Source organism: Calothrix sp. CBUCES-K 9914 (assembly GCF_059640475.1).
In genome coordinates, this window is the sequence record NZ_JBXXZH010000040.1 from 1 (window position 1) to 48924 (window position 48924).

Consider the following 48924-nt stretch of genomic DNA (forward strand, 5'->3'; position numbering starts at 1 on the left):
AGGATACCGCTGGCGAATCAGGGGTGGCACCCATCATTTAATAAAAACAGGCGTGTAGAGACCAAACATGTAAGGTCTCTACATTCGCGAAAATGACGTAAAATCGTGATGCTGGGGGGTCAGACCTACTATTCGCCAGCCGTATCCTCCTAGGAGAGGGGTTGGGGGAGAGGTTTCAAAATATACAAAGCTAAGTTATTGTTCTTCTTTAGCCAAGCTTGAAGCGTGCAACTTCAGAAAACTATCAAACGAATACCAAGCGAGTACATACCAAGGAATAATATCTAACTGCAAACCTTGAAGCATTAGTTTACGAATTGATAAACAACCTAGTCCTAATGGAAACAAAAAGCGCAGGTCTATTATTCCGTCGGTTGAGTTTTTGACTCGCTTGTTCAGATTAATTACTGTGCTTGCTACTCCATCCGCTACTTCAGATTTTCCTCTACCGATATCACCAAAAATTATTCCTAGGTCTTGAAGTGCAGTGTGTACTTTTTCTAAACTATCTTCACCTTCGTGCTGGATGGTTATGCTACCTTGTGGTATATTTGTACGTACTTGTTTGATGTTGGGATACGATTGTAAAGCGTTGGCGATACCCTGCATTTCTTCTATTTTACGATGTTTGTTGCCTACTCGCAGGCGTAGTCTTCCTGGTGTGTCGCTAATTAATTTAACTGTGATTTTAGCAGTTTTTTGAATGTTTTCGGCTGTAATATCTAATACAGGAGGTTGGTCAAGTTTGACTGGTCTCGGTTGTTTTATTTTTGGTGATTTTGCAGTTGCGACGAATCCGTTTTTTGACATTGTGTTGCCCTCTATCATGACTTTATCTCTTTGATATAAGAATACTATTTTATTTTTTTAATATATGTATGTGAGGCATAGCCCCACTTACTTTTTATCTTTACATTTTTTAATATTAAGAAATAAGAAGAGGCAGTTGCCGTTTAAGGACATTTACTGCCTCTAAGGGGCTTTCAAATATAAAATATCTGATTCTCTTGTGGGGTGGGCATCCCTGCCCGCCTTTATGAACAGACATCCCTACCCCTAATTTATAACAGGCAAGGATGCCTGTTCCACAAGAAGGAAAAGGGAAAATAATTTTTTATTACTTTACCCTTTACCTTTTTACCTAACCGTGGTCGTGACCATGTGTTTCAGGATGACTAGTTCCTTCAAAAGCGGGGAGCTGTTTTGCGTCGGCAATTTCTGCTCTTGCTTCAGCTACCATGTCTTCCCAAGTTTCGCCAATTTCTGCAAAGGCGCCTTTGCTTTTTTCGTACAGTACGATGCCACCTTTGATTAAACTTTTAGCGAGTGGTTTACCAACGTTTGCTACTACTGGAATAACTACGGGCGCCAGTAATACTGCACCAATACCAGCGATAATTCCAGGGGCGCCTGCATCTTCAACGAAATCTGTGATTTTAGCCATTTCGATTTTCCTCCAATCGATTAATAAGTTGTAAAAAACTGACAAGTGTATAGTCGTCGGAACAACTATTTCATCTCTCTAAATGCTGATTAAATCAAATTTGTACAGACGTGACATGTCACGTCTCTACACGAGCGCACTCATTACTCAGCACTTTTCTTAAGCATTGGACGCAAGGCATTAACACCTGCAACTACTGTTGAACCATTGTTCACAACAGTGGCTGTTAGAGGGTTAAGTCCAAATATCGCAGCTACTACCAATGCTACAAGGTTAGGAACGGCGATAATAGTTGTGTTTTGTTGAATTAATTGCTTGGCTTTACGAGCAACTTCGATGGCTTCGAGTAAACCTTGCAAATCATTATTCATTAACACTAAGTCTGCTGTCTCGCGCGCTATATCGGAACCGTTAGCGAAGGACACTGAAACATCCGCATATGCTAATGCGGGTGAGTCATTGACTCCATCTCCAACGAATGCGACTGTTTTACCAGATGCGTGCAACTGCTGAACTACATCAGCTTTCTGCTCTGGGAATGCTTCGGCATGGGTATTTTTCGGAGAAATGCCTAATTCTGCTGCTACAGCGCTTGCCGTCCGTTTGTTGTCTCCGGTAAGCATGTGAACATCTATACCTTCAACTGTTAACAGCGATTGAACTACTTTTTTGCTTTCAGGACGAACTACATCACTATGTTCTATTATACCCTGTAATTCTCCATTTGTAGCAACAAATATTGCAGATGCTGGACGTTCTTCTAACAAGTCAAGTGCTGACATGTCAACGTTTTCTTGACGCAAAAAGCGCTCGCTACCGACGTATACTAATTGTCCGTCGATAATTGCTTCTACACCTAAACCGAGTTGATATTCCCACTTTTCACGGGTGAGAAAATCTATTTGTTCTTGTTCGGCATGACGTACTACTGCTTCTGCAACTGGGTGTGTCAAACGCATTTCGGCTGTAGCAGCTAAAGCTAGTACATAATTTGCAGATACTTCTGAATTGAAACTTCTAACATTAGTGACACCGATTTCACCTTTTGTTAAAGTACCTGTTTTATCAAATACTATTGTATCAACGTTTGCTAGCTGCTCTAACGCGCGTCCACTACGAATTAAAATGCCTCGACGTGCGGCATATGTGAGTGCTGCTAAGACAGTTGTTGGAACGCATACGCGAATACCTGTTGCAAAATCAAGCGTCAGAACACTAGCAGCGCGCGAAGGGTTTCTAGTCAGTGCAAATACTGTGCCGCTCAGTAATAATGTTGGCACAACTGCTTTTTCTGCTATTTTCGCTGCGTAATTCTCCATACGGGTATCGTGAACAGGCGCCTGTTGCATAAGTTCGATACTCTTACCTACGCAAGTATCATTTCCTACGCGCTCTGCCAAGATGTAAATTTGCCCTTCGCGAACTAAGCTTGATGCGTATACAGTTTGACCTTCACGCTTACTTACAGGCATTGACTCACCTGTAAGCTTTTGCTCATCGAATAAAGCTTGACCGCGTAAGATAGTTCCGTCTACTGGAACTTGTTCACCAGGGTAAACAATAACAGTATCACCCTTCTCTACTTCTTCAATCGGAACTTGTACTTTTTCACCATCACGTTCTACCCACGCAAATTGTCCTAACGATGAGAGTAAGTCGAGAGTTTGCTGTGCAGATGAACGCGCGGTACGGTCACGAATATTCTCGCCAATTTCAATCAACCCAAGCATGAGCGCTGGTGTAAGAAATTGACCTTGTAGAGTGGTTATGGCAATTGCGATAAAATCGAGAAACTCGATATTGAATTTACGCTCGTTATAAATTGCCGAAAACGCACGTTTGGCTACTGGTAATGTAGCTAAAGCAATGGTTGAAGCAGTTAATAGTGGTGATATTGATAAACCAAGAGGTCCACCTAAAACAGCTAAAGTTGCCGCTGCTGCCGAAAACTTCCAACTTTGAATCCCGCTTTCTTCTTCCTGTTTGGATGAAGATTTTTTGGTCTTGAGAACAGCAACATCAGTCGCAGCTTGCAGAATGTGACCAACGTGCGCGCGTATCAAGTCCGCATTTATTTTACCGATTTCATAAGTTACAGCCAATGATGCCGCAGCGGGTTTTACGCGAACGCTGGTTATATATTTATCAGCTTCGAGCAACACCAGCAATCTTTGCGCGTATTCCCCATCTTCTCTAAGATATGGAACTCGCAGCCGTATTCTTCCAGGTGTTTCATGAACGACGCTGTAATATACGTTTAATCGACGCGAACTTTTGGGATTTTTGACTAAAGTTACTTTCCCAGATTGTAAAACCTCAGTCGGCACCCCCTGAGCGCTTACCAAAGACTGAACGGGGGAGGGTAGTACCTTTGCTTGAACCATTGCTCTATTACTCTCATAAAAAAAGGGTGAACAGTTTAGCCGTTTGTTATTAGACAATAGCTAGTAGCTAGCGAATACTAATCACAAACAACGGAGAAAAGAAAAAACTATCTATCTATCTATCTATCCAGCATGAGGATAGATATTAATGAGAGAAACCTACACACGAAACATATTCAACAATAATTCGTGAAAAACACAACAATCAAAATAAGTAAGAAGCGAAAAGAGGCTTCCCTTAGCTAGGACTCAATTTAATATTTAGTTGTATTTAGTTGTTGTATTGAGTTGTAGAATTCTCTTGACCTACAATAGACACTGAGTTCAAAGCAAAAGCCTTGAAATACTGTGTAATCTAACTTTGAAGAAGTACAAACCTGCCATTTCTGATTTGTTCTTATGTTAATGTGATTTAAAACTAATTTAGTGGGAAGTGCGCTACTACGTCGATTAAGGCGTTGATAAAAGGAGGTTTCAAGTCGGCAATCATGCTATTCAAAGTTGCTTCGGGTGCAGTTGCCTTACTTGTAGACGGATTTAATTGATTTAGTGGTTGAACTACAAATTCCGCTTTTACTGGTTGCGAATTATCAAACTTTTTATCAACTAACTCGGAAGCTGAGTTTTTATTCTGATGCTTGATTTCTTTTACTGTTTGAACCGCATTTGACATTTCTTGATCTGCTAAACGCATCAAATCAACCCAATGCGACGTATCTAATGATGGTGGCTGATATGAGATAGCAATTGAAGCAGCGTCAGTATTTAGTCGCACATTGGTTGCGTGAGATTCATTATTCAACAACTTCTCAAGGCGCCTTGCGTAAGCTTGGTCTTTGCCAATTCGAGGTACGTTGAACCGAATTCTTCCCGGAATTGAATGCACTATGTTGCAGTCTATCTTAGCAGTTTTAAGATTAACTTTGTCTGCTTTTGGTAGTACAGCATTGCTCAAACTTTTCCGTTCAATAGTAGATGTGTTGTCCACTTTTGACACCAAGGGTTGAGATGTACGATTCCCTGATTTGCTTTCGCTTTTACTTTCTTTAGTTTCAGCTTTTAAAGCTTCTCGGAAACTACTTATTGTACGCCTAGTTACATCAGATGTCAACATACATATTGGAATTGATGCCAAACCACCAATACCGAGTCTAGATGTCACAGCTAACCCAGTCAACAAAGGAATCAAATCAAGCCCTTGCTCTTTCCAAAACTCAACAGATTTCCACGCAGCGAACGGGTCTACTTGATTTTTACTATTAGGCTCGCTATTGGGGCGAATGCCATACTCGTTTAAAACTTTTAATAACTGTGACTGCGACCGCACCCCTTTGTCAAACGCTATTACTAAAGAAAGCGTTTCCTCGTTCCAGGTGACTTGTTTTATTCCTTCTTGTTGCCGCAGTCTCTCTATAACTACATTTAGCAGTTCTTTACTACTATCATCTGTCGCGCGGATTCTTATTCGTTCCGCTGCCATATGAACTACCTGCAACCCTGAACCCAAAGCTTCTTGCACTGCTGGTGCCTCTTTTTGCCCTATGGTTTTATAAAATTCATCGCTTTGCACCCCTATTGAGATGATACCAGGAGGTTCCTCTTGATAACTCAATTCGCGACTACTAACAGTTTGTGTCATTTTACGCTATTACCCGATAACCCTACTAACTTTAAAAGGTTAACAACCTGTTAAGTATAGCTTAATTTCTTAGTGATTGTCATCACTTTTTAGAATTATTTTTGATCAAGTACTAGAATTCTGTAGTTTCTGATACTCTTCTTCTGAGATTAAGTCTTGTGTACTTTCAACGCGGTCTAAAAAGACAATTCCATTTAGATGGTCGTATTCATGCTGAAAAATACGCGCGACAAAATCTACTAGCTGTACATTTTTTAAATCACCATATTTATCAGTATATTCTACAGTAACATATTGATATCTAGGTACTAAACCTCGAATCCCAGGAACACTCAAACAGCCTTCCCAACCTTTTACAGTTTCTTTAGAATGCTCAATTATAGATGGGTTAATCATCGCGATTGGTTCCATAAATGGAGCATTTGGATACCGAGGATTGGGACGAGAAGCCACAATAAACAACCGATGTGAAGCTGCAACTTGAGGCGCCGCGATTCCAACGCCGTTTGTTGCTACTACAGTAGTAATTAAATCATCAATCAGCTTTTGAATTTGCTCATCTTTAATATTCTCAACAAAAGCAGACGAACTACGTAAAACTGGATTGCCTAACTTAATAACGGATAACGACTCACTCATCTTACAAACTCCTTACGGTTCTTATATAAGTATTAGGTTAGATATGAGATTTTTTTGATTAGAAAAAATTAATTAGATTCATATCTAATCGAAGGAAAGGGAAAAACGTTCAATCCTTCCCCCGTTATTATTTAAATTGTTTAACTACTGCGTTGTGCTGGGAAAGCAGCAGGACTAACGGCAACTTGAACAATTTGACCACCGCGTTGAACTTGTATTTTTAGTGGAACTCCAATTTTACTACTTTCAACAAGTTTTTGCACTTCTTCGATTTTGCCTACAGGTTGGTTATTAACCGACTGAATAACGTCACCTGCTTTAAGACCCCCTGCTGCTGCAGGTGAACGGGGAACGATATCAATTAATAAAACACCTTTATCGGTTGTTAAGTTAACACCTAATCGCGTGTTCACTCGTTCGCGAATTTCTGGGGTGAGAGTCACCATTTGAATTCCTAAATATGGATGGTCAACCTTACCCTTTGCGATAAGTTCTTGTGCTATACGTTGCGCTGTATTTATCGGAATTGCAAATCCTAAACCTTGGGCGCCTTTAATAATAGCTGTATTCATGCCAATTACTTCGCCCCGCGCATTAAGTAAAGGACCACCAGAATTTCCTGGGTTAATTGCTGCATCCGTTTGAATATAATCAACGCGCTTATCAGTGGCGCCAATATCACTGCTCGAACGACCTGTAGCGCTAAGTATTCCAGATGTAACAGTATTATTTAAGCCAAGAGGATTACCTATAGCAATAACTGCTTCCCCTGGTTGGAGTTTCTCCGAATTACCTATTGCTACCGTTGGTAAATTATTCGTTTCAATTTGAACAACAGCAACGTCGGTTACTTGGTCTTCACCCAGCACCTTTCCTTTGAGAGTACGTCCATCTTTTAATGTAATCGTTACTGAGTCCGCACCATCTACGACGTGAGAATTTGTTAAAATTTGACCGTTGGCATTAATAATAAACCCAGAACCGCTACCACGTTCAATACGCTGACGAGGTTCGGGAGCGTTTTCACCAAAAAAACGTCGATAAAATGGGTCTTCAAATTGGTCTGAGCTTTGGGAAACTGTGCGCGATGAGTCAATACGTACTACCGCTGGTCCCACTTTCTGGACAACACCAACAACAAAATTTGGATCTCCTCCAGAGGTGGAAATTATTGGTGGGGGAGCAGCAGAGACTGGAGAGGCACTTACTGGTACTTCTTGCTCGGCAGGAACATTTTTATTCGTGTTAAGACTATTGGCAAGCTGCGAACAACCACTTAGTGAGACATATGCGGCGCCACACACCAGCATGAGCTTTATGTAGTTTTTCGTATAGATATACATAATAGTTGATTTCATCGCTTGAGTCACGTTGTGGAGTTTTCGTTTCATACAACCTCTAAATCTATATTGAACTATGAGAAATCGAGTTTGTTTCTAGGTAAGTATCCCTAAGTATCTCTTGTAACACCTGTTTTCAAGCGTTGAAGGTTGGATATCCTTATTTACTTCTCGGTATGAATCAGTAGTAGTAGTGGTAGGATATTGCCTTAGGTATAGTTTTCACATTTTCTATTTTGGAGACTTTTACTCAAAGGTGGTAGATAATGTCCATTTCCATAGACAACCTGTGGTGCCAAGTTTTAGCTCGTTTACAGCTAGAACTATCACGTCCCACCTTTGAAACTTGGATCAAGACAGCTAGCGCAGAACGATTAGAAGATGATTGTTTGGTTATTCGCACTCCCAACCCCTTCGCTCGCAACTGGCTGCAAAAGTATTACATTAAGACAATAGCTAATGTAGTTTGTGATATTGCTGGTTACAAGATAGAAATTTACATTACATCCGGCGATGATAACGATTCTCATGTTAACGAAAGTGAATCAACTTGGGCGCCAGTCATAAACCCAGCACCACAACAAGTTTCTGAGAATAGCACGATAACTGCTCCTAGAACTAATGAACTAAATCCTAAGTATGTATTTTCTAGGTTTGTAGTTGGTGCCAATAACCGTATGGCACACGCAGCAGCGCTAGCAGTCGCTGAGTCACCAGGACGCGAGTTTAACCCTTTATTTCTATGTGGTGGTGTTGGGTTGGGCAAAACACATTTGATGCAAGCAATTGGTCATTACCGTTTGGAAATTAGTAGATCGAAAATCTTCTATGTTTCGACTGAGAAGTTTATTAATGACTTTATTACAGCGATAAATAGAGGAATGCAAAGCTTTCGCGAGCATTACCGCGCTGCTGACTTACTTTTAGTCGATGATATTCAGTTTATTGAAGGAAAAGAAGGTTTCCAAGAGGAATTTTTTCATACTTTCAACACTTTGCATGAAGCTGGGAAACAAGTTGTTATTGCTTCAGACCGTCCTCCGAAACAAATTCCTCAACTTCAAGAGAGACTATGCTCACGCTTTTCTATGGGGTTGATTGCTGATATTCAAACACCCGATTTAGAAACACGGATGGCTATTTTACACAAGAAAGCCGAGTATGAAAATATTCGTTTGCCTAGAGATGTAATTGAATATATTGCATCAAATTATACTTCTAACATTCGTGAACTTGAAGGCGCCTTAATTCGGGCGCTGGCATATATTTCGATTTGGGGTTTGCCGATGACGGTGGAAAATATTACACCAGTTTTAGAAGTGCCTAGAGAGAAAATTGCCGCAACACCAGAAGCTATTTTAACCGTAATTGCTGATGCGTTCAACGTGTCAATCGATGACATGAAGAGCAACTCACGGCGCCGAGAGATTAGCTGGGCACGTCAAATTGGCATGTATTTAATGCGACAATGCACTAATTTAAGCTTACCTCGAATTGGCGAAGAATTCGGCGGCAAAGACCACACTACAGTTATGTACAGTTGTGAGAAAATTACTCAGCTACGCGAAAAAGATGCTTCTCTCAGACAAAAGTTACGCCAGTTAACTGATCAAATTCAGATAAACAAGAATCCACAAAATTTTTCTTAATTTCGTGCGCTTAGTTTTCCACAGGCTGTAATATTAGCGCTAACAAATGTCTAAGCTTTGATTAAGAGGAACGTGGCTTGTGGAAAAAACTGGATTTCATGTGGAAAAGCTAGGGCGAAACTGTGGAAAAACTATAAAATAAGTATATTTACTCTGTGGAAAAGATTGTAATTTTTTCCACAGGTTTTCCACAGTTTCCACAAATAGCCCTGTAAACTCTGTGATGTGATAATATCTTTGAGAACTCGTTAAAATTTAGTACATTAGTTTTGCTGTATTTCGCGAGAGTGTTATGATTTTTGTTTAATTGATCAATTTCATCAATATATGAAACTAGTTTGTACTCAAAGCGACCTTAACACAAATCTTTCCCTGACGAGCCGTGCAGTACCTTCGCGTCCGACTCACCCAGTATTAGCGAATGTGCTGGTAGTGGCAGATGCTGATACTAATCAAGTTACGATTACAGCTTTTGACCTGAGTTTAGGAATTCGCACTAGCTTCAATGCCGAAGTGATCCAAAGTGGTACAATTGCCCTTCCTTCTAAACTGCTTAATGATATAGTCTCACGTTTACCGGAGGGAGAGATTACCCTTGAAGATGAAACTAGTGCAGAAAATAATACAGATGAAAGTGTACTTGTGACTTTGACTCCTTCGAGTGGAAGGTATCAAATTAGAGCAATGAGTGGTGAGGAGTTTCCGGAATTACCAGTAATTGAGGATAATCAGCCAATATATTTGAGTGCAGCATCATTAATCGAAGGGTTACGAGGAACTTTGTTTGCTACAAGTGCGGATGAAACAAAACAAGTCTTAACAGGTGTTCACTTAAAAGTTTTACCGAACGCTCTTGAGTTTGCTGCTACTGATGGACACCGTTTGGCGGTTGTAGAAACAATGAACGAAGGTTCCGACGATAGTAATGATACAGAGTTAGAGGTGACAGTGCCAGCGCGCGCCTTGCGTGAACTCGAAAGGATGTTAGCGCATAGTGCCCAGTCTGAAGAAGCTATTGCTCTACACTTCGATCAGGGACAAGCGGTATTTGAATGGCAAAATCAGCGCTTAACGAGTCGAACTTTAGATGGGCAGTATCCCCAATATCGTCAATTGTTACCTCGTCAGTTCCAACGCGAACTAACTTTAGATCGAAAGCAGCTTTTGAGTACATTAGAGCGAATTGCAGTTTTAGCCGACCAAAAAAACAATATCGTTAAAGTTAGCATTGACAGCGGCGCCCAAGAAATAACCTTATCAGTAGAAGCAGCTGATATTGGAAATGCATTCGAGCCAATGCCAGCACAAGTATCAGGAGATGATATTGATATTGCCTTCAACGTCAAATATTTAATGGAAGGTTTAAAAGCGCTGCCAGCTACTGAAATATTAATGCAGCTAAACTCAAGTTTGACGCCAGTAATTTTCACACCCCTAGGTGGTGTAAAGATGACTTATTTAGCAATGCCAGTACAGTTAAGGAATTAGTGCTGAGTAGAAAGTGCTGAGTGCTGAGTAGAAAGTGACACTCAAAACTCAGCACTCAGCACTCTTAGCTCTAACTGGAATTTCAATTAAAAATTCTGTACCCTCTCCAGGTTTGGATTTACATTTAAAAATGCCGCCGTGTTTATCGACAATAATTTGGTAGCTAATTGATAAACCTAAACCTGTTCCTTGACCAACTTCTTTGGTAGTGAAGAATGGGTCAAAAATTTTATTAATTATATTTTCTGGTATTCCATGTCCACTGTCAGCAATGGAAATTAATATACTTGGTTTATTATTTGGTAATTTACTATTGCTTGTAGTAATTGTGATTCTGCTTTGGCGCCCGTCTGCTTTAGATGCTATGCTGGAATCATCACGATGTTTTTCAAGAGCATCAATAGCATTATTCAAAACATTCATAAATACCTGATTTATTTGCCCTGCATAGCACTCTATTAATGGTAAACTGCCATATTCTTTAATGATTTGAATCGCTTGGCTTTCGGGTTTTGCCTTGAGACGATGTTGCAAAATTACTAATGTACTATCAATTCCATCATGAATATTCACAGGTTTTATTTCTGCTTGGTCAAGTCTAGAAAAGTTTCGTAGTGATAAAACTATTTGCCGTATACGGTCTGTTCCTAATCTAATCGAAGACAGCATTTTTGGTAAATCTTCGACTATAAAATCAAAATCAATTTCTTCCGCGCGCTCGATAACCGGAACCGGAGTTGAGCAGTTTTGCTGGTATAAATTCAAAAGACCAAGTATATCTTCTACATAGTTATAAACGTGATTAATATTACCGTGTATAAAATTAACAGGGTTATTGATTTCATGTGCTATTCCCGCTACAAGTTGACCCAAACTTGACATTTTCTCGGTTTGAATTAGCTGGGTTTGGGTTTGTTTCAGTTCTTGTAAAGCTAACTGTTGCTCTACAGTCGCTTTGCGTAAATTATCACTAGTTTCACTTAATTCTAATGTGCGTTTGCGAACCTCATTTTCAAGGTTCTGATTGAAGTAATTAACTTTTTGATATAGCTCGTATTCATGAGTTGCTGTAGCAAATTGATGTCCTAATTCCTGTGCTAACACAATTTCCTCAAGAGTCCACTCTTTAACCTGCCTTTGCTTGGATTGGCGCCAGATTTCAAATGATTGTCGCGGATGAAGCTGTCGTTCGTCAGGGTTAAAATGCCCAGCCCAAAATATCTCAGTATCATATGTTTCGCGAAAAATACTGAGATAACCCTGTAACTGCGAACGATACAATAACGGTATCATCAAAATGCTGCGAATGTTGGCAGCTTGAAATGCAACTTGTAGATTTCGTAGTTCGGGAGTTTGATATATATCCGATATTGTCCAGACTTTATAATTAGCTTCTTTATAAAATTCTTCCCAAACGCTATATTGTTCCATTAAGCAATATTTTGCCATCTTTGGAATGATTGGCTGCTTACCGCTGAGGTAAACTGTTATTTGTGTTTCTTCTTGTGTTTTCTCTTGTGTTTTCTCTAAAAAAAGACACTCAATAAAGCTTTTGAATGTATCTGTTTGATAACTAGCTTCTGAAGGTATACACAGTCTACCTCCACAACCACCAAAAGCTGCGACTGTTTCCTCTAAAGCTGTCTGCAAATCCATGTCTGGTAATGAATGTAGTCTGTCAGCAATACGATTGATTATTGTTTCACGATGTGCTTTATTTCGTGCGTTTTGCAATGGAGTGATATAAGCAATTGCCACAGTAAGCAAATCAACTACCATTTGTACCGTACTGATTTCAGCTTTTGAGATTGAATGAGGTTGGGAATGATGCGATATCAGTAGTCCCCAAAGTTCATCATGGTAAAGTATGGGCACAACCATAGAAGACTTGACACCCATCGCTGTTAAATACTCTATATGACAAGGGTCAACAGGACGATAGTGAATGTTTTGTTCATTATTAACATCAACAGGACTTTGAGCGATTTGCCTGGTATCTACATTGACAATCGAACGAACCTTTGATTCGATAAGTAGTTTACGCACGTGAGCAGGAATATCATCCGCAGGAAAATTTAAATTTAGTAATGAAGGTAATCTAGTACCATCTATTGATTCAGCAATGACTTGACCGTCACCGTTCGTATGAAACTTGTAAATCATTACTCGGTCTGTATCAAGATATATACGTAATTCGTCCACCACAGCCTTAAGAACATCTGGTAATTCTAAAAGCCTACGAATCTTATCACTAATCGAATGGAGTAATCCTTTTGATTTCGTATCAAGGCGCAAATCTGAATCGCTAGCTATAGTCATTGCCTGTACTGAGTTAAAATGGAAACAACTAAAATATTATTTCTATTGTTAGGTTATTTCAGTACAGTTGTCGTCAGTACAAGTACTATTTATAGGTTTTACGTGATTTTCATAATTTTGTAGAGACGTGTAAACCGGAGGTTTTCCCGTAGGGATTAATCACGTCTCTACTTAATCACGTCTCTACGTTTTAAACTTTGGCGCCGTCAGTAAAACGAATTTTGAGGTAGTCGTCTTCCATTTTGGCGCCAGTGGGTTGTAGTGCAGCTAGTGCTTGGGGCAACACTAGATTACGACGGTGGTTGCCAATACGTATATTCAGTTCATCAGCATTTTTGCTCAATTGAACCTGATTTTTGGGAATTCCAGGCAAATATAATTCCAAGCTATACTGCTGATTTGGTTCTTGAACGACACGAATCGTATTTTCTTTGTAGTAAACTTGAGCAGGGTCTTCGTCTTTATAAAGTGTGTCTTTGAGACGTTCAAGAGCTTGTAACCCACACATTTCCTCAGAGAATAAGGGCACTTCTTTGACTGGTAAGGGGTGAAAATTATCGTGAATTTCTTGACGATACTGTTTTTGATTTTCCTTCCAACGTTGGAAAAATGGGTCTTGGACTTGTTCAGGAATGATACGGTTGGCGATGACTAAATCTGTCGCCACATTATATAAGCTCAGATACGCATGAGCGCGTAGGGATTCTTTGATTACCATTTTTTCTGGGTTTGCAACCAACCGCACTGAGGTTTGCGTGTTATCGGTTAAGACTTTCTCTAGTGCTTCTATTTGCTGGTAAAACTCAAACGGAGCATCCATTACTTCCTTATCTGGTAATGAAAAACCAGCAATTGGTCTAAATATTGGTTCTACCAAAGGTCTGAGCGCAACCGATATATTTTGGAATGGCTTGTAAAAGCGTCGCATGTACCAACCACTAACTTCGGGCAAACTTAGTAACCTCAACGCTGTACCAGTTGGTGCCGAGTCAATAATCAAAACATCATACTCACCTTCATCGTAATGACGCTTCATTCTTACTAAGCCAAAAATTTCATCCATGCCCGGTAAGACCGCTAATTCCTCAGCTTGCACTCCGTCTAAACCGCGCGCTTGCAAAACTTGGGTGATATAGCGCTTTACACTTCCCCAGTTTGCTTCAAGTTCGAGTAAAGCATCAAGTTCCGCGCCCCATAGGTTAGGACGAATTTGCTTTCTTTCATGTCCCAACTCGATATCGAAGCTATCCGCTAGCGAATGAGCAGGGTCTGTACTGAGAACTAATGTACGGTAGCCAAGTTCCGCGCAGCGAAGCCCTGTAGCAGCAGCGACAGATGTTTTGCCTACGCCGCCTTTACCTGTCATCAAAATTACACGCATGGATGATTCTGTCCTGCTAATTGCTTATTTACATTTATTTACCAATATACATGGAAGCATGAAAGCCCAGTGTCTTTAGACCTGGGATGAAAGGCGACTACGTCGCTCCTTTATCCGCATTCCAGTTTTGAATTAGCTCGTTTAATGCATTTCTTGCTTTATCCTGCCAACCGGGAATTAATTTTAATTTAGTCGCCATTTCTTTGTCTACCCTGAGTGATACAGAGGCAGTCAATGGCTGTTCTTTTTCTGTCGTAAAACCTAATTTGTGATTTTTCTGGAATGGCATTACAAAATATTGTATATATGTGTATACTAATATTTATAGCACACGTAAACAACAATTATGTACGGATGTCAACAAGTTTTAATTAGTCCGAAGAATGGCGCCAATATGGGCAAAGTTGGGAACCAGCGATTTGTGCAAATCCCAACTGGTAAATTAAAAGACCGCATTGCTCAACTGTGCGAACAATACGGTATTCAATTTGTAGAAACCGAAGAAAGCTACACGTCACAAAGTTCGTTTTTAGATGGTGATGAGCTACCTACATTTGGTGAAAACCCGAAGGGTGGCAGTCATCAGGAAAGCGAACAGCGCGTAGGTTTAGAACAGCAAACGGTCAGTTTGTCAACGCGGACTGCAACGGAGCAGCAAACATAATTAAGAAAGTAGGGGCGAAGCTAGGTCTAGTACTTAGTGGAGTCAGTAGGGTGCTTTTGAATGCGCCAGTTAAGATTCGACTCTGGCACGCTTCGAGTGAGAAGCCTCTGCATTGTTCAGGTCTTAATGAATCTCAGTCACTAAAGTACTGAGAGATTCAAATTATCGACTAGTTTTTTAAGAATTGTTGGTTAGACCACGCTCGCGGGCAAATTGGAAGTGCTGCTTGATGACCGAAAAGCGTGAAGTATTCCAATAGTCAACATGGGCGCATATCAGACCTTCTGCATTCAGCCGTAGCTCACTCCACCCATTAATTGCAATAAAAGGTTTCCAAGGTAAAGGAGTATTCCAACTAAGCGTCCACTCAGTTTTGATAGTATCTCGCTCCTGGTAGATGTCATGTAAATCCATTTTGCAATTGAGAAAAACAGTTTCGATGAACTTAATCATCAGCTTATAGCGTTTAAGACCGTTGAATTTGTTTAACGGGTCTTGAAAAAAAACGTTACTAGTGTAAATCGAATAAGTTTGATTATGAGGAAATCTCCCATAATCAGATTTAAGAGTTTCTACAATGTTCATAGTTTATAATTATACTTCTTATGCTTCAGTGTCCCATAAACGTTGAAGTTGTCGGCGCCAGATATCAAGGGTTTGTTGACGCGCTTGTGGTGTCTGTTCAATTTCACCCATCATACCTTCACTATAAAAGCGGTCAAGATTTTGCATAGTCGCTTCTAGAGTTTGTCCTTGCTGTTTGGCAGCTTTGACAATTAACTGAATACGGTTTTCCACCAAGTTATTAAAAACATTATTCAAACCAACTTCGTGAAGCGAAACCAGCTTTGCTATTGCGTCTTTAAAATCTTGTGATGTTAAAGTTTCGGTGAAATGCTGAAACACTCCCCAAACAACATTTTGATGTAAAGCATAGCGACACGAGTGAGTATCATCAAAGTTTGCTTCGAGCAACTGCCCTAAAAACGGTTGTGCTTCTTGAATTGGCATCATTGGCAGTAGCAGACGCAACCAACTTCCATCATCCGAAAGTAGTATCAGCAAACGAAAGTCAGGTGTTTCCACTTGCCAGGAACCGGGTGCAACAGCATTTATACCTTTTCCACTAAATAATTCTGATAAAGTACTCTCAATATCCGCAGGTGTCATAATTCGCTCCATATTCCCTTAAATTAGCCTATCGCACCTGCGCTACTAGAAAAACGTACCTAAAGTAATGTGCTTAAACTCAAAAAAATTATTTTTATAAATATTTTGATTATTTAGTTCATAAATACTACTATAAGTAATAATATACAAAAATTGAAATAAATGTTTAACCTGCATACACTCAAAGGGATGTAAAAGTTATGCTGGGTAAAATGGCGAACGCGCGCTTTTGTGTGACATCCGCCCTTTTACTACGTCATCCTGTGATTGGCACCGCGCTTTGAATCGCTAGCAGTGCATAAGCGCCAAGGACATGGCGGCATAATTTAGGAGGTGAATTTCACAGTGTTTAAAACGCTTTTAGTCCTTATTATTGGCTGTTTACCGTCGTTATTTTCACTATGGATAATTCGCAAAGCTCAGTATCGGATGCGCGCGCGAATTCGGCAAACAGCCAACACGTTTACTTCCGGACCACGCCCAAATCATCCTCCAATACCATTAGAACAAGACCGTTATTATCTTGAGGGAGTAGGTTATTTGATTGGCGATATTAGCTGTCGATATAATGCCCGCTCAGGTTACATTCGCTGCGCTGTAAACCCGACAGGTCCGTGCCAAGGATGCCGTTTTTACGAATCTAAGGAAGTTTCGTGTCGTGACAACAGTTAACTAATAAAGCATAAAGAGAGGTCAAATTACATGACAATTTATTTTTATAGTACTCAAGGTGAATATGGCTGTTTTTCTAACTTCTCGCATCACGGTTTTGAACTAGATGGACTGTACTGGCAGACAAGTGAACATTACTTCCAAGCGCAGAAGTTTGTCGGGACTCCCCATTTAGAAGAAATTCGTAATTGTAAAAGCCCTAAAGATGCTGCAAAAGAAGGACGCTCACGAAGTCGTCCACTACGTTCAGATTGGGAACAAGTTAAAGATGATGTGATGCGAAAAGCGGTACTGCGTAAGTTTGAAACTCATAAAGATATATCTCAAATACTGCTCAATACAGTCCATGAAGAAATAGTTGAAAACGCCCCTGGAGATTATTATTGGGGTTGTGGCAAAGATGGTAGCGGCAAAAATATGCTAGGAAAGATATTAATGCAGGTCAGAGAATCATTACGTAACAGCTCCTAAAATTGATTTATTTAATCAGATTTCAATAAAATTCAACAGCGTACTAATAGCAGTTTGACAGTTTGAATCGAAACTAGCCAGTAGGTTTTAGAGTAAAATTGTGAAAGTGATGTTGGTGAGTGTAAAGAATATGAAGTATTATAAATGGTTTTGGGCTGTGCCGCTAGGTGGAGACTTTGATGCATGGGGTACAAGCACCTACTTTGTGGAGATAGGTGAAAATGCTTATACGTATAGGCAAATAGAAGTTTATGAAAACGGGAACGTATTGTTCTACGATAAAAAGCACCTCAGTGATGATTATGGTAGGTTGAGCGATAAACCGATTAAAGATGATAATCTTGAAGAGTTTGAAATTACGAAAGCTGAGTTTGAGCATGTTTGGAATCAAAGTATTCCAATGAATAGATAATAAAGTAGTCCTAAAATCTCTGTAAAGCTTTCTTTTTTTCTTTGTGTACTTTGCGTACTTTGCGGTCTGTTTTATCATTTAAATTTTACTTATATTTTTGAGTTTATATATTGGGTTTATTATTTTTGTTAAAAGTTTATGACAATTACCTGAAACTCCCCTCTCCCTTGTAGGAGAGGGGTTTTTAACATGGCGTGAAAAGTCAGGTCTGATAAAAGTTATTGACAAAAACCGAGATGATAAATTTTTAAAAAGTAATACTTTTGAGTCGTAGAAATAATTAAAATACAGATGAAGCGACATTGATAGTCTGTATTTATACATATTTATTCCTGTTAAATCTTTATTTGTCTATCTTCACACACTTATTTTTATTCTGTATGAGAGAAAATTGTCAATTTTGGGAAAACTAAGGCAGATAGAGTTATCAGGGAGCGTTGAGTGTGGAAATAGGATGTAACGAAACAGCAGGTATTACACAAGATCAGTTTGAAGTGCAATCAAAGAAAAACCTTCCGCACATCAAACATCGCGGCACAATTACCCATGATTATCAACAAAACATACAAGCAGAAATGCTAACTCCACAACAAGATGACTATTTATCTGAGGTGCGTACATTGTTACAGCAAGGTATTCAACATCAACAAGCGGGTGAATTCGTTGCCGCGACAAAATCTTTACAAGAGTCATTAGCACTTGCACAAGCCTTTGGCAATTTACATTTACAAGCACAAGCAATAGCTTCGCTGATTCTTGTCGCCTACAACTCCGGTGACTACAAAGGCGCCATCTCTTACTCGCAGCAATGTTTATCACTGGCTTCGGAGATAAATGATCCACGTTTGCAGCTACAAGCGCTTTCGCATATAGGTAATTCATATCGTCATGTTGGTAATTATGACCGGGCTGCTGAATGCTTACAAGACTGTTTGAACATGGCGCGTTCTTTTAACGATAAAAAGACTCAGGTAGCAGCACTTAATAATTTAGGGCTTGTGTATAAAGCGAGTGGTGATCTACAGCAAGCAATCAAATTTAAAGAGCAAAGTCTAGAACTTGTACGCGAACTTCGAGATAGTTATGCTGAAGAACAGGTCTTAAAAAATCTAGGTAATGCTTGGTATGCTTTGGGGAATTATTCAAAGGCTATTGAATGTTATTTAGAGTGTGTAAAAATAGGGCATACCCTGAATAATTACCGTCACGTCATTCAAGTACTGAAACATTTAGGTAATGCTTTTTACGCTTTAAATAATTACCCGCAAGCTATCCAATGTTATGAAGAACGTTTAAAATTAGCTTGTCAAGTTAGAGACAAACGCAGTCAGGAGCAAAGTTTAGGGAGCTTAGGAATTACTTATGATGCTTTGGGTAATTATTCTACCGCTATAAAATATTATGAACAACAGTTACAGCTATCCAAAGATATTAAAGACCTTAAGAGTGAAGAACAAGCGCTTGCTAGCTTGAAAGCAGCCTACTATGCTTCAGGAGATTATGCCACAGCAACAGAGTACGAGCAAATGATACAATCACTCCTAACTCGTAAGGTGCGTGACGCTACTAGTTCATTAGTTTAACTTTACGATTGTTATGGCGTCACACACCCTACCTCCTAATTCTTTAAATAAGTCAATGCTTCGGATGTGCTAATTTGAGGAAATCTTGCGTAAAAGCTACTAACGCTTATAAATGGTTCAGGCGTCGCAAGAACCAAAACGCGATAATTAATTTGAGAATTTGGTAAAATGCTGTCGCACCAATTTTGCAGCCAAGGTAACATATCTGGTGGTGCAAGCGGCGCCGCTAACCAAATTTGTGCGGGTGCAAGTTGGGATAAAGCTTTAACTGCTACAGCTATAGTCATTCCTGTTGCAATACCATCATCGACTAGAATAACTACTGCACCAGAGGGATTGACGGGTGGGCAAAGTGGAAGAAAATTAGCTTCCAGCAATTTAGCTTTGTTAATAGCTGCTGAGAGTGCTTGTTCTTGCCATCCTGAGTTTAGTTCTCGGACTCCAAATTTTTGTTGCATCCACAACGCTTCCCCGGATGAAGTTACAGCACCTACTGCTAACTCTGGGTTACTTGGATGAGTAATTTTCTTTGCTACTAGTACTGTTAAAGGACAGTCTAGTGCCGAGGCAATTGGTGCAGCAACTGGTAGACCCCCGCGCGGTAGCGCATAGACAATCTGATTCGGTGCATTATCCAAATATTGCCCATTCAACTCGGTTTGAATAAGGGACGCTAATTTTTCCCCCGCTTGTGTACGGTCTGTAAAAAGTGGGGCATCTATCATCGTTAACTCCCATAATCGAAGATGCCATTACTTTTATCATGACCGATTTTTTGGGATAGTTGTAATTCTCTGGTCAAAAACATTTAAAATTGTAATAGACGAAACAAATCTTTGGATTTTCTTTGGATTTGAAACAACTTTGTTAAATTCACAAGCAATTTAACCATAAAACTATAATTTGATACCCGGTGCTTTTGCCCGTAGACTAAAGTTTCATGAGTAGTGATCAACTCAACCTCTTCAACCCTAACGAACCAAGTCTTAGTCCCGGACTTAATGACTTAATTCCAACCGATGCCAAAATTCCTATTCCTGCTGGTACATACCCCAGTATGGACGAATTAGCACAACATTGTAATCAGTGTCATCGTTGTGCATTAGGTGATAATCGTACCCATGCGGTTATCGGACGCGGAAATCTCAATGCACAAATTATGATTGTGGGAGAGGCGCCTGGACAAAATGAAGATGAGACAGGTTTACCGTTTGTTGGTCGTTCCGGACAACTTTTAGAAAAAATCTTAGAATCAGTTCGGCTTGATACTGAGAAAGATGTATATATTTGTAACATTCTTAAATGCCGACCACCTAACAACCGTGTGCCAAGCGCAAAAGAAGCGGCAGCTTGTAAACCTTATATATTTGAACAAATTCGTCTTGTTGACCCAAAAATCATTCTTTTGACAGGTGCAACAGCAGTAAAAGGTCTAATTGGCGACCAAGGTTCAATGACGAGTATTCGCGGGAAGTGGATAGAGTGGGAAGGAAGACAGTGTATGCCTATTTTCCATCCTTCTTATTTATTACGGAATCCTACACGCGACCGAGGAGGTCCAAAATGGCAGATGTGGCAGGATATTCAGGCAGTACGCGCCAAATATGATGAGATTCGCAGCGAATTAACGGCGTAACAACAATTTGTAAAACACTTAAGTATTAAACAATGTGTTTGTATAATCCTATGTCAGAATAGGGTTGCGAATTATTATATTTGTGAGATGTCATGCACGCTAAAAGCCTGATTAGTCTAGCCGTACTGTCAATGACAGCAATTGCGTATGTACCCCAAGGTGTAGCGCAAGCACCGGAACAATCTACAGCACGACAAGTCGATAGAAGATTTAACATTTCTTTTGAATCCCGTGGCTGTCAACGTGTTAGCACTAGGGTAAATTGTGATGTAATTGTTACAAATTTTACTGATACACACCGACAAGTCAGCTTTGGCGCCCGTTATGAAGATTATCAAACACGCTTAGTAGATAATCAGGGCAATGTTTATACAGCAAGTGGTTTACAGTTGAATCAATATCAGAGTGGTAGAGAAAGAGTACTAATCGAGCTTGCTCCTGGAATTCCTACAAAACTTTCTTTTAATTTTAGGGTGCCACCAACAGTTAGCGAATTATCAGCGCTCGACTTAGGTTATCAGGTTAGTGGCAGAGTTGACACAATAGCAAGAATAACTGTACCTAGTATCGGTAACATTACTACTACTAACGCACAGAAAAAGTAGAAAAAGCTACATGGCTTAAGGTAGAAGCGACTTATGCTTCTCCTTTCGCTACACCTGGGGAAATTTCCGAACTTGATATTCGGATGACTCCACCATTTGATAACCAAAGCCAAGTGCGCTGTCGAACTTCTGATAAATTACTTCCAAATCCTTGTCTGATATGCTTTTCCACTGTTCTCGTGTTTCCCACTGTATCACAAAACTTACTTCTTCGGGCATATTCGGATTAATCCATACTTCTTTACCAAGAAACCCAGGATACTTAGCCAGTGCTACTGTCCATATTTCATCATCCTTTTGAATGAATATTTCTCGTAGTTTTGGAGGAACTTTAAACTTCAGTAACTCAATAACCATTCGCTTATATTTACCTATTTAAGTTTGCCACAATAGAGCTGTAGTGTAGAGACACTAGCGATTAGCATAACTTTATGATAGTTACAGACAACTAGCTAGCTTAAAAAAACCGATAGGAATAAACTATGGATAATAACAATTGGATACAGCAGCTATTGATGCTTGGTATCGGCACAACATCAGTAATGGCTGAAAAAATCAAGGAAGCAGGAGATAAGTTAGTCAAAGACGGTAAACTTGACCCTGAGCAAGCTAAAGCTGTAATGGACGACATGGTGCAGCAAATGAGGTCTGAGCAGGGTAACTGGGATGCGACGATGCAACGCCAAATGCGAAACATGATGCAAGATTTAGGTGTCGCGCGTCAGTCAGAAGTAGACGAGTTACGCGGTAGAATTGACCGATTAGAGCGACAAGTGCGCGATTTAGAAAATAAAATGTGGAAGTAGTATTAAGTGCGCTCGTACTGAGTGCTGAGTGCTGAGTGCTGAGTGCTGAGTGCGCTTGTAATAGCTGTTGGAAGCTAGTTGTACCCCCTTCACTTTATATAGAGGAGGGGGAAGTTTTTTCTATCAATAAAGCCTCTTTCTGATTTAAACTTAATTTGTCATACTCATAACTCAGCACTCAGCACTCAGCACTCAACACTCAACACTCACTACTTCAAAAGGAGGTTTTTAAGTTGAAAGCCATTTTTCTTAGTGTGGGTATCATGATGGTTTGCGTCGTCGTTCTGGTACTAGCGCAAATCGGTGGTGATAACACAAAAGTTAATGCTGCTCAAATCAGTCAGGAACCAACACCAGTTGTCACACAAACTATACCAAGCATAGAAAGCAACACTTTAATAGCGAGCAAAGACATGTACGCATCAGACGAAAATACTATCACTACCCCCTCTGGGCTAAAATACGTAGAAATTCAAGAGGGTACTGGTGAAACTCCTCAAACTGGAAAAGTAGTAACAGTACACTATACTGGTACTTTAGAAGATGGTACTAAGTTTGATAGCTCGCGCGACCGCAACCAACCCTTCAAATTCAACATTGGTCGCGGACAAGTTATCAAAGGTTGGGACGAAGGACTTAGCACTATGAAAGTTGGTGGGCGCCGTAAGTTAATCATTCCAGCCGAACTAGGTTATGGAGCGCGCGGTGCTGGTGGCGTAATTCCACCTAATTCAACCCTAATTTTTGACGTAGAATTATTAGGAGTAAGTTAAAAGGTAGGGTGCGTGACGCTACCACAATTCTGAACGAAGCGAAATTCTAGTGGCGTCACGCACCTGATAAATTGAAAGTAGCTAATAACTACCCCGTGCTAAATTTTTGAACTGAGTAAACTGTGGGTCAAACAAAAGCTTTATAGTTCCAGTTGGACCATGACGATGTTTAGCAACAATAACTTCAGCTAAACCTCGTTCAGGCGTATCTGGTGAGTAATACTCATCACGATATAGCATCATTACTAAATCTGCATCTTGTTCAATCGAGTTGTGAGCAATTATACCGTTAACAACAAAATTATGTAGCCCAGGAACTGTTAAATCATAAACATCAGTCTCTCCACCTGGTTCGATAGAAATAATTTCATCCCAGTAAACATCACTTACAGACAAACGAGCTAGGTCATCGGATTGTACAACAGTAGCTAATCTTGCTGCTCTATCGCGGCTTATATTCTGCTTGTATAGCATTGTACCACAGTAGGCATTACCTAATTGAGCCTGCATTTTGCGTGTAGTAATTCCTTGAGGTAAAGCAATACGTGAAGAAGGTTCTAACTCATCAAGTCTACACCAACCTTCAATTGTCAAAAACTTATGATTTCCTGTTGCTCGAATTATACGTCCTAAACGAGTAGTTAACTTCAATACAGTTTTAACTCCTGTACAAAAAGCGTTGCTAACAATAGCTTTTTCTAACTTTAATGTATTCTCGTTTAATGCCCAAATAGTAAAACCAGATTTACCAACTAATTCTCTAATTGGCGCCTGCATACCAGTATCGGCTAACGTCACCAAGCTGTCACCTGTTAAGCAGCCTGACTCACGTAAATCTGCTAACATTGGTCGCTTATTTGTACGTGATTCTACGCCTCTGCTCAACTGCGAAAGCGCAATAACAGGTACATGTAATTCCCTTGCTAATCCTTTAATGTTACGAGTAATTTTCGATAATTCTTGAACGCGGTTATCACCAGCACCCTCCATTAATTGTAAATAATCTATCAAGATTAATCCTAAATCGGTGCCGGCTTCTGCTTGTAGGCGCCGCGCTTGGCTTCGCATTTCAGTTACAGTAATACCAGGTGTATCATCTATGTAGATGGGCATATCCTGTAACACGCTAATTCCGCGCGTTAAATCTTCCCATTGATTTTGACTAATACGTCCACTTCGTAAATAATTACTTTCAATTCTTGATTCACTCGATAACATCCGTAATGCCAATTGTTCTTTTGACATTTCTAAACTAAATATCGCCACTGGCATTCGCATCGAACCAGCAATATAATGAGCTATATTAATCGCGAAACTGGTGTTGTGTACACATATATCATTAGCGACAAAGTTGTGAGTATCTGGAATAGTCAAGTCATAAACTTGTTTTTCTCCCATTCGTTCGATTGAAACGATTTCATCCCAATATATATCATTATTAGCTAACTTTTTAAGTGATAAGTTTTTTAAACCTAGCTCTACATTAGAGATTGTTTTCTCTTTGCCATAAATACCTATTTCTGAAACGAAAGTTTTGATAGAGCAGGCATCAGTAATGTCTAATTGCCAAGCTTCTCGACGAGTTTCTTTATATTGAAACCATTTTCTTTTCAAAGCTGCGATAATTCCAAATCTCAGAAGGAGATGTTGAATTTGCCTAGCAATTTTTTCACTAACAGTACAATATCCTAATTCTGCTTGACCTGATTTTAATAATGATGTCCATCCATCAGTTGCAAATAAACAGTTTAGGAACAGAGCAATTTGCGAGCGTGTCAATTTAAATACAATTGGTGGGATAGTTTCGGCGCCATCATTTATAAAATCTGCTAGCGATTTAACTTCATTATCGGTGATTGTTTCTGTACCAAATACATCGTACTTTCTGGGCACTGCGACTTTATCACCTGCTTTCAACTCAGAAAGCGGGCGCCATCCATTAATGGTTAAATATGGATGAGTAATAGTTGTTTCTACGTACCTTCCTAGACGAGTAGTTACACCGAATACTAGCTTATGGCCATCGTCTACATACGCTGATGGCTGAGTTATTTTAAATTTCCAATCGTTTCCTAAAGTGACTAAATCAGCTTGTTGACGATGATATATTTCTTCTATGGACGTAACGGAACCATCTGCTAACAAAACTTCTGTGTCGTAAGCTACACATTTCCCCATTGCAGGCCTACCAGCAACAATAACTAGGTCTGAACGCTGAAAACCTCCGTTTATCATGGCATCTAGGTCATAGTAACCAGAGGAAATACCAGGTAACGCTATACCTTGGTTTCGATTTTCAATGTCTTTAAAATTACTGATTAAAGAATCACTAATGTGAACTAAACCCGAATTTGAACGTTCTTCCGCTATATTAAAGACTTTTTGCTCTGCTTGGTCTATAACTTTATTTATATCTGTCTCCGTCTCGAATCCTAGCTGGACGATTTCATTTCCGGCTTTGATTAATCGGCGCCGTTGGTATTTGTCTATAATTAGCTGTGCCAAGGCATCTATATTTACAGCTGATACTGTGGACTCAATTAATGATGCAAGCTTGTTTCTACCACCAACGCGCGTAAGTAAGTCACGGTCAGAAAGCCAACTTGTAACACTAAGTAAGTCAGTTGGCTTACCTTGTCGATGTAAATTTAAAGTGGCTTCGTAGATTTCTCTGTGTGCTTTGATATAAAATGCTTCTGGTTTCAGACGGTCACTGACTCTACTTATTGCTTCTGGGTCTAATAAGATACCACCTAAAACAGCTTCCTCAGCTTCAATAATTTGCGGTGGCAAACGGTCTACACTAGAATTCTGAAAGTTTAATTCTTCTGACATAAAGGCTTTTTACTGATTAAATGTCCCTGGAAGCATTTACCCCCGACATCTATAATAGTATTTATGTATTTATTTGGCTACTGTGTACATTTTAAGAATGATGTCGTACCACAGTTACTTTTTGTTACAGTATATTAGTTCATGACAATAGTTTATCAAAAATTAATTTTCTGATTAATAGAATTTGGAACAATTGATAGCAAATAATCTTCTTACGCAAAATAAATCTAGATTACAGCTTTTTTGATGAACTATGACTGACTCTACATCTGCTAATAATCTTTATGATCAAATACCTGTCAACGATACAGTTGCAGGTTACATGGAAGTAATCAATGAATTTTCCAAAGCTTATTATCACGCACCAGTATTTAATAATCAACCTGTATGGACAAGTACGTATTGGCAGGGGATACCAGTATTAAAATGTCCTTTGGACTTGTGGCTTTATCAAGAAATTATTTTTAATCAAAAGCCTGATTTTATTGTTGAGTGTGGTGTAGCGTTTGGGGGAACAACAGCTTATTTAGCTGATATGTGTAAGCTAATAGGTTTTGGAGAAGTGATAGGTATTGATATTGAAGTTAAGTCGCAAACTCGCAGGAACTTACAAAAGTATCAAAATATACGCTTAATTGAAGGAAGTTCTGCTGATTTAGAGATAGCTAAACAAGTATTTGATACAGTTGGAGATAAAAACACTTTAGTAATTTTGGACTCAGACCATACTAAAGACCATGTTTTACAAGAACTAATGTTATACAGTAAATTAATTCCATCTGGTGGCTATTTAATAGTTGAAGATACAAATATAAATGGTCATCCTGTATGTCCTGATTATGGTTTAGGACCAATGGAGGCTGTAGAGGTATTTTTATCAACACATCCAGAATTTTATATTGATAAAAACTGTCACAAGTTCTTAACAACTTTTAATCCAAATGGCTATTTGAAAAAAGTATAAATTTTATTCATTGTCATGCTGAACGCAGTGAAGCATCTCGTATATCTTAAAAAGAATCTAGATTCTTCGCTACCCTAGGGGAGATGCTTCGCATAACGCTCAGAATGACAATGCTACCTTTAGGTTGTTTAGCTAGCAACAACTTGGACTGAGATGCGCGCGCTAACTTCTGCGAACAGTTTTACTTCTGCTTCATAAGTACCAAGCTTGCTGATGTCTGGAATAGTAATGTTGCGCTTGTCAACTTCGATATTTGCTGCTGTTTTGATTACATCAGCTACGTCTTGGGTAGTTACTGTACCAAAGATAGCTTCGTTTTCACCAGCTTGAACTGCTACGCTGTAAGCCGTAACTTTTTCTATCGCCGCTTTTTGGTCGAGCGCTTGTTGCTTGAGTTCAGCTTGACGCTGACGCTCAAGTTCACGGCGCCGTTCAACTTGTTTGAGAATGCCTGGAGTTGCAGGAGAAGCTAGTTTTTTAGGAACTAGGTAATTACGCGCGTAACCGGGAGCAACTTCGACTAAATCGCCCAGCTTACCCAATTTACTGACATCTTGATTTAATACTAACTGTATACGTTTTGCCATTGTTCTTCGTTTTCTCTTCCGTGTAAAATCTCATTTGTTAGGAGCAGCTGGTTAGTCGGCTTTTTCAAGCGTTAGCTACATATAGCCCGAAACTTACAGATTTTAGCGCTGATTGCAGTACAAGCGCAACCTATAAGCATAAATTATTATTGACTAGTTGCCAACGGTACTAAACTCACTAGCTTGCTCAAGATAACGCACTCAAAGCATGTTGACGGAAGAATCCCCTTGAAGAGTCTCCATAAAAAAATTTTAACGTAGGGTGCGTGACACCACTAAGATTCTGAAACGAAGCGCAGTGATTTGTGGTGTCACGCACCGACCTGTGGTTGTGACAGTATCGTAAGTCTGACATAAATTACAATCGCACGAATTGTAAAGCACCAACGTAAGGTAAAGGTTCTTTTTGAGGAGTAGGCAGCATTTTCCAACCTGCTTGTAATAATCTTTGACAAGTTGCCCAACCTTTAGAACCACCAGGTACAGGATAATCAGGAACTGCATATTGACGATAGAGAGTATAAGGTTGCCAAGGCTGACTCTCATCAAGACGAAGATGTAAAATCAAATTGTCATCGCTTCCAAAGCTCGCAAGCCAACACATTTGTCCAGACATACATTAATCCTTGAATTGAAAAGTAAATTCGCAAAAAGACTGAGAAAGCAAATAACTTGCTTCTCTTTACAGTTCTTAAGAGCTTTCTTGTAAATCTCAATAACTTAGCTAACTTTTAGCTGAATTATGCTCTTTTATACCTGCTTGTGTCTTATGTTGTATTCAATAACAAGCATGTAATTACTCTATCAATAGTTAAATATTTAAATTTTGCTTATATCTCTTGAGACTATTTAACCTTGTTGTACCGACTATTTTAAATCTAAATCCCTTAATGTTAATAGGTTTTTTGAGTTAGATATTTTTACTGTTACATTTAAGTAGCTAAATTCAATACAATTTTTTCTAACAATTAGATACATTTAACAGAAAATATAGATAAACGCTTAAAAAGCAGTTTTAAATATATTTTTGCCTCTACCATAAGGTAGAAATATGAGAGTTGAAATTAGCAATTTATATAGAAACCCAGGAATCCTGAATTTTAGTGTATTCCATAAGCTATATCTTGTACAGTTTCTTAGATAGAAGTTAATCAAGCCTCAAATCTTTACAATTAAATAATATCTATAGGACTTACGAAATTGGCACATATAAAGCGTAGGGTGTGTGACGCTACAAAAAAACTTCAACGGAGTTATAAGACTTGTAGCGTCACGCACCAAACAATAATTGTGACAGTAGCGTAAGTCCTAATCTAATTAAATTTATGGCTTATATCTCAACGTATTCAGCATCAGCTTTCATTGAATTTGCTCAGATGATATGAGAGCAAAAAGCCTATTTCTAAGTAAATATCTAATTATCAGTAACATTTATAACCATCATACAAGCCTAAGAGAGGCGATTATTTGAGGCATAGAGATAGCGTAAATCATAAAATAACTAAAAGTCCTGTACTAAATAAAAATGCCTGAATCGATTGATGAGTCTGGATTACAAGCCCAGTAAGCCTTAATTAAATCGAGGGGTCAATGCAGGAGCGAACGGGCAGTTATTATAGATTGTAAATACAAAGCAATAAATACGATACGTATTTATAATAAATTTACTGTACTTTTAAGCGGATTTCTGAGTTGGTTTCTTTGCGATGGAAGGACTTTACACAGCGCAACTAGTACGAGACGATTAAAGCAACGGACGCTTTGGATGCTCCCGTTTACTCGCTCTTACATTTAAGGTTGAGTTTGGAACTGGTATCCACCAGCTTCAATCAACAATTTACCTTCCTTCCATCCCTGATAAATTGGGGTTTTGGTTGCCGTTGCATTTTGGTAAACTCTATAGTGGTGGCGCCAGTCGTGGAATTGTCCGTTTCTCCACACGAGGGGTAAGTTTTTATCTTGATATTGGAGTTTGACTTTTCCTCCAACTCCCTGGTACTCGACTATTCCATCACTAATGTTGTTTAAATTTAAGTGTGAAAGAGACACCACAGACTGTTTAAACTGCTCCCAACTCTTGTGGGTTTCCTGTTCCCCAACTTCGAGGGCAAATCCTGAAATTGTCGAACTTGTGCCAGTTGCAGTTAAAATTTGGTTGTTTGGGTAGCGGTCTTTAATTTTTTCGGTTGCAGCAGTATTAATACCCGAAACTTTTAAATTAATTGGTGTTAGTGCCAGCCAGGTTTTTTCATACTGAATAAATGTTATGCCATTGCTGGTTTCTAATTTTACCGACTTGGGAAAGAAAAATTGAAACGGTGCTCTTGGTTTACCATTTAACCAGATTAGCAGATTGTGGTACTGGGCAACATTGTCTCCACCGATGGAACTAGTTGATATTTGGGTTGGGTCTGTTCCCGTCGCAGCAATGAAATAATCTACACCGCGCTGCTTATTAAAAGCCATCATTTTAAAGCCATTCCAATCTCCACCCGAACCTTGTGCTAATGTACCTAACTGAAAAGTATGACCAAAGTATAAAGTTTCATGGAACTGGGGTTTGCTGTCTCCTCCTGGTTTCCAATTTTCATAAGTTGGTTTGGAATTGAGTAATTCTAATGGTTTGGGGAATTGTTTGCGTGCCAATGCGACAACCGCAGCAGGTGGACGGTAGCTACTGGTAATTAAGTGTACGCTATCCGGGGAAGGATTAGAATCTCCAATGGGCGAATCGCCAAAATATAAACCTAATTCATGTGTAGCAAGCGAACACCAAGTACAGTTTCCTTGACTATAATCGCGTTTGGATGGTCCACCAAATGCACCACGCCAATATTTAACGGCGCCGGAGGTAAAATACCAATCGAGTGCAGCTTTTGCTATTGATTTTACTTCTGAATCTTTAGCAAAATCATATAAATTTACATATGTAGTAACGGCATGTCCGAGGTAATTTTCTGAATCCCATTCACCTTGCCCAATTTGGTAGAGGGTGCGGACATTTTGAATAATGCGTTTTTTATATAGCTTGCGGGTTTCCTCGTTGCCGCTTTCTTCTGCAAATAAATATACCGCAACTTCTCGCATTGCTTTGAGGTTATCGGTATTGCGACAATCAACCCAGGTATTACAATTATCGATTGAATTTGCCCAAAACTTTCGCGGTTGGGGGAAATATTTATCTAACGGGTCAAATTCTGTGAAGATTTTCATCGCGCGCTTCATGCGCTCTTTGTATGCTGGGTCAAGATATTTACCAAAGTAAAAGTATTTGCGGACTTGTTGTTTTAGGGTAAAGCTTGAGTAAAAGTCTATACCTAATGTATGGCTGTGGCTTTGGGCATCGGCATCTTCAGATTGTAAAAATGATATCGCTTTTTCTCTATTAAGAGCAAGAAAGTCAATCATTGCCTTGGGGTAAGATTTCTTCTCGCTTTCAAACGATGTCGTGCCGTAATTGCTACCAGCAAGTTTTGTGATTACTTCCTTTGAACGCTGCTGAAACTCGGTTTCCATCGCACTATTCCATTGCGAATCAGAATCAGATTGTGTACTGCCGAGTAGCAAACACAACCCACTGATAATAGTAGCGTTTCTAAGAAGTGACTTTTTCACGGATACTAGACATACCAAAAAAACTAAGTGCCCACCAAGCGATGTGCGAAAACTGGGCACATTCAAACCAAGTAAAGGTATAAGCGAAGTAGGCAATTGCTACTGCCTCGATACCCCGATAAGGTGAGTTGATTATTTGTACCAAACATAATCCTAACAGTGCGAGGTATGGTATTAGTCCTAGTAAACCTACTGATAATATTGTATCCAGTATTAGATTATGTGCCTTAACCGTGGGTAGCTGTGCTGTTAAAATTCGCCCGTCCTTGTGCTTGTAGTCAAAAGTAAAGTCACCTAAGCGAACAATTTTTGCTAGCTTTTTACGATATTGTACTTCCGGGTAAGCGGCGCCAAACCCGTTCATACCCCAACCAAGTAGAGGGCGTTTTTGAATACCACGGTTCGCTACTTCCCATAAATGTACCCGGTCGGACGTAATTTGTTTAATCAGGGGTAAATTATCAATTTGTCGGGTGGTAGTGCTAATACCAATTACTAATAAACACGCGAGGGCAGCAGGGATTATAAACTTATAATGCTTACGTCCAATTTTGTAAGCGATTGCTACCATTAAAGCTAATAATCCTGCCCTGGTTTGAGTCAGCAGCAGTGCTGGGATAATCAGAATGCCTGCAATTGCAGCCAAGCGTGTATTTATCCATTTCCACTGCCAACCTACCAGTGTAATAATTGCAACTGCTGCAAGTACAAATGATGCATGACCGCGATGCGAATACAACCCAATTGGTTGGTGTCCCTGGAAAATGGTACTAGCGAGAATGTTTTTTTGAATTAATTGCCCACTGGTGGCAGTGTAGTCGAGGCGCCAGTTTATCACTTGCGGGAAGATGCTTAGGGCAAGGATGGCGCCACCAATAACTAAACCAGTAAGTTGAGCGCGCGCTAGTTCTGGATAAACCCTCAGCAGTAAGGCATTGCTAAGGGTGAAAATTGCAATTAGTAACCAATAAAGTAAGCCATCTCCCATCTGTTCTTGACCAAGTAGCGAACGTATTGGGTAAAGGCTAATAAGAGTTGAGATTAGACCAATTCCTAAGAATATTTCCCACAGCAGTTTACTAACTTTCCAACTTTGGGGAAGCTTGATGTTTTTGCGTTCTTCCCACAAGTTGAGTGAGTTAAGTATGCAGATAAGGAGAATGGCGAATACTTTTGGTTGCGTCCAGATTTCGCCTCGCATTGTACCAAATGGGTTGATGAGAATAATGCTGAGGGAGAATAGGACAGTGTAGATGTGGTTCACGGTTATTTGTTTTTACGGATTTTGAGCGCTTTCACTATACTCCATGCGCCGAGTGCTAGTAGTCCTAATGTAGATGTTGATTCAGGTACAGACTGAGCAGGAGAACTTTCCTTAGAAAATGGGCGCATTTTGAAGCTACCTACACGGTCGTTAAATGCTAGCTGAATTGGGAAAGCAGTTTCTTCCGTCGAACCAAATAAAGAATCGATGCCAGTGATTTTGAAATTGGAAACACCAGAACCAAATAAAGAAACAAAGTCTACGTTTTGTCCGGAACCAAATTCACCAAGTATGTTACCCCCAACTGAGACAGTAAATCGATTATCTAAACCAATAGGAAAGTCAAGTATTTCACTGAATAAGGTATTATCAAGTGCTTGGAATTCAAATCCATAAGGTGTGTGTGGGTCGTACCAGCGACATCCTGGAACGTTTCGGAATACTTGCCAGTTGCCTTCTCTTTCATTGGGAAGGATTGGATTTTGTTGAGTTCCACCTGGGCGTTCTCTACCTACACCACCGCCTCCACTATCACCAGCAGAAAATGGTAAATCTCCGTCGTTGAATACCATTACATTAAGCTCATAACTGCCTCTGTCCTCTCCACGACGACCACCATTAGCAGAACGAACATTTAAGTCAATAATTCCATTACTTGGAACGATACCTGTTAACGCAGAAGCAAAACCATCTCCTAAAGGACTGTTGTCATTATCATAATACCAAGCTCCATTTTCATCATACCTTTCTAAAAATGTATTTGGGTTACATTGATTACCAGGTATATCGTTGTTGATGTAGGCATAGTATTTTGCGCCTGGAGAAAGGTCTTTTAGCAGAAATTTATCTCTTTCATAGCCAGAAGATAAACTATCTGAAAATTTATTGAATACGTTTGATGGTTTATATTCCCAACCCCACCGAACTCCATCATAAATGTTAACTGTCTTTTGGTTACTTATAGGTTTTGTAACTTCCTCAACCAGATAAGTTTCAGCATAGAAATATAGGTTTCTATTTGGAGGAGGAGTATAATATGGAACATCTATGAAGTAGTTTGGGCCTGCATTTGCATTTGTATCGTAGTAAGGATTTTCTATCTGCCAAACAGGCTTATCGATTTCATCGCTTTCAAACCTACCATAATTGTCTATAACTCTTTGAATCCAATGCACGTTATTTCCTCTAGGATCATTTCCCAGTGGTATATATTCAATGTTGAAATAAGCCCCTACTCCTCCAGCCCTATCTAGACGCCCTCCACAAAACTCTCCAAATACAGGAGTACAAGGGGTATAATCTGTTATATTGAAGATGCCTTCTAAGCCACCTACGCGTACAAAATCCCATTCAGGTTTGCGCCATCTAGACCTGAGTAGGCTTACCAATTTATCTGTACCTCCCGGTTTAATCTCTACAACTTTTCCAAACTCAAGAACAGACCTCGGGTCGTAGGAAGGCCATGCTTGTAAATGCACTAAACCTGATGTTTTTGTTATAGGATCTTCAAAAACTTTGATTGCGGGTCTTCCACTTGGATTATAAATTTGGACAGCAATACTTGATTGATTTTGTAGTGTAACAATAAGAGTCGTCGCAAAGAAAATGAAAGAGTGTAAACGTGATAACATAGTTGTAAATTTTGTTAGTTTTAAATTGTTATTAAATCCTGCTTTTCTGTCTGTCAATGGCAATTTTTATCTCCTAACAGTTCAAATTTGGACCCGCGCGGAACTGTATCCGCGATTGGGAATCGGGGCGGACTAAAGTTCGGGAATGATTTTACGTCATTTGAGGCTTGTTACCGAAGCATTTACCCTGGATTATTGAGCGCTTATGCGAAACTCTATTTTGGGCGTAAACACCATTCCTATCCAAAGACTTTCTATTAAGGTCGTACTCATGTTTTCTCTGTCATAAATTTCTTGCGTTAAATATTTGTTGTTGTAGATAAACTGAATTTTATAGTTACCTGCTTGGAGAATTTCAAAATTCCAAAAGCCCCCATCTCCAGCACTAATTCTAAGGATAAACTGTTCACGCTTTATCCAAAAAATTGAAGCGTCTAGGAAGAAGGTTATACATTCTCCAGGCATGGCAAGTTTAAAATCAGATGCTAATGGTCTTCCCTCAAATCTGCGATAGCACCACCCCTTTAATAGCTGTCCCGAAGCTTGTATAAGCTGAGGAACTAAAGTACTGAAAAAGCTGAAATTGACAGGGATAAGCGTATTATTTATAATGCGAATCCCTAATTGTAAACAAGTTTCAACACCACGTTTTTTCTTTGGTAAAATAAAAACACGATCCGGCAGTAAAGTTTCAAATCGGATACCTTCTACTTCTACTGCATTGTTGTCATTTCCCACAGGTTCTACTAGACGGAGATTTACGAATTGAGTTGTTTTTATTTCTGCCCTCGTTTGTGGTTCTGAGCCAGATTCACTGTTGCTGAAATTACCCCATACAAAGCGAAACTGATACACTCCTTGTCGAACTTTATCAAAAGACCAACATTTATTAATTCCAAAAACTACTTGTGAGTAGCTAGAATTATTGAGGATTTGAAGCTGAAGCTTGTTATCAAACCAAAGTAGTTTTATTGTGAAAGTGATTTTCTTAAATCGTGTAGGCTCAATTAAGCTCGCATCAACTTTACTTGTTTCGTTCTGCTTGGGAAAACGAGTTAAGTTTGATATCAAACGCCTCAATTTAAATCCCCAACTTTCTATAGGAGTGGTATTTAATTGAACGTCAGCGTCACCTGGAGTTAATAGTGCTTGCAGTGCTTCACCATCTGATGCCAAAATCTCTAGAATTAATGTTTCATCTGGGCTAAGGCGAAAAGAGTTTGGTGTATTGTTTATAAAGTAAACATTAATTTCTACAGAGGTATTGGAATCTGAGCGATTATCCGGAATGGGTAATACTATAAGATTTGGTTCCCAAATTACTAGATGAAAACCATCTACCTCAAATACATCGCTATTATTCGATTCACTTGATGTCATGTTAGTTACCCTCTCTATTTCCAGGTTTTTATACGCTATTAAACTTCTTGACGCACAGCTTAATACTATTATCCTGAAAAAGAGTGATAATTGTTGTTCAAGGAGAGCACAGATTACTCAAAATATTTTGGCAGCCCGGAAACCTTAAATTTCCCCTCGGCTTCAACAATATTTTCTCAAATGTTGGGCAGTCACTCTCTCTAACTGTTTCATAGAAATACTTTAGCGTAGCTATCGAAAATTCTTTATACATACTTGGTAGATGCTCCTCTCAAATGTAAGTTAACCCCTTTATATTTCAAGGACTCCAGGTGTGTACAACAGCTTGAATGCCAGGAAATATCTTTCTTGAGACAAATGTAAGCGCTATTTTAAGTTTTGTGTACCCAAGGATTCACTGAATTATTAGAAGCACAAATATGAAGCCAATTCTAATAAAGTAGGCGAGAAAAGGGGAAATGTAAAAACAATTTAAAGTTAAATATTGCTGTCAAGAGCATCCCTTGTGTACAGAACTGAAAAACCGAAGAAGTGTAATGCAATATTTTTTTCGACTTAAGTATCGTGGCGATTACTGATTTGACCCATTCATAGGTGTTTGTGTGGCAACATGGCACAAAAAGTGGTCGCAGCGCACGTCCAAGTGATTAATTTGAAGCAAGATTATCAACACTTGAAGGGCATACAGTAATCGACGTTTCAACACCCAACGTATCGCAATTGGTGGCACCACGTCACGTCAAAGAGGAAACGCAACCAGTTGAAGCACAATTGAATATGGATAATCTTGAATCAATTTTAGTCGAAGCGCGCAAAAGGAGGTGTTGTCGAAGTGGAAGATAGCCAAGCGAGCAGAAACCTTCGTAGCGTATTTCTCTTGTACTGCTACGGTGTACACACAAATCTTTGAAAATGGCTTCGGTATGCTTATCAGCAATAACTTTAACGTCTTTAAGTCCTCCTTATTAAGGGGGATTTTTTCATAAATCTAATCATCTATTCTAGATTGTCACTCTGCTGTATCAAATGAAAATATCACGTCGCCTAGGTAAAGGATAGTCAGAGGTTACTTGCTCGTACACAAATAAGGAAAAAGGTTTTTAGCTGTTCTGCTGTATCAAATGGAAATATCAAGTCGCGTAGGTAAAACACTTTCGGGTTTCAACATCTGTCATATTCGCATTAACCCTACCGTTTTCCAAAAATTTGACACGTGATGAAATGCGGCTTTTGTTATAATAAAGTCCACATACTCATCTTTCGGTTCATAGCTAAGAAATCTAGCATGATGAAACTCTGTATTTGTGGCGCCAGCTTTTTCAGCTAAAATTGCTCCCAGTAACTGTTTGATTTCATCGTAATACTATGCAAGAAATTCAACCATAATATACAAGGTTGGGTTACGCAAAGCCTTCACCCAACCTACGAGTGTACCCCTTTCCCGTTTTCCCCTTACCCTTCTAAAATAAAAAGCTGATAAGTAAAAGCGAGATACTGTAATACTATGACTACTGCTACTCCTGTTAAAACAGAGTACGAAGCGATTATTGGGCTGGAAACCCACTGTCAGCTAAGTACTAACACTAAAATTTTCTCCGATAGTTCAACTGCTTTCGGCGCCGACCCCAACACTAACATCGACCCGGTTTGTATGGGTTTACCTGGAGTGTTGCCAGTACTCAACCAAAAAGTTTTAGAATATGCCGTTAAAGCTGGTTTAGCGCTAAATTGCCAAATTGCAAAATATAGTAAGTTTGACCGAAAACAGTACTTTTATCCTGATTTACCTAAAAATTACCAAATATCGCAGTACGATTTACCTATTGCTGAACATGGTTCGTTAGAAATCGAGTTAATCGATAAAGATGGTAATCCAACCCGTAAGAAGATTGGTGTTACTCGTCTCCACATGGAAGAAGATGCTGGTAAGCTTGTTCACGCAGGTAGCGAAAGATTATCTGGTTCGACTTACTCACTCGTAGACTACAACCGCGCGGGTGTTCCGTTAGTGGAAATAGTATCTGAACCTGACTTACGCTCTGGACAAGAAGCAGCAGAGTACGCGCAAGAACTACGTCGAATTATGCGCTATCTCGGTGTTAGTGACGGTAACATGCAAGAAGGTTCGCTACGCTGTGACGTTAATATATCTGTTCGTCCAGTTGGACAAAAAGAATTCGGCACTAAAGTCGAAATCAAAAACATGAACTCGTTCAGCGCGATACAAAAAGCTATTGAGTATGAAATTGAACGACAAATAGCTGCTGTTGAAGCTGGTGAACCTATTATTCAAGAAACGCGGTTGTGGGAAGAAGGTTCACAACGCACTATTAGTATGCGGAAAAAAGAAGGTTCCAGTGATTACCGCTACTTTCCCGAACCCGACTTAGGACCTATCGAAGTAAGTACCGAGCAATTAAATGCTTGGAAAAGTGAGTTACCCGAACTCCCTGCTCATAAACGTCATCGTTATGAGACTGAGTTGGGACTTTCTCCATACGATGCGCGCGTTCTTACCGAAGAACGTACTGTTTCTGAATATTTTGAAACCGTTATTGCATGTGGTGCCAGTTCAAAAGTAGCAGCGAATTGGATTACACAAGATATTGCAGCTTACCTCAACAAGCAAAAATTTGCAATTACCGACATTGGCTTAACTCCCCAAAACCTTGCGGATGTTATTACCCGAATTGAAAGTGGTAAAATCAGCAATGCCATCGCAAAAGAAAAGCTAACCGATTTACTTAACGGCGTATCCCCAGAAAAAGCTTTCGCAGGCAAAGAACTTATTAGCGACCCTGCTACCCTCGAATCTATCATCGATGAAGTTATCGCCGCTAATCCCAAAGAATACGAAAAGTACAAAGGTGGTAACATCAATCTCAAAGGTTTCTTCGTTGGGCAAGTTCTCAAGAAAACTAACAAACTCGCTGAACCCCGTCTTACCAACGAATTGGTCGAGAAAAAGCTCAATGCGTAGTGACGCACCAATCAATCTTTACAAAAATTTACAAAAAAAACTGGAATAGGGGGTAGCGCTCCTCATCCCCATAATGGTATTCTACGCTATGTAGATGCACCCTGATGAATCCGGAGAGTTATGTTATGTAGCTCTCCTATTTTTTTGCTTATTTTTTTACTCACAAATATTTTTAGCTATTTTACCGTAAGCCCCGCACCATCAATAATTTTTAATTATATAGGCGCCTATTTGAGATAAGCTTGGTACGGGGCATCACCACCTACGTAATATCACTGTTTATTTTACCTACATAGAATTTCCTTCACAATTTATTCAGAAAAAATACGGTGAGGGGTATTGCACCTCATCCTAAAAATGTTATACTACGTTAAGTAGATGCACCCTGATGATCCGGAGAGTTACGTAAGTAGCTCTCTTTTTATTTCTATTTTTTATAGTACAAAAAGACTATGCTAATTTCCGAAATGCAACTTCATAAATCTATTGCATTATCTTCACAAAAAACAATAATAAGGGGTAATGCACCTCATCCCTGTTGTGATATATTATGTTAAATAGATGCACCCTGATGATTCGGAGAGAAGCCCAAGTGGCTCTCTCTTTTTTTTTGGTTTTTGTTGTATAGTAGATAACAGTTTACAAAAATATTGTGAAATAAATGAGGGGTAATGCACGGCATCCCAAAAATAGTGTATTATGTTCTGAGATGCACCCTGATGATCTGGAGAGCTGCTGAAGTAGCTCTCTCTTTTTTTATTTATTAAACAAGGTAATTAAAAAATACCGTTAAGTAGTGACACTATAATTGATATAATCGCCAGTCAAATGATAATTGCAGGGAAAATCATGGCAGACTGGCATGAGATTAGTGGTGGAGTCACGGCGCCTAGAGGATATCGAGCAGCGGGGATCAAGGCTGGGCTAAAGCCTTCGGGTTTGCCTGATTTGGCGTTGATATTTTCGGATGTAGAGGCAATTGCAGCAGGTGTATTTACGACGAGTCACGTCAAAGCGGCGTGTGTAGATTATTGTCGAGAGCGGTTGCTTCACAAACAAATAACCCGTGCAATTCTTTGTAATGCGGGACAAGCGAATGCAGCAACAGGTGAACAGGGAAAGCGCGATGCGCTTGAAAGTGCAGAAATTCTAGCGAAAGAGCTAAATATTTCCCCAGACTCAATCTTGTTGGCATCGACCGGTGTAATTGGGCAGCAGATCAAAATGGATGCAATGCGAAGCGGAATTCCCAAGCTTGTCGCAGCGCTTTCGGATACTGGCTCGGATGCGGCAGCAGGAGCAATTATTACTACCGATTTAGTACCAAAATCAATCGCTTTGGAAACAACTATTGGTGATAGAACGGTAAGAGTTGGGGGAATTGCCAAGGGTTCAGGGATGATTCATCCTAATATGGCAACACTGCTGGCATTTGTTACTTGTGATGCTGCTGTTTCGCCACATTTATGGCAACAGATGCTTTCGCGCGCTGCTGATAAAAGTTTCAACGCCATAACTGTTGATGGTGATACTAGTACCAATGATAGTTTAATTGCCCTTGCCAATGGTGAATCGCGAACTCCTGCGATTACAGAAATGGGCGCCGAAGCAGAAAAATTAGAGGCGATGTTAACAGCAGTATGTCAACATTTAGCTAAAGCGATTGCTCGTGATGGTGAGGGTGCAACTTGCTTGATTGAAGTGCAGGTTGTAGGGGCGCCAGATGATTCGAGCGCGCGTACTGTAGCAAAAACAATTGCTGGTTCATCACTTGTCAAATCTGCAATATTTGGACGTGACCCCAATTGGGGGAGAATAGGAGCAGCAGCAGGACGCGCGGGAGTTGTATTTGAACAGGAGAATTTGCGAATTGAGCTTGGTGATTTTTTACTGATGGAAAATGGACAACCATTACCATTTGACCGCGCGGGTGCAAGTAATTATTTAAAACATATTGCTGCTAATTCAAGTGTGGCTAGTGATTTTACTGCAACCAACATGAGCAACGACCTTACAGTTGACCGCAGCACTGTACCACCGCAACGAGTTGATAATCCAGTGATAATTAAAGTTAGCATTGGTAACGGTCACGGTTCAGGTAAAGCTTGGGGTTGTGACCTAAGTTACGACTACGTGAAAATTAATGCCGAATATACAACCTAAGAGTAGGGTGGGGCTATGCCTCACTTACACTTCAATCATTGCGACGGTATATTTTCTCCAGTTTATCTATAACTTTATAACTATTTTCATAGGGAGTAAATCGAATTGATTCTTGCTTGCCTAAAGCTAATATTCCAAATTTAGTTAAACTTTCATAAAATAATTTATGCACGTGCGCTTGTAATGTTTTATTAAAATAGATTAAAACATTTCGACAAATAATCAAGTTAAATTCGTTGAAAGAATTATCACTAGCTAGGTTATGTAATGAAAAAATCATATTTTCGCGAAGCGAAGCGTTAAAAATTGCGTTATCATACTTTGCTAAATAATACTCAGAAAAAGAATTTATACCTCCTGCTTGTAAATAATTTTGCGTGTACTTTTGCATAAACTTAAGAGGAAAAATACCAGTTCGAGCTTGACGTAATACTCTTTCATTGATATCAGTTGCATAAAGACGACAGCGATGATACAAGCCTTCTTCTTGAAGTAAAATAGCCATCGAGTAAACTTCCTCACCTGTAGAGCATCCAGCGTGCCAAATTCTGATAAATGGATAAGTCCGCAAGATAGGAACTACTTGATGACGTAAAGCAAGATAAAAGCTAGGGTCGCGAAACATTGAGGTAATATTAACAGAGACGTTAAGCAAAAAACGTTCCATACACTTCTGGTCGTGTAAGACTTTATCTTGAAGTGCAGAAATAGTTTTTAGTCCCTCAATGTGTACAATATGCCAAATTCTGCGTTTGATAGAAACACGAGAATAATTACGAAAGTCAAAACCGTAATAACGATAAATTCCTTCTAGTAACAAATCGATTTCTATATCTTCTAACATCATCTTCTAATATCGTTGATGAAAGATGAATTATAAAACATCAGATTTATGATGATTATTACAACCATTTTGACTATAAATTAAAGGACAGTAGTATCCAGACTCTTCCATTTTCCTCAACACTTTACCTGCGCTTTCGGCTATTGTCTCTAGGTGTGTATTACAAGTCACTTCGGGAAAAAGAGGCGCCTCGTAAGGGTCATCTATACCAGTAAAATTATGTATTTCCCCAGCGCGCGCTTTTTTATATAAACCTTTGACATCACGCTGTTCGCATACTTCTAGAGGTGCATTTACATAGACTTCTAAAAAGTCAGCTATATCTAAACGCATTTGATTACGAATTTGACGGTAAGGTGAAATTACAGATACTAGTACAATTACATCATTACGTACCAATAAGTTAGCTACATAACCAATACGACGAATATTTTCATCACGGTCTTCTTTACAAAAACCGAGTCCTTTGGTTAAACATTGTCTCAGCACGTCACCGTCAAGGACTTCTACTTTATATCCTTGAGAACGTAATTCATTTTCAACAACACGACTAATGGTTGTTTTACCAGCACCACTTAAACCGGTAAACCATACAGTTAAACCTTTCTGCTCAAGTCTCATCATAACTCCATTCCACCACACAAAATAACGCTTGTCGGCGCCAAGCGATTTAAAAACTAAATCTTAAATTTGTTTTTAGAATCAGTTGACTATCAAATTATTAACATATATTAAGCTTATACATTATCGATCCTTCTCCAGATGCGGTTTCAAAAATAAATACCTCTATCGAGAGATAGATTTATGAATAATGTTAATATATCTGCTTTGTGACTTAATTCGATAGATAGAAGTGGTAACTGAGTATGTATGGTGGGCAGTTAATTGTGAAAGATTTGATTAGTTTGTTGTAGAACCTCGATAAATTCTATCCATTTGTGCTTTTGAAAGTCGTGTCATGGGGAATCCTTGGTATTTGTCAAAAGTAACTTCTTCAGGTTGTTCAATTACGGGTTGTCCATCTGAGAATTTTTTTGTAACATTACCATTTGAATCCAGAGTTAGTGAAACTTCCTCATCTAAAGTTGGAACTTGACTTTGAGGTAAAACGTAAGAGTGAGTTTTAGGGTCATATGCTAAAACTTCTCCTGTCTCAATTTGATAAATCCATGCGTAAATATTGAGTTGATTTTGGTAAAGCTTCGAGCGAACCACCGGATAAGTTCTCAAGTTTTCAATTTGAGTCAAGACATTTTCAGCGGTAATAATGTCGAGCAATTCTTCTCCCTTGTAATGCCCGTAGTGTTCTTTCGCTAAAAGCCGAGTCGCTTCTGTATATTTCAACCAATCATGCACAAGTGGCATTTCTTCATCTAGAGTATGTAGCTTTGTCAACCCTTTCATGGCGCCACAGTGTGAGTGACCGCAAACAATAATTTGTCTAATACCTAAAGCTTGTATAGCATATTCAATCGTGGCGCCTTCACCACCATTCGTTGCTCCATAAGGTGGAACGATGTTACCAGCATTGCGAATCACAAACAATTCGCCCAATTCAGCTTGTGTAATTAAGTTTGGGTCTACACGTGAATCGGAACAGGTAATAAATAATACCCTAGGTTTTTGACCAAGAGAAAGCTGTTCAAAAAGTTGTTGATGGCTACTAACATATGTAGATTTAAACTCGCGCAGCCCTTTAATTAATTTCTTCATTATGATTCAATGTGTGGCAGTTATTAATTATACGATAGCAAGCCGTGTAACCTATATAAAAATCGTGCGTTGGTAGAGACGTTACATGTAACGTCTCTACTATATAAATTTTCTCGCAAACGGTTGATATGGGAATGCGGCGTTATGAATTTGTGAGTAACATTAAAGTAGTAACTAAGTATAATTTAAATTTTTGTAAAGAAATTTTAATAATTAATAAGAATTCTTACAAACTAGACTTGAGTCAATATCCTCTACACATGTACATCCACTAAGTGCCATCGCTAAATCAAACTCCGCGCGTAGCAGTTCAATAACATGTGCAACACCCACTTCACCATTTAAAGCAAGTCCCCATAATATCGGTCTGCCAATTAATACAGCATTGGCGCCATAAGCGATAGCTTTGAGTATATCAACACCTCGACGAATACCACCGTCAACAAGAACTGCAGCTTGATTATTAACTGCTGCAACAACATTGGGTAATGCTTCAATTGATGCAATTGCACTATCTAACTGGCGCCCGCCATGATTTGATACTATTATTGCTTTGGCGCCAGATTTTATTGCATTCACTGCATCATCCGCGCGTAAGATACCTTTTACGACCAAAGGTAGTGGAGACAAAGATTGTAACCATTCTAAATCTTGCCAAGTAACTGCTGGGTTGAGTTGTTGAGCAAAATAAGCGAATAAACCAGATTCTCCTTGTTCATGGGGAATATCGAGACCAGACATATTTGTTAAATTAGCCAAGTGTAATCCAGTTGGTAAAGCAAATTCATTACGTTTATCACGTTCACGCTGTCCTAATATTGGTGCGTCAACAGTTAAACATAACGCTTTGTAACCTGCGGCAAACGCGCGTTCCACCAAAGCGCGAGTTAAACCTTTATCTTTGTGAACGTAAAGTTGGAACCAGCGTAGACTATTATTACTTGCTGCTACTTCTTCAATGCTCTTGGTAGACATAGTACTGAGTATCACCGCAGTGCCTGTCGATGCAGCAGCTTTTGCGGTGGCAACTTCACCATCAGGATGAGCAAGGCATTGAAAAGCCATCGGAGCAATAAATATAGGTAGCTGTAGAGATTCTCCTAAAATATTTACCTTCAAATCGCGCTTACTTACATCTACTAGCATTCGAGGTAATAATTTGATGCGTTCAAATGCTGCACGATTATCACGTAATGTTACCTCATCCCAGGCGCCGCTACTGTAATAATCAAACGCCATTTGAGATAAATGACTTTTCGCGTGGTGTTCGTATTCAAATAAATTAATTGGTAGCGTCATGTAACTAATACGTTTATATTGATAAAATAAATAAGAAGCGATTAAGTCTTATTACTATAGAATTTTATATGCTGAAACAATTACTAATTCTTATATCACTAACCTCTCCCCTGTGGATAATTACAGCATCAACAGCGCAAGTTCAACCAACTGAAGCAGAAATTCGCGAAGCTTGTCAAACAGGACAAGTTGAAAAATTACCATCACCTTACTCAGATGTCTCTAAAAACCATTGGGCATACTCAGCAGTAGCCTCATTGTACTACTGCAAATCTAGAGGTATTTTTGGAACGGTGCCAACAAATAAACTACAAACAGAACAAAAATCTGGACAACCAAACCCAGCAACACCTTATAAAGTGCCAGCAAATCCAAACAACTAATTAATAACTCCCAATATTAAATCACCCCTCTTGTGGAATGGGCATCCTGCCCGTCCAAAATCCCAGCAACACGGACAGGCAAGATGCCTATCCTACGTTGGTCATGCGTATTTTGGTGATTAAATATACGCTAATTAAGCTGACTATTGTAGTGACAACAAAGACGAAGGTGTAACTTATTGCTTTTGCTAATATTCCACTGATAACTGTGGCGCCGATTCCGCCTAAAAACATGATTCAAACTTGGATAGTATAATCAGTTGCGGTGCCACTTTTTGTGCATTTATCCATCATAGCACTTAATAATGCTGTATATGCCATACTTTGAATGATCTTTACTAAAATACAAACAGTATATAGTATAGGTAAGCTATTAACAGCGTTTGCGGGGATTATATATAAAAGTGTAGAAATAGCTGATATGAATCCGAATAAGATTAGCGATTTTTTACGTCCTATACGCATTATCATTATTCCAGCAGTTAAGGCGCCGACTATACGCACGCTGTAACTAACAATGCCTAAAATCCAGCCTATTTCTGATAGAGTTAAGCCTCTATCTACTAATAATGGACGAATTAATACGCTGGCATTATATTTAGTTAGTAAAATAGCAGGTGCAGAAAAAGCACAATCTGTTCAAATAATTTTAGAATATGACCCACAACCAAATTGTGCGCTTGCGACATCTCCAACTGTGTCACTGTTTGGGCTAAGGGAAAATAGTCTAGGATTTACGTATATAACATGATTTGTAGCAGGTTGCGTTGCATTTTTTACTTCGGGGGTGGCGCCTGCTTGTGTCTTGCGATAGACTTTGTACTGCTGAAGTTGGTTTACAACAGTTGTCGATTGTGAAGGGGTTTGAGCGTGAGCGTTACTTACCCAAAACGTTAAAGATAGAAAACTAATACAGTTAAAAAGTGCTAAACTTACTTTGCTCATAGGGATAATCAATAAATATTTAAGGTTTAACTGAAAATACGAATACGTCTGCTCAGACTTTAGAAGTATTAGCAAAAGACAAATGCCAGGAAGTTCGACTTAGTTTAACACAATATAATTACTACAATTGTTCAACAAATATTTTAGAGAAACTAGCTCAGGATAAAGATGATGAAGTACGTACTGTTGCTATGCAGAAACTTAACCTTCTAAAAAATTCATTTTGATTTGTCATTCTAAATTCTGCGGCACTACTAGCAATCATGTAAATATATATTCATTATCCTAAATATTCTTGTGGGATGAGGCTTCGGAAAGGCGCCTACATCCCATTTATAAACTCAACCTAAAGCATATTCAGTAAACTTGCGCTTATAAGGAGCATGGAAACCTATAACAATATCTTGCTTTGGCACACCCAAAACTTCTAAATCACTAACAATCCCTATTTCTGTACCATCATGTTGAACCCAAATTTTACCGTCTTTAATATCTAAGTGCAGCACACAACCATATATTCGTCGTTGATTTCGCCAACCAACATGAACTAATTGATAATGATCGTGTTCCCTATCAAATACCGTTTGAGCTTCTACGTCTTCATTTAAACTTTTGTGGTTACTATATTCAGTTAGTAATCTTTGAATATATTCTCGATACTGTTCTACTTTATCCATTTGACAATTACCTCCGTTACTGAGTTAAAAGCAATTAATTTAATGTTATTTTCTTGAATAATTTTCTGAGTAAAAGGTAGTTGAAAGAATGAGTCATAAACATCTAATGGAATGGCTAAATATAAAGTTCTATCTGGTTGTTCATCCGATAAAATAGAGCGGTAATTAATAAATTGACCAACTGCTACATGAAATTCAGTAATATTAGAATAGCCTAAAAAACTTTTAACTTCTACGGCGATTTTTTCACTACCCCGTTCTGCTGCAATAATTTTTTCTGCTCCAATATCAATATAAATTTCTACACCTCCTGAGCGGATATAAAATTGCTCATCAGTAACTGACCATGCATCGTTTAATAATGCATTTTTTACAGCATCATGGAAAATATCTTTAGCAGGCATTAGAAAACAGTTGATAATAGTTTATTATGTTGTATTGATTTACAATGTACCTCCATATAATAGCACATCACATAATTTGACTAAGTAAACTCCACTATATCGCTAGATGTTGGAGATTAGTGGTAGACGACGAACACGAATACGATTTGGCTCAACCGTAACAGCTGCACCTTGATTTAAATCTTCTTCGCATTCGCTGATAACGGTTATAATTAAATTAGCCATCTCTTGACTGCGTAACCTTTCAATACGGATGCGAATAACTGACGGAGATACTGCATTATCCAATGCCAGCAGCGTATGAAAATCTGCATCTAGCGTCACGATAATATGTTCTTCTTCTCGTGCCCTTTGAATAATCTCTGAGTCTTCGGCTGACGACATTCCAATTTCGCTTACATGCAGTGTGTCGATATTAACTTCTCGCAGCAGTTGTGCCGCAGAGCGTGGTATCCCTTGGTCAAGCAACAGTTTCATGGTTCTTTGGAAGGTCAATGATCCTGTCGTCGAGATACGCAGAAGCGTAAATTAGTGATTGGCGAATATCTTCATCTTCTAACTCAGGAAACTCTTGATGCAGTTCTTCGCGGTTAGGGTATGTCGCTAGTAATTCAATGACACGACGTACAGTTAACCGCAAATCTCGAATACACGGTTGCCCATTCATCTTAGCTGGATTAATAGTAATACGATCTAGTTTCATGAGTGCCTTTTCCACGCAACATTCTTAATTATCGTAGCGCTAGACATGCTTTCTTATTGAGACGTTGTGAAAATTATTATTAGGGTGAGGTTTTAACACGCCTTGAAAAGTTCGGTATAATGTTGGCGCCCATTCCCAATCATATAATGTCTAATGAATATCCAAACCAAGCAGTAAACGCTACTCCCAAGTATGAGTCAATAACGGGAGTAGTAGAACGTCTTACCTACCATTCCGAAGAGTCAGGTTACACAGTCGCGCGTTTACAGCGTCCAGGTGTATCTGATTTAACTACTATTACTGGTAGTTTTGCTGCCATTCAACCTGGACAAACGCTGCAATTAACAGGGTTTTGGCGTGAACATCCGCAGTATGGTTTACAGTTTCAGGTAGTTAATTATAAAGAAACGAAACCTGCTACACTGACGGGAATGGAGAAGTATTTGGGTAGTGGGTTAATAAAAGGTGTTGGACCAGTTACAGCCAAACGTATAGTAAATCATTTTGGGTTGGAGACTTTAAATATTATCGAAAATGAAATCGAGCGTTTACAAGAAGTTAATGGTATTGCCAAAAAACGTATTACCATGATTCAGAAAGCTTGGGAAACGCAAAAAGCTATAAAAGAGGTAATGGTATTTTTGCAAACTCATGGTGTTTCTACGACATACGCTGTTAAGATATACAAACAATATGGCGATTTATCGATACATCAAGTTAACGAAAATCCTTACCAGTTAGCAACCGATATATATGGTATTGGGTTTTTGACTGCTGACCAAATTGCTCGTAATTTAGGTGTGAGTTCTGACTCAGAGTTTAGATATCGTGCGGGTCTTATTCATGTATTGAGCGAAGCAGCAGAAGAAGGACACTGTTATTTACCGCAACCAGAACTCATACAGCAAGTAACCCAACGACTAAAAACTGATGACCATCAACCACATGAGGAAAGTGTAACTGAAATTATCAGTAAAATGTCGCGCGAGAATGAATTAGTACGAGAAATCAGTGATGATACAAATTTATGCTACAAGCCAACTTTCTTTTATACTGAACAAAATCTGGCTATTAGCATACAAGAACGTTTAATTCCCCCTATTAATATAGATATTCCGCGCGTTCGTAATTGGATAGAACGTTTTTGCAATAGTCGCAAAGTTACTTTATCACCTCAACAGCAGCAAGCTGTAGAAATAGCTGCTTACTCAAATTTGATGGTAATAACAGGTGGACCAGGTGTAGGAAAAACTTTTACCACCCATACAATTGTAAGCTTGTGGAAGGCAATGGGTAAATCTATTGCTCTTGCGGCGCCTACCGGACGTGCAGCACAGCGACTTGGTGAAATGACGGGTTTGGAAGCAAAAACTCTACACCGACTTTTAGAATTTGACCCAAAGACGCGCGGGTTTAAGCGCAATAAGAATAATCCATTACCGCATTCTGCAATTATTGTAGA

47 protein-coding genes are annotated in these 48924 nt (G+C 39.2%); 16 read left to right on the forward strand and 31 right to left on the reverse strand.

Annotated elements, in window-relative coordinates; all coding sequences use genetic code 11:
• Positions 1-195: 195 nt before the first annotated feature.
• The 6 genes from AC2JBO_RS11795 to AC2JBO_RS11820 all read right to left on the reverse strand — a co-directional run bounded on the left by AC2JBO_RS11795 (position 196) and on the right by AC2JBO_RS11820 (position 7497).
• A complete protein-coding gene (locus tag AC2JBO_RS11795) occupies positions 196-810 on the reverse strand; it encodes an HMA2 domain-containing protein (protein WP_496953841.1) in 615 nt (204 codons plus the stop codon).
• A 331-nt stretch (positions 811-1141) separates the two neighbouring features.
• Positions 1142-1444 (reverse strand): DUF5132 domain-containing protein, encoded by a 303-nt coding sequence (locus AC2JBO_RS11800; RefSeq protein WP_496953842.1) that lies wholly within the window; start codon positions 1442-1444, stop codon positions 1142-1144.
• A gap of 143 nt (positions 1445-1587) precedes the next feature.
• Positions 1588-3828, reverse strand: coding sequence for a heavy metal translocating P-type ATPase (locus tag AC2JBO_RS11805; protein WP_496953843.1), 2241 nt, complete (start codon positions 3826-3828; stop codon positions 1588-1590).
• A gap of 418 nt (positions 3829-4246) precedes the next feature.
• The gene (locus tag AC2JBO_RS11810) at positions 4247-5467 is read right to left on the reverse strand and encodes a hypothetical protein (RefSeq protein ID WP_496953844.1); all 1221 of its coding nucleotides are present in this window, start codon (positions 5465-5467) and stop codon (positions 4247-4249) included.
• A gap of 105 nt (positions 5468-5572) precedes the next feature.
• Complete coding sequence (gene def / locus AC2JBO_RS11815; protein ID WP_496953845.1) at positions 5573-6106, reverse strand: peptide deformylase; 534 nt, start codon at positions 6104-6106, stop codon at positions 5573-5575.
• Between the two features lie 140 nt (positions 6107-6246).
• Positions 6247-7497 carry an HhoA/HhoB/HtrA family serine endopeptidase gene (locus tag AC2JBO_RS11820; RefSeq protein WP_496953846.1) on the reverse strand — a complete coding sequence of 417 codons (1251 nt, stop codon included), beginning with the start codon at positions 7495-7497 and terminating at the stop codon, positions 6247-6249.
• 215 nt (positions 7498-7712) lie between these two features.
• Between AC2JBO_RS11820 and dnaA the strand changes: the two genes are divergently transcribed.
• Both dnaA and dnaN read left to right on the forward strand, forming a co-directional pair.
• The gene (gene dnaA / locus AC2JBO_RS11825) at positions 7713-9095 is read left to right on the forward strand and encodes a chromosomal replication initiator protein DnaA (protein WP_496953847.1); all 1383 of its coding nucleotides are present in this window, start codon (positions 7713-7715) and stop codon (positions 9093-9095) included.
• Between the two features lie 327 nt (positions 9096-9422).
• On the forward strand, positions 9423-10583 hold the full coding sequence (dnaN, locus tag AC2JBO_RS11830; RefSeq protein ID WP_496953848.1) for a DNA polymerase III subunit beta: 1161 nt from the start codon (positions 9423-9425) through the stop codon (positions 10581-10583).
• A 48-nt stretch (positions 10584-10631) separates the two neighbouring features.
• On the opposite strand, the gene AC2JBO_RS11835 is transcribed toward dnaN, so the two are convergent.
• The 3 genes from AC2JBO_RS11835 to AC2JBO_RS11845 form a co-directional block, all read right to left on the reverse strand.
• Positions 10632-12902, reverse strand: a complete 2271-nt coding sequence (locus AC2JBO_RS11835; protein ID WP_496953849.1) for a GAF domain-containing sensor histidine kinase — start codon at positions 12900-12902, stop codon at positions 10632-10634.
• 190 nt (positions 12903-13092) lie between these two features.
• Positions 13093-14283, reverse strand: a complete 1191-nt coding sequence (locus AC2JBO_RS11840) for a TRC40/GET3/ArsA family transport-energizing ATPase (RefSeq protein WP_496953850.1) — start codon at positions 14281-14283, stop codon at positions 13093-13095.
• Positions 14284-14380: 97 nt separating this feature from the next.
• Positions 14381-14572 carry a hypothetical protein gene (locus tag AC2JBO_RS11845; protein WP_496953851.1) on the reverse strand — a complete coding sequence of 64 codons (192 nt, stop codon included), beginning with the start codon at positions 14570-14572 and terminating at the stop codon, positions 14381-14383.
• Positions 14573-14629: 57 nt separating this feature from the next.
• On the opposite strand from AC2JBO_RS11845, the gene AC2JBO_RS11850 reads away from it, so the two are divergent.
• Complete coding sequence (locus AC2JBO_RS11850; protein ID WP_496953852.1) at positions 14630-14947, forward strand: hypothetical protein; 318 nt, start codon at positions 14630-14632, stop codon at positions 14945-14947.
• A gap of 177 nt (positions 14948-15124) precedes the next feature.
• Here the strand turns inward: AC2JBO_RS11850 and AC2JBO_RS11855 are convergent, their stop codons facing one another.
• Positions 15125-15532 carry a C6orf136 family protein gene (locus tag AC2JBO_RS11855; protein WP_496953853.1) on the reverse strand — a complete coding sequence of 136 codons (408 nt, stop codon included), beginning with the start codon at positions 15530-15532 and terminating at the stop codon, positions 15125-15127.
• 18 nt (positions 15533-15550) lie between these two features.
• On the reverse strand, positions 15551-16117 hold the full coding sequence (locus AC2JBO_RS11860; RefSeq protein ID WP_496953854.1) for a hypothetical protein: 567 nt from the start codon (positions 16115-16117) through the stop codon (positions 15551-15553).
• 345 nt (positions 16118-16462) lie between these two features.
• Here AC2JBO_RS11860 and AC2JBO_RS11865 point away from each other — a divergent pair, with 345 nt between their 5' ends.
• From AC2JBO_RS11865 to AC2JBO_RS11880, 4 genes are all read left to right on the forward strand, one after another.
• On the forward strand, positions 16463-16789 hold the full coding sequence (locus AC2JBO_RS11865; RefSeq protein ID WP_496953855.1) for a DUF6464 family protein: 327 nt from the start codon (positions 16463-16465) through the stop codon (positions 16787-16789).
• A 30-nt stretch (positions 16790-16819) separates the two neighbouring features.
• Positions 16820-17260 carry a riboflavin biosynthesis intermediates N-glycosidase gene (gene ybiA, locus AC2JBO_RS11870; protein ID WP_496953856.1) on the forward strand — a complete coding sequence of 147 codons (441 nt, stop codon included), beginning with the start codon at positions 16820-16822 and terminating at the stop codon, positions 17258-17260.
• Positions 17261-17390: 130 nt separating this feature from the next.
• Positions 17391-17672: a DUF6881 domain-containing protein gene (locus tag AC2JBO_RS11875; RefSeq protein ID WP_496953857.1), complete on the forward strand. Its 282-nt coding sequence runs from the start codon at positions 17391-17393 to the stop codon at positions 17670-17672.
• 473 nt (positions 17673-18145) lie between these two features.
• Positions 18146-19255: a tetratricopeptide repeat protein gene (locus tag AC2JBO_RS11880; RefSeq protein WP_496953884.1), complete on the forward strand. Its 1110-nt coding sequence runs from the start codon at positions 18146-18148 to the stop codon at positions 19253-19255.
• A gap of 35 nt (positions 19256-19290) precedes the next feature.
• Here AC2JBO_RS11880 and AC2JBO_RS11885 read toward each other — a convergent pair whose 3' ends face one another.
• The gene (locus AC2JBO_RS11885; RefSeq protein ID WP_496953858.1) at positions 19291-19980 is read right to left on the reverse strand and encodes a phosphoribosyltransferase; all 690 of its coding nucleotides are present in this window, start codon (positions 19978-19980) and stop codon (positions 19291-19293) included.
• Positions 19981-20195: 215 nt separating this feature from the next.
• Between AC2JBO_RS11885 and AC2JBO_RS11890 the strand changes: the two genes are divergently transcribed.
• Positions 20196-20891, forward strand: coding sequence for a uracil-DNA glycosylase (locus AC2JBO_RS11890; RefSeq protein WP_496953859.1), 696 nt, complete (start codon positions 20196-20198; stop codon positions 20889-20891).
• 131 nt (positions 20892-21022) lie between these two features.
• Positions 21023-21496 carry a hypothetical protein gene (locus AC2JBO_RS11895; protein ID WP_496953860.1) on the forward strand — a complete coding sequence of 158 codons (474 nt, stop codon included), beginning with the start codon at positions 21023-21025 and terminating at the stop codon, positions 21494-21496.
• Positions 21497-21544: 48 nt separating this feature from the next.
• Here the strand turns inward: AC2JBO_RS11895 and AC2JBO_RS11900 are convergent, their stop codons facing one another.
• Positions 21545-21853, reverse strand: coding sequence for a TIGR03792 family protein (locus tag AC2JBO_RS11900; RefSeq protein WP_496953861.1), 309 nt, complete (start codon positions 21851-21853; stop codon positions 21545-21547).
• A 125-nt stretch (positions 21854-21978) separates the two neighbouring features.
• On the opposite strand from AC2JBO_RS11900, the gene AC2JBO_RS11905 reads away from it, so the two are divergent.
• Positions 21979-22302 carry a phasin family protein gene (locus AC2JBO_RS11905; protein WP_496953862.1) on the forward strand — a complete coding sequence of 108 codons (324 nt, stop codon included), beginning with the start codon at positions 21979-21981 and terminating at the stop codon, positions 22300-22302.
• 233 nt (positions 22303-22535) lie between these two features.
• Complete coding sequence (locus AC2JBO_RS11910) at positions 22536-23075, forward strand: FKBP-type peptidyl-prolyl cis-trans isomerase (RefSeq protein WP_496953863.1); 540 nt, start codon at positions 22536-22538, stop codon at positions 23073-23075.
• 81 nt (positions 23076-23156) lie between these two features.
• Here the strand turns inward: AC2JBO_RS11910 and dnaB are convergent, their stop codons facing one another.
• Complete coding sequence (gene dnaB, locus AC2JBO_RS11915) at positions 23157-25910, reverse strand: replicative DNA helicase (protein WP_496953864.1); 2754 nt, start codon at positions 25908-25910, stop codon at positions 23157-23159.
• A gap of 253 nt (positions 25911-26163) precedes the next feature.
• Between dnaB and AC2JBO_RS11920 the strand changes: the two genes are divergently transcribed.
• Entirely contained in the window at positions 26164-26874 is a 711-nt protein-coding gene (locus AC2JBO_RS11920; protein ID WP_496953865.1) for a CmcI family methyltransferase, read from the forward strand.
• 128 nt (positions 26875-27002) lie between these two features.
• On the opposite strand, the gene rplI is transcribed toward AC2JBO_RS11920, so the two are convergent.
• The 6 genes from rplI to AC2JBO_RS11950 all read right to left on the reverse strand — a co-directional run bounded on the left by rplI (position 27003) and on the right by AC2JBO_RS11950 (position 35351).
• On the reverse strand, positions 27003-27461 hold the full coding sequence (gene rplI / locus AC2JBO_RS11925) for a 50S ribosomal protein L9 (RefSeq protein ID WP_496953866.1): 459 nt from the start codon (positions 27459-27461) through the stop codon (positions 27003-27005).
• Between the two features lie 358 nt (positions 27462-27819).
• Positions 27820-28077, reverse strand: coding sequence for a hypothetical protein (locus tag AC2JBO_RS11930; protein ID WP_496953867.1), 258 nt, complete (start codon positions 28075-28077; stop codon positions 27820-27822).
• 1175 nt (positions 28078-29252) lie between these two features.
• On the reverse strand, positions 29253-30977 hold the full coding sequence (locus tag AC2JBO_RS11935) for a hypothetical protein (protein ID WP_496953885.1): 1725 nt from the start codon (positions 30975-30977) through the stop codon (positions 29253-29255).
• A gap of 79 nt (positions 30978-31056) precedes the next feature.
• Positions 31057-32340, reverse strand: coding sequence for an O-antigen ligase family protein (locus tag AC2JBO_RS11940; RefSeq protein WP_496953868.1), 1284 nt, complete (start codon positions 32338-32340; stop codon positions 31057-31059).
• A gap of 2 nt (positions 32341-32342) precedes the next feature.
• Positions 32343-34028, reverse strand: a complete 1686-nt coding sequence (locus AC2JBO_RS11945; RefSeq protein WP_496953869.1) for a hypothetical protein — start codon at positions 34026-34028, stop codon at positions 32343-32345.
• Between the two features lie 135 nt (positions 34029-34163).
• The gene (locus AC2JBO_RS11950) at positions 34164-35351 is read right to left on the reverse strand and encodes a hypothetical protein (RefSeq protein WP_496953870.1); all 1188 of its coding nucleotides are present in this window, start codon (positions 35349-35351) and stop codon (positions 34164-34166) included.
• A gap of 1504 nt (positions 35352-36855) precedes the next feature.
• On the opposite strand from AC2JBO_RS11950, the gene gatB reads away from it, so the two are divergent.
• Entirely contained in the window at positions 36856-38331 is a 1476-nt protein-coding gene (gene gatB / locus AC2JBO_RS11955) for an Asp-tRNA(Asn)/Glu-tRNA(Gln) amidotransferase subunit GatB (protein WP_496953871.1), read from the forward strand.
• Positions 38332-39180: 849 nt separating this feature from the next.
• Positions 39181-40494 carry a bifunctional ornithine acetyltransferase/N-acetylglutamate synthase gene (gene argJ / locus AC2JBO_RS11960; protein WP_496953872.1) on the forward strand — a complete coding sequence of 438 codons (1314 nt, stop codon included), beginning with the start codon at positions 39181-39183 and terminating at the stop codon, positions 40492-40494.
• A gap of 31 nt (positions 40495-40525) precedes the next feature.
• On the opposite strand, the gene AC2JBO_RS11965 is transcribed toward argJ, so the two are convergent.
• The 4 genes from AC2JBO_RS11965 to AC2JBO_RS11980 form a co-directional block, all read right to left on the reverse strand.
• On the reverse strand, positions 40526-41338 hold the full coding sequence (locus tag AC2JBO_RS11965; protein WP_496953886.1) for a CheR family methyltransferase: 813 nt from the start codon (positions 41336-41338) through the stop codon (positions 40526-40528).
• Between the two features lie 30 nt (positions 41339-41368).
• Positions 41369-41962, reverse strand: a complete 594-nt coding sequence (gene cysC, locus AC2JBO_RS11970; RefSeq protein WP_496953873.1) for an adenylyl-sulfate kinase — start codon at positions 41960-41962, stop codon at positions 41369-41371.
• Positions 41963-42238: 276 nt separating this feature from the next.
• Positions 42239-43051, reverse strand: coding sequence for a carbonic anhydrase (locus tag AC2JBO_RS11975; protein WP_496953874.1), 813 nt, complete (start codon positions 43049-43051; stop codon positions 42239-42241).
• A 213-nt stretch (positions 43052-43264) separates the two neighbouring features.
• Entirely contained in the window at positions 43265-44350 is a 1086-nt protein-coding gene (locus AC2JBO_RS11980) for an alpha-hydroxy acid oxidase (protein ID WP_496953875.1), read from the reverse strand.
• 68 nt (positions 44351-44418) lie between these two features.
• Here AC2JBO_RS11980 and AC2JBO_RS11985 point away from each other — a divergent pair, with 68 nt between their 5' ends.
• Complete coding sequence (locus AC2JBO_RS11985) at positions 44419-44733, forward strand: hypothetical protein (protein ID WP_496953876.1); 315 nt, start codon at positions 44419-44421, stop codon at positions 44731-44733.
• A gap of 87 nt (positions 44734-44820) precedes the next feature.
• On the opposite strand, the gene AC2JBO_RS11990 is transcribed toward AC2JBO_RS11985, so the two are convergent.
• From AC2JBO_RS11990 to AC2JBO_RS12020, 7 genes are all read right to left on the reverse strand, one after another.
• Positions 44821-44967, reverse strand: coding sequence for a hypothetical protein (locus AC2JBO_RS11990; RefSeq protein WP_496953877.1), 147 nt, complete (start codon positions 44965-44967; stop codon positions 44821-44823).
• A gap of 3 nt (positions 44968-44970) precedes the next feature.
• Positions 44971-45345 (reverse strand): MFS transporter, encoded by a 375-nt coding sequence (locus AC2JBO_RS11995; RefSeq protein WP_496953887.1) that lies wholly within the window; start codon positions 45343-45345, stop codon positions 44971-44973.
• 27 nt (positions 45346-45372) lie between these two features.
• Positions 45373-45678 (reverse strand): hypothetical protein, encoded by a 306-nt coding sequence (locus AC2JBO_RS12000; RefSeq protein ID WP_496953878.1) that lies wholly within the window; start codon positions 45676-45678, stop codon positions 45373-45375.
• A 341-nt stretch (positions 45679-46019) separates the two neighbouring features.
• A complete protein-coding gene (locus tag AC2JBO_RS12005) occupies positions 46020-46355 on the reverse strand; it encodes a XisI protein (RefSeq protein WP_496953879.1) in 336 nt (111 codons plus the stop codon).
• Complete coding sequence (locus tag AC2JBO_RS12010; protein WP_496953880.1) at positions 46343-46759, reverse strand: element excision factor XisH family protein; 417 nt, start codon at positions 46757-46759, stop codon at positions 46343-46345. Before AC2JBO_RS12010 ends, AC2JBO_RS12005 begins: the two co-directional genes overlap by 13 nt.
• A gap of 102 nt (positions 46760-46861) precedes the next feature.
• Positions 46862-47236, reverse strand: coding sequence for a DUF5615 family PIN-like protein (locus AC2JBO_RS12015; RefSeq protein WP_496953881.1), 375 nt, complete (start codon positions 47234-47236; stop codon positions 46862-46864).
• Positions 47220-47462, reverse strand: coding sequence for a DUF433 domain-containing protein (locus AC2JBO_RS12020; RefSeq protein ID WP_496953882.1), 243 nt, complete (start codon positions 47460-47462; stop codon positions 47220-47222). Before AC2JBO_RS12020 ends, AC2JBO_RS12015 begins: the two co-directional genes overlap by 17 nt.
• Positions 47463-47608: 146 nt before the next feature.
• Here AC2JBO_RS12020 and AC2JBO_RS12025 point away from each other — a divergent pair.
• Positions 47609-48924, forward strand: a 1316-nt coding sequence (locus AC2JBO_RS12025; RefSeq protein WP_496953883.1) for a helix-hairpin-helix domain-containing protein, incomplete at its 3' end; no start/stop codon positions are given.

What these genes read in the sequence shown, in the direction of transcription:
- AC2JBO_RS11795 (WP_496953841.1), bottom strand. Translation starts at nt 810, where the DNA reads ATGTCAAAAAACGGATTCGTCGCAACTGCAAAATCACCAAAAATAAAA.
- AC2JBO_RS11800 (WP_496953842.1), bottom strand. Translation starts at nt 1,444, where the DNA reads ATGGCTAAAATCACAGATTTCGTTGAAGATGCAGGCGCCCCTGGAATT.
- AC2JBO_RS11805 (WP_496953843.1), bottom strand. Translation starts at nt 3,828, where the DNA reads ATGGTTCAAGCAAAGGTACTACCCTCCCCCGTTCAGTCTTTGGTAAGC.
- AC2JBO_RS11810 (WP_496953844.1), bottom strand. Translation starts at nt 5,467, where the DNA reads ATGACACAAACTGTTAGTAGTCGCGAATTGAGTTATCAAGAGGAACCT.
- def (WP_496953845.1), bottom strand. Translation starts at nt 6,106, where the DNA reads ATGAGTGAGTCGTTATCCGTTATTAAGTTAGGCAATCCAGTTTTACGT.
- AC2JBO_RS11820 (WP_496953846.1), bottom strand. Translation starts at nt 7,497, where the DNA reads ATGAAACGAAAACTCCACAACGTGACTCAAGCGATGAAATCAACTATT.
- dnaA (WP_496953847.1), top strand. Translation starts at nt 7,713, where the DNA reads ATGTCCATTTCCATAGACAACCTGTGGTGCCAAGTTTTAGCTCGTTTA.
- dnaN (WP_496953848.1), top strand. Translation starts at nt 9,423, where the DNA reads ATGAAACTAGTTTGTACTCAAAGCGACCTTAACACAAATCTTTCCCTG.
- AC2JBO_RS11835 (WP_496953849.1), bottom strand. Translation starts at nt 12,902, where the DNA reads ATGACTATAGCTAGCGATTCAGATTTGCGCCTTGATACGAAATCAAAA.
- AC2JBO_RS11840 (WP_496953850.1), bottom strand. Translation starts at nt 14,283, where the DNA reads ATGCGTGTAATTTTGATGACAGGTAAAGGCGGCGTAGGCAAAACATCT.
- AC2JBO_RS11845 (WP_496953851.1), bottom strand. Translation starts at nt 14,572, where the DNA reads ATGCCATTCCAGAAAAATCACAAATTAGGTTTTACGACAGAAAAAGAA.
- AC2JBO_RS11850 (WP_496953852.1), top strand. Translation starts at nt 14,630, where the DNA reads ATGTACGGATGTCAACAAGTTTTAATTAGTCCGAAGAATGGCGCCAAT.
- AC2JBO_RS11855 (WP_496953853.1), bottom strand. Translation starts at nt 15,532, where the DNA reads ATGAACATTGTAGAAACTCTTAAATCTGATTATGGGAGATTTCCTCAT.
- AC2JBO_RS11860 (WP_496953854.1), bottom strand. Translation starts at nt 16,117, where the DNA reads ATGACACCTGCGGATATTGAGAGTACTTTATCAGAATTATTTAGTGGA.
- ybiA (WP_496953856.1), top strand. Translation starts at nt 16,820, where the DNA reads ATGACAATTTATTTTTATAGTACTCAAGGTGAATATGGCTGTTTTTCT.
- AC2JBO_RS11875 (WP_496953857.1), top strand. Translation starts at nt 17,391, where the DNA reads ATGAAGTATTATAAATGGTTTTGGGCTGTGCCGCTAGGTGGAGACTTT.
- AC2JBO_RS11885 (WP_496953858.1), bottom strand. Translation starts at nt 19,980, where the DNA reads ATGATAGATGCCCCACTTTTTACAGACCGTACACAAGCGGGGGAAAAA.
- AC2JBO_RS11890 (WP_496953859.1), top strand. Translation starts at nt 20,196, where the DNA reads ATGAGTAGTGATCAACTCAACCTCTTCAACCCTAACGAACCAAGTCTT.
- AC2JBO_RS11895 (WP_496953860.1), top strand. Translation starts at nt 21,023, where the DNA reads ATGACAGCAATTGCGTATGTACCCCAAGGTGTAGCGCAAGCACCGGAA.
- AC2JBO_RS11900 (WP_496953861.1), bottom strand. Translation starts at nt 21,853, where the DNA reads ATGGTTATTGAGTTACTGAAGTTTAAAGTTCCTCCAAAACTACGAGAA.
- AC2JBO_RS11905 (WP_496953862.1), top strand. Translation starts at nt 21,979, where the DNA reads ATGGATAATAACAATTGGATACAGCAGCTATTGATGCTTGGTATCGGC.
- dnaB (WP_496953864.1), bottom strand. Translation starts at nt 25,910, where the DNA reads ATGTCAGAAGAATTAAACTTTCAGAATTCTAGTGTAGACCGTTTGCCA.
- AC2JBO_RS11920 (WP_496953865.1), top strand. Translation starts at nt 26,164, where the DNA reads ATGACTGACTCTACATCTGCTAATAATCTTTATGATCAAATACCTGTC.
- rplI (WP_496953866.1), bottom strand. Translation starts at nt 27,461, where the DNA reads ATGGCAAAACGTATACAGTTAGTATTAAATCAAGATGTCAGTAAATTG.
- AC2JBO_RS11930 (WP_496953867.1), bottom strand. Translation starts at nt 28,077, where the DNA reads ATGTCTGGACAAATGTGTTGGCTTGCGAGCTTTGGAAGCGATGACAAT.
- AC2JBO_RS11935 (WP_496953885.1), bottom strand. Translation starts at nt 30,977, where the DNA reads ATGGAAACCGAGTTTCAGCAGCGTTCAAAGGAAGTAATCACAAAACTT.
- AC2JBO_RS11950 (WP_496953870.1), bottom strand. Translation starts at nt 35,351, where the DNA reads ATGACATCAAGTGAATCGAATAATAGCGATGTATTTGAGGTAGATGGT.
- gatB (WP_496953871.1), top strand. Translation starts at nt 36,856, where the DNA reads ATGACTACTGCTACTCCTGTTAAAACAGAGTACGAAGCGATTATTGGG.
- argJ (WP_496953872.1), top strand. Translation starts at nt 39,181, where the DNA reads ATGGCAGACTGGCATGAGATTAGTGGTGGAGTCACGGCGCCTAGAGGA.
- AC2JBO_RS11965 (WP_496953886.1), bottom strand. Translation starts at nt 41,338, where the DNA reads ATGTTAGAAGATATAGAAATCGATTTGTTACTAGAAGGAATTTATCGT.
- cysC (WP_496953873.1), bottom strand. Translation starts at nt 41,962, where the DNA reads ATGATGAGACTTGAGCAGAAAGGTTTAACTGTATGGTTTACCGGTTTA.
- AC2JBO_RS11975 (WP_496953874.1), bottom strand. Translation starts at nt 43,051, where the DNA reads ATGAAGAAATTAATTAAAGGGCTGCGCGAGTTTAAATCTACATATGTT.
- AC2JBO_RS11980 (WP_496953875.1), bottom strand. Translation starts at nt 44,350, where the DNA reads ATGACGCTACCAATTAATTTATTTGAATACGAACACCACGCGAAAAGT.
- AC2JBO_RS11985 (WP_496953876.1), top strand. Translation starts at nt 44,419, where the DNA reads ATGCTGAAACAATTACTAATTCTTATATCACTAACCTCTCCCCTGTGG.
- AC2JBO_RS11990 (WP_496953877.1), bottom strand. Translation starts at nt 44,967, where the DNA reads ATGTTTTTAGGCGGAATCGGCGCCACAGTTATCAGTGGAATATTAGCA.
- AC2JBO_RS12000 (WP_496953878.1), bottom strand. Translation starts at nt 45,678, where the DNA reads ATGAGCAAAGTAAGTTTAGCACTTTTTAACTGTATTAGTTTTCTATCT.
- AC2JBO_RS12005 (WP_496953879.1), bottom strand. Translation starts at nt 46,355, where the DNA reads ATGGATAAAGTAGAACAGTATCGAGAATATATTCAAAGATTACTAACT.
- AC2JBO_RS12010 (WP_496953880.1), bottom strand. Translation starts at nt 46,759, where the DNA reads ATGCCTGCTAAAGATATTTTCCATGATGCTGTAAAAAATGCATTATTA.
- AC2JBO_RS12015 (WP_496953881.1), bottom strand. Translation starts at nt 47,236, where the DNA reads ATGAAACTGTTGCTTGACCAAGGGATACCACGCTCTGCGGCACAACTG.
- AC2JBO_RS12020 (WP_496953882.1), bottom strand. Translation starts at nt 47,462, where the DNA reads ATGAAACTAGATCGTATTACTATTAATCCAGCTAAGATGAATGGGCAA.